36 protein-coding genes (1 of these 36 only partly in view) are annotated in these 57,671 nt (G+C 53.3%); 10 read left to right on the top strand and 26 right to left on the bottom strand.

The window, feature by feature from the left end:
• From PLIM_RS11915 to PLIM_RS11865, 11 genes are all read right to left on the bottom strand, one after another.
• Positions 1 to 4,272 carry the 5' portion of a midas domain-containing protein gene (locus PLIM_RS11915; protein ID WP_013110571.1) on the bottom strand. 339 nt of this gene lie to the left of the window's left edge, so only the first 4,272 of its 4,611 coding nucleotides appear in the window; the start codon lies at positions 4,270 to 4,272; its stop codon lies off the left edge, out of view.
• 274 nt (positions 4,273 to 4,546) lie between these two features.
• Positions 4,547 to 6,859, bottom strand: coding sequence for a hypothetical protein (locus PLIM_RS11910; RefSeq protein ID WP_013110570.1), 2,313 nt, complete (start codon positions 6,857 to 6,859; stop codon positions 4,547 to 4,549).
• A gap of 78 nt (positions 6,860 to 6,937) precedes the next feature.
• Positions 6,938 to 9,556 carry a BatA domain-containing protein gene (locus PLIM_RS11905; RefSeq protein ID WP_013110569.1) on the bottom strand — a complete coding sequence of 873 codons (2,619 nt, stop codon included), beginning with the start codon at positions 9,554 to 9,556 and terminating at the stop codon, positions 6,938 to 6,940.
• A gap of 407 nt (positions 9,557 to 9,963) precedes the next feature.
• Positions 9,964 to 10,914: a carbon-nitrogen hydrolase family protein gene (locus tag PLIM_RS11900; protein ID WP_013110568.1), complete on the bottom strand. Its 951-nt coding sequence runs from the start codon at positions 10,912 to 10,914 to the stop codon at positions 9,964 to 9,966.
• A 250-nt stretch (positions 10,915 to 11,164) separates the two neighbouring features.
• Positions 11,165 to 11,872 carry an ABC transporter ATP-binding protein gene (locus tag PLIM_RS11895; protein WP_041403563.1) on the bottom strand — a complete coding sequence of 236 codons (708 nt, stop codon included), beginning with the start codon at positions 11,870 to 11,872 and terminating at the stop codon, positions 11,165 to 11,167.
• Between the two features lie 55 nt (positions 11,873 to 11,927).
• Entirely contained in the window at positions 11,928 to 12,743 is an 816-nt protein-coding gene (locus PLIM_RS11890; RefSeq protein WP_013110566.1) for an ABC transporter ATP-binding protein, read from the bottom strand.
• Positions 12,740 to 13,858: a branched-chain amino acid ABC transporter permease gene (locus PLIM_RS11885; RefSeq protein WP_013110565.1), complete on the bottom strand. Its 1,119-nt coding sequence runs from the start codon at positions 13,856 to 13,858 to the stop codon at positions 12,740 to 12,742. Before PLIM_RS11885 ends, PLIM_RS11890 begins: the two co-directional genes overlap by 4 nt.
• A gap of 1 nt (position 13,859) precedes the next feature.
• The gene (locus tag PLIM_RS11880; RefSeq protein ID WP_013110564.1) at positions 13,860 to 14,825 is read right to left on the bottom strand and encodes a branched-chain amino acid ABC transporter permease; all 966 of its coding nucleotides are present in this window, start codon (positions 14,823 to 14,825) and stop codon (positions 13,860 to 13,862) included.
• A gap of 186 nt (positions 14,826 to 15,011) precedes the next feature.
• Positions 15,012 to 16,199, bottom strand: a complete 1,188-nt coding sequence (locus tag PLIM_RS11875; RefSeq protein ID WP_230849299.1) for an ABC transporter substrate-binding protein — start codon at positions 16,197 to 16,199, stop codon at positions 15,012 to 15,014.
• A 506-nt stretch (positions 16,200 to 16,705) separates the two neighbouring features.
• Positions 16,706 to 17,518, bottom strand: coding sequence for an inositol monophosphatase family protein (locus PLIM_RS11870; protein WP_013110562.1), 813 nt, complete (start codon positions 17,516 to 17,518; stop codon positions 16,706 to 16,708).
• 52 nt (positions 17,519 to 17,570) lie between these two features.
• The gene (locus tag PLIM_RS11865; RefSeq protein WP_041403560.1) at positions 17,571 to 18,818 is read right to left on the bottom strand and encodes a lactate racemase domain-containing protein; all 1,248 of its coding nucleotides are present in this window, start codon (positions 18,816 to 18,818) and stop codon (positions 17,571 to 17,573) included.
• Positions 18,819 to 19,257: 439 nt separating this feature from the next.
• Here PLIM_RS11865 and PLIM_RS11860 point away from each other — a divergent pair, with 439 nt between their 5' ends.
• The 4 genes from PLIM_RS11860 to PLIM_RS11840 all read left to right on the top strand — a co-directional run bounded on the left by PLIM_RS11860 (position 19,258) and on the right by PLIM_RS11840 (position 27,039).
• Positions 19,258 to 22,596, top strand: coding sequence for a DEAD/DEAH box helicase (locus PLIM_RS11860; protein WP_013110560.1), 3,339 nt, complete (start codon positions 19,258 to 19,260; stop codon positions 22,594 to 22,596).
• 240 nt (positions 22,597 to 22,836) lie between these two features.
• Complete coding sequence (locus tag PLIM_RS11855) at positions 22,837 to 24,108, top strand: cation:proton antiporter (RefSeq protein WP_013110559.1); 1,272 nt, start codon at positions 22,837 to 22,839, stop codon at positions 24,106 to 24,108.
• Positions 24,109 to 24,547: 439 nt separating this feature from the next.
• Entirely contained in the window at positions 24,548 to 25,669 is a 1,122-nt protein-coding gene (gene dusB / locus PLIM_RS11845) for a tRNA dihydrouridine synthase DusB (RefSeq protein WP_041403559.1), read from the top strand.
• 86 nt (positions 25,670 to 25,755) lie between these two features.
• A complete protein-coding gene (locus PLIM_RS11840; protein WP_013110556.1) occupies positions 25,756 to 27,039 on the top strand; it encodes a molybdopterin-binding domain-containing protein in 1,284 nt (427 codons plus the stop codon).
• Positions 27,040 to 27,061: 22 nt separating this feature from the next.
• Here PLIM_RS11840 and PLIM_RS11835 read toward each other — a convergent pair whose 3' ends face one another.
• Both PLIM_RS11835 and gnd read right to left on the bottom strand, forming a co-directional pair.
• On the bottom strand, positions 27,062 to 27,379 hold the full coding sequence (locus PLIM_RS11835; RefSeq protein WP_013110555.1) for a hypothetical protein: 318 nt from the start codon (positions 27,377 to 27,379) through the stop codon (positions 27,062 to 27,064).
• 310 nt (positions 27,380 to 27,689) lie between these two features.
• Positions 27,690 to 29,162 carry a decarboxylating NADP(+)-dependent phosphogluconate dehydrogenase gene (gene gnd, locus PLIM_RS11830; RefSeq protein ID WP_013110554.1) on the bottom strand — a complete coding sequence of 491 codons (1,473 nt, stop codon included), beginning with the start codon at positions 29,160 to 29,162 and terminating at the stop codon, positions 27,690 to 27,692.
• 176 nt (positions 29,163 to 29,338) lie between these two features.
• On the opposite strand from gnd, the gene PLIM_RS11825 reads away from it, so the two are divergent.
• Positions 29,339 to 29,959, top strand: a complete 621-nt coding sequence (locus PLIM_RS11825) for a hypothetical protein (RefSeq protein ID WP_148227089.1) — start codon at positions 29,339 to 29,341, stop codon at positions 29,957 to 29,959.
• Positions 29,960 to 30,053: 94 nt separating this feature from the next.
• Here the strand turns inward: PLIM_RS11825 and PLIM_RS11820 are convergent, their stop codons facing one another.
• The 3 genes from PLIM_RS11820 to PLIM_RS11810 form a co-directional block, all read right to left on the bottom strand.
• A complete protein-coding gene (locus PLIM_RS11820) occupies positions 30,054 to 33,422 on the bottom strand; it encodes an efflux RND transporter permease subunit (RefSeq protein ID WP_013110552.1) in 3,369 nt (1,122 codons plus the stop codon).
• Positions 33,423 to 33,518: 96 nt separating this feature from the next.
• Positions 33,519 to 36,827: an efflux RND transporter permease subunit gene (locus PLIM_RS11815; RefSeq protein WP_013110551.1), complete on the bottom strand. Its 3,309-nt coding sequence runs from the start codon at positions 36,825 to 36,827 to the stop codon at positions 33,519 to 33,521.
• Between the two features lie 170 nt (positions 36,828 to 36,997).
• A complete protein-coding gene (locus PLIM_RS11810; protein ID WP_196349443.1) occupies positions 36,998 to 38,221 on the bottom strand; it encodes an efflux RND transporter periplasmic adaptor subunit in 1,224 nt (407 codons plus the stop codon).
• 783 nt (positions 38,222 to 39,004) lie between these two features.
• Here PLIM_RS11810 and PLIM_RS11805 point away from each other — a divergent pair.
• On the top strand, positions 39,005 to 40,390 hold the full coding sequence (locus tag PLIM_RS11805; RefSeq protein WP_196349442.1) for a sulfatase-like hydrolase/transferase: 1,386 nt from the start codon (positions 39,005 to 39,007) through the stop codon (positions 40,388 to 40,390).
• 32 nt (positions 40,391 to 40,422) lie between these two features.
• Here PLIM_RS11805 and PLIM_RS11800 read toward each other — a convergent pair whose 3' ends face one another.
• From PLIM_RS11800 to PLIM_RS11790, 3 genes are all read right to left on the bottom strand, one after another.
• Entirely contained in the window at positions 40,423 to 40,836 is a 414-nt protein-coding gene (locus PLIM_RS11800) for a hypothetical protein (protein WP_013110548.1), read from the bottom strand.
• A gap of 68 nt (positions 40,837 to 40,904) precedes the next feature.
• Positions 40,905 to 41,690, bottom strand: a complete 786-nt coding sequence (locus PLIM_RS11795) for an MBL fold metallo-hydrolase (RefSeq protein WP_390416124.1) — start codon at positions 41,688 to 41,690, stop codon at positions 40,905 to 40,907.
• 120 nt (positions 41,691 to 41,810) lie between these two features.
• Positions 41,811 to 43,151: a DUF1444 family protein gene (locus PLIM_RS11790; protein WP_013110546.1), complete on the bottom strand. Its 1,341-nt coding sequence runs from the start codon at positions 43,149 to 43,151 to the stop codon at positions 41,811 to 41,813.
• Between the two features lie 631 nt (positions 43,152 to 43,782).
• On the opposite strand from PLIM_RS11790, the gene PLIM_RS11785 reads away from it, so the two are divergent.
• The 3 genes from PLIM_RS11785 (at position 43,783) to hemG (ending at position 47,412) form a co-directional block, all read left to right on the top strand.
• Positions 43,783 to 44,640, top strand: coding sequence for a uroporphyrinogen-III synthase (locus PLIM_RS11785; protein WP_041403556.1), 858 nt, complete (start codon positions 43,783 to 43,785; stop codon positions 44,638 to 44,640).
• Positions 44,641 to 44,775: 135 nt separating this feature from the next.
• On the top strand, positions 44,776 to 45,837 hold the full coding sequence (gene hemE / locus PLIM_RS11780) for a uroporphyrinogen decarboxylase (RefSeq protein ID WP_230849297.1): 1,062 nt from the start codon (positions 44,776 to 44,778) through the stop codon (positions 45,835 to 45,837).
• A 45-nt stretch (positions 45,838 to 45,882) separates the two neighbouring features.
• Positions 45,883 to 47,412, top strand: a complete 1,530-nt coding sequence (hemG, locus tag PLIM_RS11775) for a protoporphyrinogen oxidase (protein ID WP_013110543.1) — start codon at positions 45,883 to 45,885, stop codon at positions 47,410 to 47,412.
• 75 nt (positions 47,413 to 47,487) lie between these two features.
• Here hemG and acnA read toward each other — a convergent pair whose 3' ends face one another.
• The 6 genes from acnA to rpmB all read right to left on the bottom strand — a co-directional run bounded on the left by acnA (position 47,488) and on the right by rpmB (position 55,471).
• Positions 47,488 to 50,160, bottom strand: a complete 2,673-nt coding sequence (acnA, locus tag PLIM_RS11770) for an aconitate hydratase AcnA (RefSeq protein ID WP_013110542.1) — start codon at positions 50,158 to 50,160, stop codon at positions 47,488 to 47,490.
• A 261-nt stretch (positions 50,161 to 50,421) separates the two neighbouring features.
• Complete coding sequence (locus tag PLIM_RS11765; protein WP_041401647.1) at positions 50,422 to 51,246, bottom strand: 3-keto-disaccharide hydrolase; 825 nt, start codon at positions 51,244 to 51,246, stop codon at positions 50,422 to 50,424.
• Positions 51,247 to 51,482: 236 nt separating this feature from the next.
• Positions 51,483 to 53,000 (bottom strand): Asp-tRNA(Asn)/Glu-tRNA(Gln) amidotransferase subunit GatB, encoded by a 1,518-nt coding sequence (gatB, locus tag PLIM_RS11760; RefSeq protein WP_013110539.1) that lies wholly within the window; start codon positions 52,998 to 53,000, stop codon positions 51,483 to 51,485.
• Between the two features lie 83 nt (positions 53,001 to 53,083).
• A complete protein-coding gene (gatA, locus tag PLIM_RS11755) occupies positions 53,084 to 54,589 on the bottom strand; it encodes an Asp-tRNA(Asn)/Glu-tRNA(Gln) amidotransferase subunit GatA (protein ID WP_013110538.1) in 1,506 nt (501 codons plus the stop codon).
• A 96-nt stretch (positions 54,590 to 54,685) separates the two neighbouring features.
• Positions 54,686 to 55,006 (bottom strand): Asp-tRNA(Asn)/Glu-tRNA(Gln) amidotransferase subunit GatC, encoded by a 321-nt coding sequence (gene gatC / locus PLIM_RS11750; protein WP_013110537.1) that lies wholly within the window; start codon positions 55,004 to 55,006, stop codon positions 54,686 to 54,688.
• Positions 55,007 to 55,210: 204 nt separating this feature from the next.
• Entirely contained in the window at positions 55,211 to 55,471 is a 261-nt protein-coding gene (gene rpmB / locus PLIM_RS11745; RefSeq protein WP_013110536.1) for a 50S ribosomal protein L28, read from the bottom strand.
• A gap of 540 nt (positions 55,472 to 56,011) precedes the next feature.
• Between rpmB and PLIM_RS11740 the strand changes: the two genes are divergently transcribed.
• Complete coding sequence (locus PLIM_RS11740) at positions 56,012 to 56,269, top strand: carbon storage regulator (protein WP_013110535.1); 258 nt, start codon at positions 56,012 to 56,014, stop codon at positions 56,267 to 56,269.
• Between the two features lie 7 nt (positions 56,270 to 56,276).
• Here PLIM_RS11740 and PLIM_RS11735 read toward each other — a convergent pair whose 3' ends face one another.
• Positions 56,277 to 57,548 carry a bifunctional 3,4-dihydroxy-2-butanone-4-phosphate synthase/GTP cyclohydrolase II gene (locus tag PLIM_RS11735; RefSeq protein ID WP_013110534.1) on the bottom strand — a complete coding sequence of 424 codons (1,272 nt, stop codon included), beginning with the start codon at positions 57,546 to 57,548 and terminating at the stop codon, positions 56,277 to 56,279.
• Between the last annotated feature and the right edge of the window lie 123 nt (positions 57,549 to 57,671).

Here is a 57,671-nt window from a genome sequence, read left to right as displayed (position 1 = left end):
CTGATCAACCTGGCCACGTTCCAGTTGCCGCTCCAATTGATCGAGCACTAACTCTGCGGCCTCTTTTTCAAACTCAGGGTTGGCCTGATTTTGATCGGCCGGTGCATTCGCAGCTGGGCCATTTGCTGCCTGATTCTCGCGACCTTCCTTTCCACCCGATGCCCCCTTGGCATTGGAGGAATTGTCAGCGGAACCCCGTGGTGTCATCTCACCACCGGCACCACCGCCAGTGGCTGACGATGACTGACCGGAAGGCTCGCCAGATGATGCTCCGGAACTGGAAGGCGTGCCAGAAGCTGGTGACGATCCACCTTTCCCACCACCTTTTCCATTACTCTGGCCAGCGTCGCTACCTTCGCCGCCCTGGCCCTTCTCGCCACCCTGACCTTTATCACCACCCTGGCCACCTTTGCCACCGCTCTGGTTGCCTTTATCGCCCTGGCCACCGGCAGCTTCCTTGCCTGCAGGCTTGTTGCCCGGAGTTTTATTACCAGAGGGATTGGAAGGCGAATTGCCTTCTCCAGATGTCTTTTCCTTGCTGCTGCCTGGCGGTGAATTCTCTGGAGCGCTACCTGTTTTTGACGCCCCCCCTTTTGCATCTGCCGGGTTAGCAGGTGGTTGACTCCCATTTTTTCCATCTGCCGGTGAGTTCATCCCCGCTGGCTCACCACCTTCTGGCTGGTCATTGCCTCCCGATTTCTGCTGTGATCCTGTTTTCGAACCAGTTGGTTTTTCTCCGGAAGGTTTCTGCTGGCTCCCAGTGGCTGGTGCTCCATTCTCTTTTGCAGTGCTGGTTCCTGGTCTTCCCGCTTCTCCGGGTTTGGCTCGCTCGGAAGATGTGTCGTTGCCACTCCCTTCCGCCATGCCATCCGCGCCATCCGGATTGGCGGATGATTGACCAGCTTCACCACTTTCGGCCTGCTGTGATTTCTGATTGGCCTTGGGCGGTTTCCCTGGTTCGCCGCGCATCTTCTCACCACTTCCGGCAGGAACGTCCTGAGGATCGGGATTCGGCCGGGCAGACGGTTGTTGATTGGGAGATTGCTCCAAAGGTTCCCCGGGAGTGTTTGTCTTTTGTGCCTGTCGATCCATACCTCGTTCACCTGCCGAAGCATCTTGAGGCCGTTGATCGGACGGAGGCATTTCATCAGAAGATGGTGGAGCTGGGCTCTTGGGGGCATTCTTCGGGCTGGAGGCACCAGGATCTGCCTTACCAGCGGGTGAATTCTGAGGACGTTCGTTATCGGCCTTCAGGTCTCCCGTCGTTCCATCTTCACCGGGGCGTCTTTGAGCAGGCATCTCGTCATCCTTGCCCCCCTCTTGAGACTTGCCCAGGAGCTTCTCGCTGGGCGGGCCCATCGATGGATCTGAGGCTTTGTTTTTCTGTCCAGCACGTTGGGATGGATCCGTTCCCGAGGGATCGCCAGCGGGGTCACTCGCACTGGCAGGATTGTCGGAGTTGGGTTTCAACGATTGATCGTTGGGGCGAGATCCTTTGCCGTTTTTGGCAGATTCATTTCCTGATGCGCCTTGATTTTTTGCCGATGAATTTTCATCACCAGCAGAGGCCGATTTCTCTCCATTGGCTTTGGACTGAGAATCTTTTTCACTTCCAGACATTGGCTGTGAAGAGTTTTTGCTCTGAGGAGATGAAGGTTTGCCGGTATCTCCTGTCTCAGCACTTTCAGGTTGAGAATCACCTGGGGTTTTCGTTTGGCCTTCAGCCATCTTCTCTTTGGGGCTCGCGGGCTCTTTTGATGATTGAGGATCATTCATCTCGGCAGGAGATTTCTGGGACGACTCTCCTTGCCGAGAATCATTCCTGGGCGGCTGATTTTCCGCAGAATTTCCCTTCGAAGAGTTTGTGGAGTCTTCCGTCATCGACTCCTTGCTCGAGCCTTCATCTCCTCGCTTGCGGCCATCGGATTGACCTGCCGATGAGGACTTGTCAGCCTCATTTTCGGGTTGAGACTTCTGTTCCTGACGGGATTGGTTCCCCGATTCCTGTCCTTTGGAATTGGCCTGACGCGATTCCTGCCGGGCTTTTTCCAACAACCGTTTCAAGGCTTCCGAATCATCTTCTCCGTTGGGTGATAATCCCTGGTCAGATTTGTTGGAGCCCTGCTGCCCCTTGTTCTGCGGGCCACTGTTCTGCGGGCCACTGTTCTGCTGATTGGATTTCGGCTGGCCTGAGGAACCAGACTGGTTTTTCGGGTCTGCGGGAGTATTTTCAGGAGAAGTCTTCGAGCCTGAGTCATTGTTCTGTTGGCGAGACAAATCCTGATTTTCGCCCTTCCGTTCGGAAGCTGATTTTCCTTCAGTCCGGTTGTTTTCTGAAGGTTCACCACGCTCCTCACCGGGTTTCCCATTCGCATTGTCGGAACGATCGGAGGGGGGATTGTCGTCACGAGATTGTGGCTCGTTCTGGTTCATCCCTTCGCCGGCACGACTGTCTTTGGCCCGTGTTGGATCATTGGCATTTTGGCCAGGATTCCCTTCGCCTTCCTGTGGGCGATCAGACATGGCCTCGGGAGCTTGACCCGGATCCTGCTGTGCAGGATCTGCTGGCGGTTCATTTCCTGCCTGGTTCTGGGCCGCCTTTTGCCGGGCCTGTTCTTCGACCTGTTGGGCCTGCTTTTCGGCCTGCTGACGCTGTTCCTGCTGTTTCTGCGGAGGCAAGACTCCTTGAATTCGAATCAGCCGTGCGTCGGAGCGAGCCGTATTCGGTGTTGGCTGGCGATTATCCTGGACGGTGGCGTAGACCTTGAGTTCATCATTCTCCTGCAGTGCAAAGCGATCCAGGCGTAAGGTGGTCTTCGCTGTCTGTTGTGAAACACCACCGGCCGCCAGTTCTTCCCGCGCAATGATCTGCCCCTGTTTTTCGGCAATGAGTGTCATCGGGCCCAGGAGAAAATCAACATCGCGGGCCGTGAAAACAAATCCCACCGTCGAATTAGCAGCGGCAGCCACATCATTTTCGGGAATGACCATCCGGATCTCCGGAGGCTGATCTATCTGCAATGCAATCGGATAGATGGTTGGCGCAGGGTCGGTTTCTCCACCTGCTGTGCGAACGATGATCGAGTAGTACCTCGCGTATGTCCCGTCTTCTCGAAGTTGTGGACGGTAATCGGCAGTCAGTTCGCGGTTCTGAGACAACCGCACAGGAAGTTCCTCACCCGTAGGCGTCATGCCGTCGTCGTCAAAGAAAATCATGGTGGCTGAAGTGACGGGTTGATTCGCCAGTGCCCGGATTTTCACCTCCGAACCGACCCACGCATGAATGGCACCACCTCGGCTGACCTGCTTCTCGATACCTGTATAAGCCGGTGCCTGGATCTCGACTTCTTCAACGTTGGCATGGGGAGGGGTGACAATGCTCACCTGGTAATTGGCTGAGCGGGCATCACCGGCTTGAATGTAGTACGAAAATGACTGGGTGAATCCTTCTCCTCGTTCACCCAGCAGTCTGGCTTCAAACCGCGCACCTCCCTGGCCCACGGGAGCCATACGGACGGTTTCGTCCACAAACTGCTGATCAACGGTCGTGAACTTCAGTTCGACGATCTCAGGGATACGTCCTGCCAGTTGGGCTTCGACATCGAGCATGGACCCCGCGAGGCGGACTGTCGAACCCGGGGTCACTTCTCGAATCAATGTTTCCGTGGGAGCATCAATCGACGTGAAAGGAATCATGCGCCATAACGACGGCCAGATCGGCTTGGGCGACATCACGGCATAGACCGCCAGCAGAACGACCGTCGCCAGCAGTGCACAAGAGACCCAGAGCAGGTGGGTGTGGTCGATCGCTTGCCTGGGCTGCACTTCTTCCAGAGAAACCGCCGCTCGCTTTTGCAAGGCTTTCAAGACAGCCGGCGCGACTGGTCGTCCCGCAGCCTGTAAATCCACCAGATTGACCAGATTCCGCCTGAGAGCCGGGACGGCTGTCTCCAGCTCTTTGGCGGCATAAAGGGGACTCACCTTACGCAGAAGGGGATGCAGCAACGTGCGAGTCAACCACCAGCCCAGGCCGCTCACGAGAATTGCCAGCCAGATCCACCGGGCCACCATGCTCCAGCCATCGGCAAACAACCACTGGTCAGAAATCACGAATAGGGCACACAGCGCACTGACCCAGGCAAAGCTGCCGACAATAGCCGTGGTGAGATCCGTGGACCGCACCGCCGATTTCACCTCGCCCAACTGATAGGCGACAAATTCGTCAAAGTCGACGAAGGCGGGTGATTCATCGGAAGGTTGAATAGTTGCCATACTGAGCGACCTCTCTGCAGAATTCTACGCCTTTAGTTTGACATAAAGTGCGACAGAATGGCAGTTTGCATTCTGAATTCGTGGTTTCTCAACGAGAACTATCGACCGGAAACGGCTGAGATTACTGACCTTTCCCCCAATCAACTCTTTTGGTGACGAAGTGCTGGCCAGAAAAGTTCCCTCCGACCTCGGAAAATTCTCAATCGGAACTCTTTTTCTCAGGCACATTTTCTCAGGCCGATTTTATGAGGCCCTTTTTCTCGAGCCCATTTTCTTAGGCCCAGCCGTTGGCCTTACGGATCACCCATTCGATCCCCATGGCGATCACAAAGAGGGCAATCATCAGCCAGTGATCCCACAACCTGACTTGAACGGTCTCTTTCGCAAGTGGATTTTCTCTGGCAATCAACTGATCCAGAAACCCAGCCAGCTTCTCGGTCGAAAGGAGTTGACCACTTCCGGCTTCAGTGATTTGCTTGAGATAATCGGGATCTGCACCCGGACGGTCGAGTTCAATATCGCGCGGTGAAACCAGAAATCGGGTCACGGCATCCAACCCGATATTCTCACCGTTGGCTTTGCCCGAAACTCGCACCCAGTAATCGCCAGGCTCTTCAGTTTTCGTCCAGTCCAGCCTGCCACCGCTGCCTGTGTTCTTTGAACTCGCGGCAACATCCGTCGAAACCAATGCTGGAATTTTCGTACCCGCAGGATCGATAATCTCCATTTCAAAACTGACATCGTTTCGTGGTTGTCCGCCTGGGGCTCGCGCACCATATTCAATACCGATGGCTGTTCCGAGAGGTGCATTACGAGGTTCCACCTTCACCCACAACGGAGCTTCCGTGTCGTCTTCTCGGCGTGCCAGCCACAGTATCGCCTGTCGCCAGAATTGCTGATGGGCTTTGGCAGCGCCGCCTAAGACCCACAAGTAAGATGAATCTCCCGCAAACGAAAGGACACGGGCTTTGCCAATCTCGCTGGCGAACAACAGACCTTCGCCATTGGGTGCCGCAGCCCAGACTTCGACCAGAGGATTCCGAGGAACCAGCCGATTGGCCCCTTCTAATGGGGCCAGTGCTTTCCAGCGATCGATGAGCGGCCCCGTGCCATCCAGTTGCAGCACATAGCGACGCAGGCCCGTCTCTGTCGGAATGAATGGTGTCGGCCCCTCCAGACTGGATGATTCTTTCGAATTGCCACCCGGATTGGCGGAGGCTGACATGACAGGCACGAGATCTGTCAGATCCGATTCTTCCCATCGGCCCGCGGAGTAATTTCGGCTGCCGCCAATGGTCATGAGGCCGGCTCCCGCCTGAACTCGTGCCGCAAGAGCCTTGATGTTCGATTCACCCAGTTCATCGATGGTGACGTCGCCCAGGATGTACACATTGTAGCGATCGGGCTCGAACCACGAAGCATCGAGTACCACCGGCGATTGGCCGCGACTTTGACGAATTTCGGCAAAGTCCATCTGCAGTTGCGATGCCCCGCTGGCCATTTTGAGAAACTTTGGTTCCCAGCGCAAGCGATCAATCACCGCCACTCGCAATCCACCCGCTTTGACAGTGATGATCGTTTCGAGGCGGTTGTTTCTGGTCAGCAGTTCTCCTTCGGAGGTTTGAACTTCAGCAGCCAGTTTGAATTCTCCGGCCTGACTGGGCAGAAAGGACAATTCCACAGGAATGATCTGATCATCTTCCGTAGGCGTGATGGTGACTTGAGGAATAACGCCACCTGTGGCCAGCACAGGTTCCAATGGCCCGGATTTTCCCAGTGGCACATCACTTCGATTCTCGAGCAATAGGCGAACGGTCGTGGTTCGACCCCGCGCTCCAATCGCCCGCACCCGGACTGTGACCGGAACACGATTCTTCTCAAAGACAATCGGGTCTACCCGCAGATCAGCCAGTGTCCAATCCAAGCCCTGTCCAGAAATACTGCTCGCCCCATAGGCAATCCCATAGATCGGAATCCCTTCTTCACCAAATGCCTGTGCAATCGATAACGGGTCAACAGGTTTCGGAGACAAACTGCGCTGGGCACCATCGGAAAGTAGAAAGACAGCCGAGGTCGAACGGTTACGTGCTTCTCGAAGGGCTCCCTGAAGGGCTTCGCCAAAGAGTGTCTGCTGCCCATCCGCCACCGGATTCTCAGTAGCCGGAGGACTCAGCTTGTCCGAGAAATCGAAGATTCGAACCTGAGACGGTTTTGATTTTGTTTTTTCAAATGCCTTCTGAATGGCCAGCGAGTCTGACAGCGCACCTTCCAGTCGGCTCCGTGCGGCAGGCAGATCCTGTGTCGTCATACTGCGGCTCACGTCACGCAGAATCAGCACCTGCGCATCGGGTGCCGCTGACGATTCCCAGACCAGTTCGGGACGAAACAGACCGGCAATCAACACGATTGCCGCCAAAAGCCGCAATCCTCTTGTCGTGCGGATTCGAGAGGGGAGTTGCTGAAAGAAATGATGCGGATAAGCCTTCCAGACCATCCACAGTAAGGCCATCGATAAAGTGATCGCAAAGAAATATCCACCCACTGGATGGAAGGTGATCTCCTGAAATTTCATCTCTTCAAACGTCATGGATGCCCCCCGTCAAATGGGCACAGGGGCAAAGGGGTATTGGCATGAGAATCTGCAGCGAAAGTTGTCGCGTAAAAATCAGTTGGCATGAACTGCTCCTTCCGGACGGGGAGCAGTGTGCAACGTGTTCCTGGTGAGGGCGGCAGCCGGTGGAGCATAGAACCAGTTGGCGAGAAGATGTTCAGTCACAAAGCCGGCCACGAGCAGCAATAGAACGAGTGCGTAGACTTCCTGACCGATCCGGCCGGAAAGGACAGCTCGCTCTAAGGTCTCCAGCTCGCGATGTACCAGAACACGATCCGTTCCAAAAATCTGATCGATATTCTCTTTGTTCATACGTTCAAGATTAGATTCGGCATCGCGAACACGAACTCCGAGAGGAATCATCGCTGCAGGGTCGGCTTTGGGCTGAACCAGATAGATTCCCGGTTGATTGGCAATCGTTGCGGGAATGATCAGCCGGGTCGAAGATTCGGCATCGAGGGCTTGCTGACGCTCATCTGGAGTCCGCACCAGCCACTGGGGCGGTAAAACCTGATCTGAGGGAAAAATCAGTTGAATGGGATCACCCAGCACAAAGTTGAATCGGCGTGCCTGTCGCTGAGACAGGTAATCGACAGAAGCATCTGCCAGAGCCACAAATGCCCAGCTTCTGGGCAGGTCATTCCAGTCGGGAAGGCTCCATGAAGTCGTCCATTGCTGGACGATCCCTTTTCCCACGCGGCGTTCTAAAAGAGCAGGAGATTTTCGTTCGTCAAGAAAGCGTGCCAGTACAATCGCATCATCGACCGGGTTGACTGTCCAGTATCGGTTGACGACCTGTGACTCCCACTCTTCGAGCACCCCGAATTCAGCCAATGGAGCCATGAAGCCATGGGATCGATTGGGAAACTCCCATACCTGGCCTGGTCGGAAGGAGAGTGAAGCTTTGAGTCTGGCTGGAAGTATGGCCAGAGCATCAGGATTCTCGTAGGTCAGCGGATCGATAGAAGTTGGTGCATTAACCACGCCCTTGGATGGGTGGCCATTGGTCAGTACCAGTCCTCCACCTGCTTCGACGAACCCGCGAAGTAGTTTCCAGTCTTCGGCTGTTGGTCTTGGCAGGTTGATCAGAAATACCACGTCGTAAGACTTCAGATCTGTGGCAGCAAGGCTTGATGCCGGTATCCAGGTAGGGACTGTCGTCGCCTTTCCGACACGAGTCAGTTCGGCGGGAGCCAACGCTTCCATGAGGAGTCGGCTATCGGCCCGATTCGCTGAAACTACGAGCACTTTAGGTGGCTTTGCCGTTGTCAGTGCGATGGGAAGACTGTTATCGAATGCCAGGGGATCGTCACCGATTAGTCGCAAATAACCGCTGGAAGGACCGGAGGGTAAATTACTGGCGGTGAACTGTACGGTTTGTCGTCCACCTCTGGAAACCGTTTCCAAACCGACCCGTTTGGTATTTCCCACACGGGGATCACCCAGCACCAGTTCGATAGAAATATCATCATTCGTACTGAGTGTTGCTGCATTTCCTGGATCTGTTGTGTTCTGAGCCGGTGGAGCCGAGCTTTCTATAGGTTTGGGCGCCAGTGCCAGATCGGATTCAACGGTCGCTTCAATTAATACCTCGCCATTCTCGGCAATCGTTTCCTGGCTGAGCTTGAGACCGTAGAGCCTGTTGTTTGAAGGTTTCAATTCGCCGACATCAATAATGTAGATGCTGACATCCTTGAGCTTTTCCAACTCGCTCAGTAGCCCTGCGTCTGCCGCCCCATGCCATTGATGTCTCGCGAGATCTGTAAACAGATAGACTTCACGCACAAATCGATCGGTTGCTCCTCCTTCAGCTTCGAGCAGTTTCGTTCGATCATTTTCCTGCAACGCAAGGGCCAGTCGGACGGAGTCTTCGAGTGGACGTTCTTCGTAGTGGGTGGTGAATTGTTGAATTCGTTGGTGAGCCGTATTTCGGTCTGCAAGAAACGTGGGCTTGGCAGGTTGCATCCCATCGATCAGTGCGAGACGACTTCCGGCTGGGAGTTTGCCCCATTGGGTTGTCGCCATGCTCTGTGCGACTTCCAGCCGGGTTTTGCCCTGATTTCTGTATTGCATGCTGGGTGATGTATCGAAGATGAAGACCGCAGCAACCGGAAGTTCGAGATTCGCCCGAGACGATGGCTTCGACCAGTCGGCCATGATTCGTGTTTGATAAGGCCAGATGAGAAACAGCACCACCGCTAAACCGGCAGAGATCGAGACCAGTGGAATCAGTCGCGACCGCAATTTTGAGGTCTGCTGTTGAATTGCAGCAGCAGGCCCTCCGGAGGTGAAGTTGTTCGAGAAACGATCAATATTCGGAAGTTGCTGGCGTCGTCGGTACAGATAAATTTCTAATGCCGCATAGATTCCACCGCCAACCAGCACAATCGCCAGTAGCCGGAGCCATTCACTGCTGGTCAATTGATAATTGGCTGCCGGTAAAGTCGGGCGTGCAATCGCGATGACGATGGCACCAATGACGAGCATTCGCAGCAGCATCAACAGCCAGTGCTGCAGATTCAATCGCCTTGAAACCTTGGCCTGAGATTGTTGGAGCAGTCTCAAAGCCGGGAAGGGGGTTCGCTTGGGCTTCTGCTTCATCAGCAGATGAATCACGACTGGTAACAGAACCAGCGCCAGCCCCGCCAGAATCAGTGGATGCAGAAATGTCATCAGGCGGCTGTCCTTCCAGCGAAGATCCTATTCTTCACAAGCCAGAGGCCACGATCAATGACAACATCACGATGGCATTTGATCACCAGAGCACAATTCACAAAATGACTACTTCCGATGAGGGTTTCATGTCGCATACTTACAATTCTGACCCAGCATCTCTTGTTCGACTGTAGGGTGCAAGAAGTTCCTACGGATTGCACCATCTTCTCGGGGCAGTCACTTTCAGTCAGTCATTCTCAGCCGACCAGGGATTCTCACTTCGACTATATTTTCTGAAAAGTGCTGTCCACTATTCAACTCCCGAGCCTGAACTCGTCCTGAACAGTGTATGTTAGCTGCTCGCGGGATACGAGTTGAGATCTCGAATTGCCTTCCGAAAGTGATTGGCAATTCGCCTGCTTTGCTCAGTGCGTCTCAATTGCCGGGGCTGGCCGACCGCCGGCCCTGGGCGAATTGTGCGCCACAGCCAAAGCGGCGTAAAGTTCCGGACGACGGTCTGCCACTCGATTGATTTCACTTTCTCCCGCAGTCCGAATGAGGTGTTTGGTTCGAGAGAGCTTCGTATCGATGGTGGCGTACAGAATGGCTTCCGATTGATCGTCAGCCGCTGTCATTTCGTGCCCCAAAGGCGAACAGATGCGACTTTGTCCAATAAACCGGACATCCCGCTCGATACCGACGCGACTGCTCGAAGCAAAGAAGACCGTACTTTCCATGGAGCGCATCTGGCAGGCGTGGGCTGCAAAAACCTGAGCCGTTGTCGGCCAGTTGGTTGGCAAAAGAATCAGATCAGCTCCCTCGATGGCCAATACGCGGGATGGTTCCGGGAACCCGCCGTCATAACAGATCAATAGCCCGATTCGCACTCCTTCGATCTCAAAAACGCTCAATGGCCCGGCACCATACGAGGTGAAACGATCTGCTCCAATAAAAGGGAGATGAGTCTTGCGATACGTGTGAATGACTCCCCGTGGGCCAATGGCGACGGCAGTGTTGTAGACCGGCAGTTCATCAATCCCGGCAGTCTGCGATTCGATTTCCAGTTGACCGTAAATTGCATAGATGCGAAGTTCAGCGCAAGCCGCCTGGAGCTTCTGATACCAGGGATTGACGATAGGTGCTGCCAGTTTTCGCGTTTCTTCGAGTGAACTTGTGCAGTACCCCGAAAGCGCACACTCGGGAAAAACAACCAGCCTGGCTCCATGGCTTGCGGCTTCCCGGAGAAAGCCCAGCATCCGCTCGCAATTGTGAGCCGGTTCAGCAATCGACACATCCATCTGCACAATGGCCAGTTCAATGCGAGGAAATACTTTTCCCTCTGCGGACGAATCTGAAACAACCGAACTGGCAGTCATGGTTGAACTCCTGAGGGGTCTTCTTCGCAGTCAGCATGATGATACGGACTCCAGGATCAAACAGCTCTTTGTGTGCCATGCTTGCGGCTCTGAGCAAGCATGTTTTATCGGCCCACAACGCTTTATTGAGCTCTGGAAGAGGTGTAAGGGAATTCTATGTCATGTGACAGCCAATGTGTTCCCACAGATGCGCATGAAAACGATGTCTCTCAGTCTTGTGCATCAATCGAATTCGGCGGGAAACGACAAACTAATGGCCGCCCAGGTAGGCTTTGCGAATGTCGTCGCTATTCGCCAGCTCTGCAGCGGGCCCGGACATTTCAATTTTGCCCACCTCGAGCACATAGGCTCGATGAGCCACCTGCAGTGCCAGGTTGGCATTCTGCTCGACCAGCAGGATCGTCGTCCCTCCCGCATTGATTTTACGAATCACCTGGAAAATCAGTTGCACAATCTGCGGTGCCAAGCCCAGTGATGGTTCATCGAGCATCAGCAGTTTGGGCCGCGCCAACAGGGCTCTGGCAATGGCGACCATCTGCTGTTCGCCACCAGATAATGTTCCTGCCAGTTGCCACAAGCGCTCTTTGACGCGCGGGAACAATTCGAGGGCATGTTCGTAATCCTGGCGAATCTCATTTGCATCATTTCGGCAATACGCGCCCAGCCGCAGATTTTCTTCGACTGTCAAGTTGGCAAAGATCCCACGACCTTCCGGGACATGAATCAATCGATTGGCCGCAATCGAATGAGGCGACTTGTAGGCGATGGGCTTTCCTTCAAACAGGATCTGGCCTTCCTGCGGAGACAATAGCCCGGAGATGGTCCGCAGCGTGGTGGATTTGCCGGCACCATTCCCGCCAATCAAAGTGACGATCTCGCCTGGCTCGACTTTGAGTGAAATTCCGCGAAGTGCCCGTATCGAACCATACGAGACCGACAGATTCTCGATTTCCAGCAAAGCCATAAGGTCATTTCCGCGATAGATCGAATTCGAATTCCCGGCAGGAGCGAGCTTAAGCGTCGTCGGCAATCGCCCCCAGATAGGCTGCAATCACCTTTTCATCGTTTTGCACAGTTTGTGGCGTGCCTTCGCAGATCGTGACTCCATGATCGAGCACCACAATTCTCTCGCAGATATCCATCACGAGTTGCATGTCGTGTTCGATCAATAAAATCGCCACTTCAAATCGATCGCGGATCTGCCGGATGGACTGCGCCAGGGCCAGTTTTTCCTGAGGATTCAGCCCGGCTGCAGGCTCATCCAGTAAGAGTACTGAAGGTTTTGTTGCTAATGCGCGAATGATTTCCAGCCGCCGCTGATGGCCATAACTGAGGTTCTGTGCCAGATCTTCCGCGCGATCCTGAAGATCGAAGATCTCCAGCAGATCCATGGCCTGGGCTTTCAAAGCCGCTTCCTGCTCTCGATAGCCGTTTGTACGCAAAAACGTTGATAACAGCTTGGGGCGAATGCGAATCTGGCCAGCCAGCCGCACGTTGTCGAGGATGCTCAGGTTCGGGAACAGGCGGATATTCTGAAATGTTCGAGCAATCCCCGCGGCCGTCACCTCATGCGGTTTGCAACCGAGCAGATTTTTCCCGTTCAGCGATAACGATCCTGTCTGGGGCTGATAGATCCCCGTGAGCAGATTGAACACGGTGGTCTTGCCAGCACCGTTAGGGCCAATGAGGCCATAGAGCCCGGCGCTGGGTAACGTCAGATTGAAATTCTGAACAGCCTTCAGACCACCAAAAGAAATCCCCAGATCTTTGACTTCGAGCAAAGTCTGTTGAGCAGCACCGGCGGATCGATGTTCGAGAACCTGGTTCATTGGGCCTCCTCCCGCGGACTTTTCTTCCACGGCAGGGTCTTCCAGGATTTAGGAAAGAAATCCCAGATCTCGTGAATTCCAAAGAGCCCCTGCGGGCGACTCAGCATCATGAAGATCAGGAGGGCGGCATAGATGATGATCCGATATCGCTCGAAATCGCGCAGAACCTCGGGTAAGGCTGAAAGGAGAATTGCCGCGAGCATCACACCCGTGATTGATCCTCGTCCACCCAGCACCGTCATGATCACATAATCAAAGGATCGCTGAAAACCGGCATCCTTGGGCGAAATGATCACGCCACTTTCGTGAGCCAGTAGCCCGCCGCCAACACCTGCAAAAAATGCAGCCGTAACAAACGCCAGTAACTTCTGTCTCGACGTATTGATTCCCATGGCTTGTGCCGCAATTTCATCCTCACGGACAGAAAGCATGGCACGGCCAAAGCTGGACCGCTTCAGGCGATAGGCAAAGATCACTGTGATTGCCAGAAACGCATAGACCCAGAAGAGTATGGTGTATTTCGGGATACCATCAAACCCGATCGCGCCACCCACAGGAACTGTGGCGAATGTTGCCAACGGGGCATTGCGGATCGTTTCCGCGTTATCCACCACTTTGCCTGTCTGTTGCAGCACGACGCGCAGAATCTCACCGAAACCAAGCGTCACAATTGCCAGGTAATCTCCCCGCAGTCGCAGCGAAGGAAGGCCAACTACAAATCCGGCAATCGAAGCTGTGATTCCGCCGCACAGGCACGCGATGACGAACATCCATTCGCCACTTCCTAAAAAAGAACCGTGCTTGGCGGCTGTCCCCCAGATCAGGAGTGAACTGTAGAAGGTGATGGATCCTGCCGTGTAAGCTCCGATCGTCATGAAGCCTGCATGACCAATCGAAAACTGTCCCGTCATACCGTTCACGATATTCAAAGAGACGGCCAGAATCATGGCAATCCCAGCATCGATCACGAGTCGGGAATAGTAGAGGCCGACTCTCGAGGGAAGCAAAAACTGAATCCCAATCGCAAGGGCGATCCCAACAAGAATGGGAGCGGCACTCTTGAGGATATTCACACCACGCGAGGTGGGATCGATAAAGACATCGGATGCAGGCATGTTAGACTTTTTCCCGCACGGGTGATCCCAGGAGCCCCGTGGGCTTGATGAGCAGAATCAAGATCAACAAAGAGAAGACATAGACATCGCGATAGTTTGACGAGATGTAATACGCCCCGAACTGTTCGACGAAGGCAATGATAAAACCACCCAGGACTGCTCCGCGAACATTTCCAATCCCGCCGACCACAGCCGCCACAAACGCTTTCAGACCCAGCAGTACCCAGACACTATGAGCCGGCTGGTTCATACTGGGGAACTTCAGCACGTAGAGAAATCCAGCGGCTCCAGCGAGAGCCGAACCCAGCATGAAAGTCAGCGAGATGGCACGATCCACAGGAATCCCCATCAGCGCGGCAAAATCGGTATTGAACGAGACGGCCCGCAGTGCCGTACCAAATTTTGTCCGAAAGATCAGTAGTTCCAGAGCCAGCATCAAAAGGCCAGAGACGGCAAAGATGATGCAGTCAATCAGCGGCAAGACCACATATCGAATCGATTCACCTTGTCCAAATGGGATTGGAAGTTCCCAGTTGGGCAGCAAAGCGGGCATCTTCTGAGGGCTGGCCCCAAACACAAAGTCGAGCTGCCCGACGTTCTGCAGCAAGAGAGAGACTCCGATGGCTGTGATCAGCACATTCAACCGGGGGGCACGACGCAAGGGCCGATAGGCCAGTCGCTCAATGAGAAAACCAGCCAGGCTGCATAGCGCTAGAACTGCCACAAAAATTCCAGCGGTCATCCAGATGGGGGGAGGTGTCGTTGGATTGTGTGCATCCAATCCCACCAGAGGGAGAGCCCGGATGGCAAACGAATAACTGAGCCAGGCGCCCAGTACCACAATATCGCTGTGTGCAAAATTGATAAATTTAAGCACACCATAAACCATGGTGTAGCCCAGTGCGATCAGGGCATACAAGCTGCCAATCGCCAGGGCTGTCATTAATGTCTGTAGAAAGTCTGCCATGGAACTCTGTTACGAGGAAGTCAGAAGAATTCGAGAGTATTGATCATCCCTCGTGGTGAGCATCCCCATGCTTTCACCACTCAGCCTTTTCAAGAATTTGGAACGCCAGGGCGTTTTGTGAACCCGGGGCATTGATCTAACTGAAGTATCACTGCGGAATCCACAGGGTGGGCTGTCGCTTTTGAGTTACTCGCCGGGAGCAATCGTGGCGACATATCGGGGGGTTCCATCCTTCATTTCCAGAATGACGGCTGGCTTGACCGGGTTACGATTGGCATCCATCGAAATCACACCCGTCACACCCTCAAAGCCCGTCGTCTTGGCCAACTCGGCGGCAATGTCCTTGCCGCTCAAAGAAGGTGCAGTTTTCATCGCGTTGAAAAGAATACGAGCCGCATCATAACCCAGGGCCGCCAGGCCATCAGGTGTCTCCTGATACTTCCCCTGATAAAGCTTGATGAAATTCTGCACGCGGGGACTGGGATCTTCATGCGAATAATGGTTGGAATAGTAACAACCATTTAATGCATCGCCGGCAATCTGCCCCAGCTTGGCGGAGTCCCAGCCATCTCCACCCAGCATCGGGACTTTGAGTCCCAACTTCTTAGCCTGCAGGGCGATATTCCCGACATCGGTGTAGTAACCAGGGATGAAAATCACCTCAGGTTCACTGGCTCGAATGGATGTCAGTTGTGCTGAAAAATCCTGATCACCCGCCTGATAGGCCTGCTTGGAAACAATCGTCCCTCCACCGGCAACAAAGGCTTTTTCGAACTCTTCCTGCAAACCTACCGAGTAGGGAGCTGTCTGATCGCAAAGAATCGCAGCCTTTGTGGCTTTAATCTTTTCGTTTTCCCTGGCGAACTTGGCACAGACCGATCCCTGGAAGGGATCGATGAAACAGACGCGGTAAATCATGTCTCCCACTTGTGTGACTTTAGGATTCGTCGAAGACGGGGAGATCATGGGAACGCCGTTTTCCTGGCAGATCGGGGCTGCGGCCAGTGAAAGTCCGGAAGCCACTTCACCCAGCACTGCCGTGACCTGATCTCTCGTGACAAGTCTTGTCACAGCCGAACCGGCTTCGCGAGGATCGCCTTTGTCATCGTAAGTGATGAGGCGAACTTTCTTACCGTTCACCCCGCCGGCGGCATTGACTTCTTCAATCGCTAGTTGAATCCCGCGATCCGTTGAAATGCCAAAGGTCGCTTCGGAACCTGTGATCGAGCCAAAATGGCCAATCACGATCTCATCTGTCGACGCGACACGTGACTGGCACCCCAGCGTCGTCAGGCTCATCAAGGCCAGCAGAAAAATCCCCACAAGCTTCGAGAGTCGCAAAAACTGACACAGAGACGATGTTCTTTTCGTCAAGTGAGTTAGCGTCTTGTCCCTGGCGAGGGAAATGCACGATTCAGAGTCTGAAGTGGCAAAGCAGGTTGGCATTGTCAGTCTCATAGCTTTTGCTGGCAATAACCGCAGCGCGAGGCCTTGCACAGCTTTCGTGAACGAATTCTCGTCGGATTCAGCGAATATACAGCGATGAGGACTGAATACAACCTGTGAGCTGATCACATTTTCTGTGCAGCAGAGATTTATTCTCAGACAGAGGGCCGACTTTCACTTTTGCCCGGTAATACATCAATATCTGATGATCTCAAAAGCGGGAGTCGACGTGGTATTCGTAAAGGGGATTGCGTCACTCGAACAGAGATCTGGTTCGGTTCCCGAGTAACCAGCTGGCAAGCTGGTGACGGCGTTGGTCATGCCGAAGTTGTTATTTTGGGCGAAGCTGCCCTTTTGAAGACACCGGTCAATTCTGCTGAATGGGAGGCGTACCAATCAACAAGTGCAGAAACGTGGTGAGTTGCCGGAGTTTCTTAGGACTTGTTGAGAATCTGCAGAACTTCGTCTTTCAGTTTGCCAGTGACCGAAATCCCGTTCTTGCCGTAGATTGTGGGCACACCTTTCCAGTCAACAAAGTGACCACCAGCCTCCTGGAGAATCGGCACGAGAGCTGCGGCATCCCAGGGATTCAGAGCCGGATCGACCATCAGATCGGCTCGACCGGTGGCAACGAGCACGTGGCCGTAGCAATCTCCCCATCCGCGGGAAAGTTTGCAGCGTTCGAGGATCTCGGTGTAGGCCTCCCACTTACCGATCTTCTGCCACCGCTGCATGTTTGTCGTCAGGAACGTGCATTCTTCGATGGTACTGACTTGCGAAACATGCACCCGTCGCGGGGGCTGATCGCCAATTTTCCAGTAAGTGCCGTTTCCTTCCGAGGCATAGACGACTTCATTCAATGCGGGAAAGCCGCAGACACCCATGACGCAATGGCGATGTTCGCCTTCAATGACTTCCAGGCCAATTAAAGTGCCAAAGAGCGGCACCCCATGCACAAAAGATTTGGTTCCATCGACCGGGTCGAGGATCCAGCGAAAGGCTGATTGACCGGGCTTTTCGGGGAACTCTTCTCCCAGCACACCATCCTCAGGGAAGGCGACATCGAGACGTTCACGGATTAACTTCTCTGCACCGCGATCCGCTTCTGTTACGGGAGAAAAGTCGGTCTTCTCTTCCACTTCGAGAGAAGAATGCTGGTAGAAGCTCATAATCAGCTGGCGAGCTTCTGCGTAAACCGCCAGGGCAAAATCAAGTCGTGAAGCCAAGTCTGCGTTGGTATAGGCCATAAAAGCAGTTTCAATAAACAGATGATGAAAGAACTGGGTAGCTGAGGAAAACTCAGGCCTCGTTGAGGCGGTACAAGTGCTCGCCCGATTTTCGGACGAGGAGCACACCTTCGTCTTCGCGGTTCGCAAATGATTCGATGTCAATGGTTGCCGGGTCTCGGTATCCCAGATTGATCCGATGACAGATCTCTTCCGGAATTCCCGATGCCAGTGTGACTTTCACGCGTGGCTTTTCAATACCATCAGAAAATGTTCCCGTACCACGCACATGGGTCGAGTGAGCCAGGATGCCCCATGGGTAATGCTTGAATCGATCCCACTGCTTCACAAAATAATCGCGAACATGGTAGCCAACTTCTTCAATCAGCTTGCCATGTGTCACTGAGACTTCATGCATGTGCGGGGCGTAGATGATCAATTCACCACCGTCCGCCACGACGGGCTCCATTTTATACATGCATTTGCCCGCGACCCAGAGTTCGTCGTACATCGGGGGAGCGCACGAAAGGACCGTGTGGAAAGGTCGATCAAATCGTTTGATGTGAGCTTTTCCAGAAATGGCACAAGCCTCACTCCAGGCTGATTCCGGTGTGCCATAAAACAGCCCATACAGGCTGGCATCGGCAGCGACCACAAATTTAATCGCTCGCCTCTTCTGGTGGATCATACTGGCAGAAAGATCAACCACCCGTCGAACCGGAGTATCTTTCACACCAATGATTCCCACATTGGTGATCAGTGCCCCCAGCCAATGAAAAAAGTTGAGAATATCCGGGCCGCCAATTCCAGGGAAAAAGTATTTGTTTCCACCCGAAAATCCCACAACTTCGTGGGGAAAGACAGGGCCCAGCACCAGCAGTACGTCGTAATCATCAATTCGCGAATTGATTTGCACGGGGACATCGAGGCTGAGCCGGCCATCGGTAATTTCAGCCGTCTGCTGTGATGTCAGCACACCGAGGGTGGTTAATCGGTCGGGGTTATCCCACTCGTGGTTAAAAAATCGAGTTTGGAAAAAAAGCTTTTCACGTTCTTCGTGTGCGATACCCAACAGCTTGCAGATCTGCTGCTCGGACATCGGGGGATGAGTTCCCAGGGCAATCAGCACATCCAGATTCTGCACCACCGGCCGGAGTCGATCGAATAACGCTCCAAACAGCAGGGGCAGTGGGGCTGTCCGTGTGGCATCCGGGACAATCAGCAAGACTTTCTGATCACGAAAATCTTCCAGCGGCACTTGCGTATGAAACCACTGGCGCACTTCATCGGCAGACAATGTGGAAAGTGATTCAGCAGCCATGCCATCCACTTCAGAAATGGTCTTGAGAAATTCCTGATTCAAATGCCAGTGATTCCGTGAGCCACAGGCAAGATGTCGCAGAGTGTAATCCCTGAAAGTGATTTTGGCGAATCGAGGTCGGCGGATTGTTGGAGGCAAATCTCTTGCGGGAGAGGGGAGCATCCCGGAATCTGCGTATCGTACAGACCATTTTTTCTCTGAAGACCCGCTACAACTGATCTTCAGTAGTCAATCGCGCTCCTTTTGATTACCGTGGATCGCTGCGCAAACTTTTTCGCCAGTTTTGGTCAGAGCCAGACTTGTGGGAATCTTTTGCGAGCGTATGAACCCATTTTTCACTTAATTGCAGAGACGATTCGGCTGGGGTTAGTCGGTCGGTGGCCTGCCAGTTGGGCGACTGTCACCATCCGATTGATCCAGTGGAGTCAGGGAAGCCTCTATGACATTGTCGGATTTGCTGGAAAGCAAGTTTCGAGGAGATATCCGTTTTCGCGGAGCGGCCTACATTCAAGCGGAACGTGTTGCCATTAACCGCATCACTGAAGATCAGATCTTTGGTGCTGTGCGAGATGGCGTCGAATTCGTGACGCAACTGATGCGGGATGAAGGTCAACTCAAAATGAGTTGTACCTGCATGGCTGGTAAGCCCAATCCCACCGGGCAGGCGTCTTGTAAGCACGTCTGGGCCACGATTCTCCTTGCCGAGAAGCAGGGAGTGATCTCCTCAGGAGTTAAACCCGGTTTCATCCCGGCATTCATTACCGAAGACGAGCCACTCGATCTGCCGGATGAAGACTGGCTTGACGACGAACTCGAAGCCACACCTTCGAGAAAACTCTCGCTTTCCAAATCAACGGCTGTCGCTGAACGCCCGACACCTGTTTCGGCTCCTGCTCGTGAATGGGAAACACGCCTCAAAGAATTAAGAACCGCCATGCAGGATGGCACCGGCAGCTATGCCGTTTCTGCCCCTGGCAAAGAGCGCGAAGTCGTTTACGAAGTTGACCCCGCCGCCAGTGAGGAAGCCGAATGTCTGATTCTGCAAACTTCCCAACGGCAACGACGGGCGAGTGGTCAGTGGGGAAAACTGAAACCACTCAAGCTCCGCCCAGGCCGTCTCGAAGAAATTGAAGACGAAGAAGATCGCAGAATTCTGGCTCACCTGGTCGGCGGCACCCCTGATCGTTCCAGCACCACCGGGATGATTGGTGAAATGCAGGCGGCCGCTTGGCGCTATCGCGTTCCTCACGATCTGACCGAACTTCTCTTGCCCCAGATTTGTGCCACCGGACGAATTCGGTTTACAGATCCTGAAGAGCGGATGACCGAGCCATTGGTCTGGGATGGCGGAGAACCTTGGGAGTTATGCCTGGCTCTGGAATTTGATCAGGGGCAGGATCTTTGGAAGCTGCGAGGGTTTTTGCGCCGCGGGGAAGAATCTCGCGGGCTGGAAACCGCACAGATGCTCACACCCGGTGGGCTGGTGATCCTCGATCATCACATCTCGCTGTTCAACGATTTTGGTGCCTATGCCTGGGTGAAGCTCTTAAAATCTGGCCAGCCTCTGGAGGTTCCCGCGGGTGAAGAGCACGATCTCGTCGATCGCCTTCATGATATGCCGGCACTACCCCGGCTGGAGCTTCCCGACGAATTGAAACTTGAGGAAGTGCGGCTCTCGCCTCAGCCATTGCTCCTGGTTCACTCACCAGGCAAAAGTAAATGGCATCATGAACGGTTGAAAGCTGACGTGATCTTTGAATACGAAGACGCCACTGTTCGTGGGTCGAGTGTTCAATGGGCGATTGTTCAAAGATCTGCCAGACGATACGTCGTGCGAGATCGCGATCTGGAAGATACCTACTGGTCGGCACTTCAGGATGTCGGTGTGCGCCGTTTGATCGATGCCCGCCGCGGGCCCCACGACGTGGAAATCACCGCCCGCGATCTGGGCCCGGCTGTTCGTAAGCTGATCGGTCAAGGCTGGGAAGTTCGCGCTGACGGCAAACAGGTCCGCCAGCCTGGTGAACTCAAATTCCAGGTGAAATCGGGCATTGACTGGTTTGAACTGCACGCCGATATCGATTTTGGTGGCAGTCGAGTCTCATTCCCTGAGTTGCTCTCGGCATTGGCGCGAGGTGACAGCACGGTCTATCTCGACGATGGTTCACTCGGAATTCTTCCGGAAGAGTGGGTGCATCGCTACGGACTGATGGGTGGCCTTGGTGTTCTGGAAGGCGATCATCTGAAGTTTGGTGCAGCGCAGGTCGGTCTGCTCGATGCGTTGTTGCTGGATCAGGGAAGTGTCGATTACGACGCCAAATTCGCTCAGGTGCGCGAGCGACTGGCAAACTTTAATGGAGTTCAAGCCGCCCGTAAGCCTCAAGGTTTTCAAGGGGAGTTGCGAGGTTATCAGTTAGAGGGTGTGGGCTGGCTGCAGTTTCTCGATGAATTCCAGTTCGGTGGCTGTCTGGCCGACGACATGGGTCTGGGGAAAACCATCCAAATGCTCGCATTTCTGGAAGAGCGGCGCCAGGGCATTCCAGCGAAGAATCGCCTCCCCTCACTGGTGGTGGTTCCTAAATCGCTGATGTTCAACTGGAAGCAGGAAGCCGAGCGATTTACTCCTCAACTTAAAGTTCTCGAATACTCAGGTCTTGACCGGGCTAAACAACGAGAAGCGTTCACCAAGTCAGATCTGGTGCTGGCGACTTACGGAACGTTACGCCGGGATATTCACATCCTGAAAGATGTTGATTTCGACTACGTGATTCTCGATGAAGCCCAGGCGATTAAAAACAACACGTCTCAAGTGGCCAAAGCGACTCGATTGTTAAAGTCTGTCCGCCGAGTCGCGTTGAGCGGTACACCGATCGAGAATCATCTCGGTGATTTGTGTTCGATCTTCGATTTTCTCAATCCCGGTATGCTTGGAAGAAGCAGTCTTTTCAAACTGCATGCTGCAGACCCGAATGATCGAGAAACCCGTAAGGTGCTGGCCCATGGTTTGAGGCCCTTTATTCTGCGCCGCACAAAACAGGCGGTCGCTAATGAACTGCCCGATAAAATCGAACAGACGATCTATTGTGAAATGGGCGAAGAACAGCAGCGTCTCTATGACGAACTGCGCGATCACTTCCGTGATTCTCTACTGGGTTTGATTGAATCTCAGGGTTTGGCAAAGACCAAAATGCACGTGCTCGAAGCTTTGCTTCGATTGCGACAGGCCTCGTGCCACCCCGCATTGTTGCATAAATCTTCTGACGAAGAAGGGAGTGCCAAGCTCGATGTGTTGATCCCCCATCTTGAAGAACTGGTTGGAGAAGGGCATAAGACGCTGGTCTTCTCGCAATTCACCAGCATGCTGGCGATTGTTCGCAAGCATCTGGATCGGGCCGGTATTACTTACGAATACCTCGATGGCCAGACACGCGACCGCAAGGAGTGTGTCGAGAGATTCCAGAACGACAAAGATTGTGGCGTCTTCCTCATCAGCCTGAAGGCGGGTGGGCTGGGTCTGAATCTCACCGCAGCCGACTATGTGTTTATTCTTGATCCGTGGTGGAACCCTGCGGTGGAAACTCAGGCCATTGATCGTGCCCATCGTGTCGGTCAGACCCGGCAGGTCTTTGCCTATCGGCTCATCTGCAAAAATACCGTTGAAGAAAAAATTGCTGAACTGCAGAAGCAGAAACGCGAACTGGCGGATGCGATCCTTGAACAGGACAACTCCGTCATGACCAATCTGACGGCTGATGATCTGCGGATGCTCCTCTCCTGATTGTTGGGTCTTCCTTCGATCTCGCGCCCTGTATGTCGATCATTGCCGCACGACCACCACGAGTATCAGGCTCGAGGTGGTCGTGCTGTAGGTCATTCTGGGCTTGATCGACACAAGTCGATTTTCGAACTCGAAAGTGATGATTTCCCTTCAAAGACAGTGGAAATCACTCGTCACACTCGTAAACTTGTTCGAACAAGTGTTGTTCTGTTTTGCCAATGTCTTTCTGGAATAAATTTCATGGTTCTGGCTGTAGATCACGTCAATCAGGTTGAAGCACTCATGTTGATCGTGCTTCTCCAGTTGGTTGTCATGATTGCAGCGGCCAGGTTGGGGGGGTGGCTTTTTCGAAAAGTCGGGCAACCAACAGTCGTGGGTGAAATTGGTGCCGGGCTGATTCTGGGGCCTTCCGTCGTGGGCAGACTCTTTCCCGACTTCATCCCGACATTCTTCCCGGCCAGCGTCACTCCCATATTTCAGACACTGGGGCAGTTGGGCCTTATTTTTCTGATGTTTCTGATCGGTATGGAGTTTGACTTCAGCCACCTGAAAAAAATGGGCCGAACAGCCGGCATGATTGGTGTGGCCGGGATTGTGCTTCCATTTGCTGGAGGACTTGCTTTAGGTCTCTGGATGCATCCCTACGTTGCGATCGATGTGCCGCTCCTGGGTTTTGCACTCTTCATGGCGACCGCCTGCTCTGTGACAGCTATTCCTATTCTGGGCCGGATTATGATTGAGTTCGGCATCAATCGCTCTCGACTGGGAGCACTCACGATCAGTGCCGCCGCCATGGTCGATGCTTTGATCTGGATCATGCTGGCCACAGTGGCAGCGATCGTTCGCGGAAATCTCCAGTGGAGTTCGGTGCTCGGCATGCTTCTGCTGACTTTGGCCCTCGTCGCCATGGTGATCATTGTCGTCAGGCCACTACTGATCCGCTGGATCGAAAAGCTGCTTCCGACTGCAGAATCCCGGCTGAATGTGACTTCACTGGCTCTGTGGATTCTGTTGATTTTTACGATGGCCATGATCACCAACTGGATCGGCATCTTTTCGATTATTGGGCCTTTTCTGCTGGGTGCTGTGCTGCACGACCAGCATCGATTTCGCGAAGCCTTTGCCAGCAAAACACAGGATTTTGTCTACAGCCTGCTGTTGCCTGTTTTCTTCACTTATACAGGGTTGAAGACCGATATCGGGACTCTCGATACGCCCTTACTTTGGATAATGTGTGGCCTCGTCTGCCTCGTCGCGATCAGTGGCAAAATCGTCGGCTGCGGCCTGGCGGCTCGCCTTGGTGGCTTATCCTGGCCCGAAAGCGGGTGTGTGGCCATCATGATGAACACGCGAGCTTTGATGGGGTTGATTGCCATTAATGTGGGCCGTGAGATGGGAGTTATCCCCCCCAGCGTCTTCTGCATGCTGATCATTATGGCGGTCGTCACGACCTTTATGACCAGCCCGATTCTGCGACGACTGCTCCCACATGTGGATACGAGCGTCGCTTGAACATCGCTTGCATCAACGGCATTCGCGTTTGTTTTGACGATGTTCCAAAGACGTCGGAACTGAAGGCGCAGCAAGAGAGCCCTGCAACTCTGGCAGGGCTCGATCGATGCATTGTTAGATTAACCAGCTTCAAATGCCGGTGGCGTGCCCAGCATGAACACAGATTGCTGCTGACAGCAGGCCGAAATTAGATGCCGTATTTAGCTTTACGGATTTTCTTCCGCTTGGCCTTCCAGCGGTTATTGATCTTCTGCTTGGTCGTCAGGCTGACCTTTGGGCGGCTGGTTTTGGGGCGATGACGCATGGCTCGCGTCCCTTCGAAAACAGAGTGCAGATGCGGATGGTCTAAGCAAACAATTGTCTGAGAGATTAACAGAGAAACCATTCGCTGAAAAGTGAATGGATGACAGTTCCTGAGGTTGGTGATATCTTATTTCTCATGAACGATTTACGTCTACATCCCAGCCGTCCGGAACAAAGCGAGCGTGTCCGCATAAGGCTGCGGTTGTGTACTTTCGTATCGTACGGGCCACTGGTTTTGCCTTTTCGGACACTTCTTTCACCCCTTGCTGGTTTTACCAATCTACCTTTTCGCAGAGTTGTTCATGAGTTGGGTGGCCTTGGATTAGGCACGACGGATCTCGTCAATGCCCGTGGGCTCCTGGCGGGTTCCGAGAAAACATTGCGGCTGATTGCCACACATCCCATCGATCGGCCCTTTGCTGTGCAGATTTTTGGTGGCGAAGCCTCCATCATGCGGGATGCTGCACAGCTTCTGGAAGCTCGTGGTGTCGATTCCATCGATATCAATATGGGATGCCCCGTTCTCAAAGTCGTTAAGACAGGGGCCGGTGCCAGCCTGATGTGTCATGCCGATGCAGCCACCGAACTGGTCAAAGCTGTTGTTGAAGCCGTCCATGTCCCTGTCACTGTCAAAATGCGTTTGGGCTGGGACGCCAGTCAGTTAACAGCCCCTCGCTTTGCACGTGAGTTTGAACAAGTCGGTGTGGCAGCTGTCGCGATTCATGGTCGCACGAGAGCTCAGGGGTTTAGTGGGACGGTTAATCGAGATGGAATTCGTCAGGTCGTCGAAGCTGTGGATTCCATTCCTGTGATTGCAAATGGCGATATCCGCAGTGTGGATGACGCGATTGCGATGTACGATGAAACTGGCTGTCAGGCCATTTCGATTGGTCGTGGCGCCTTGGCGAATCCCTGGATCTTCCGCCAACTCACCGAGTGGGAAACAACGGGAGATTGGGCTCCTGCCGGGAGCTTTAATGACCGTCTGCTCCTGATGCGCCGGCAGTTTCGATATCTGCAGGAATGGGTGGGTGAAGAAACAGCCGTCAGTGCGTTCCGAAAAATGTCCCACTGGTATACCAAAGCCATGCGTGTGGGGCCCGCACTCCGGCATGCTGTCCAGTCGGCAAAAACGGGAGAAGAGTTTGAGCAGGCTCTTCAGGAAATTGCCTTAGCGGGGCCTCGAGGTGCGACAAAAGATGGTCTGCTCCCTGACTTTGAGATCCCGGTTCCTTCCGGGCCGAATGAGCATTGGTAATTGATCACGGGATGACAGAGGCGAGATCGCTCCATGCGACTCACTTCCTGGCAAGTCATATTCAGCAAACATGAGTTTTTACTACGATGAACAATCCCTCCAGGACAGGCCAGACAGAGAATCTGCTCACCTGTCTGGGCTGTAATCTGCTATGCGACGACCTGGAACAATCAGGTGGCATCACTGAGTTTGAGTTAAAACTCAAGCAGATCTGCCCGCGGGGTGCCAATTGGCTGAGGAGATCACAGGAAAAGATCGAAATTCCTGCGAGATTATTGGAACATCGGATTCTGGAAGCCATTACCTGGCTTCAGGCGGCCCACGCTCCGCTCTGGATTATCGACCATCAACAATCACTGGCTGCCAGCCAGTCGATTATGGCAACGGCCGAAAAAAGTCGAGGTATTCTCGTTTTACCTGCTTCTCAAATCGCTGAAGGGGCCAATCGGGCAGCCAGCCATGTTGGACAAGTCGTCTGCTCCTTGGGCGATGTTCGTTCCCGGGCCGATACGATCATCCTCTGGGGCTGTGATCCTGCAAGTTCACATCCGCGACTGATTGAACGTCTTGGCCATCATGTTCATCAGGGAAGAGGTTCGAATCGATCACTTCAATGGATCGTCGTTGGAGATGTTTCGCCATCCTCGATTCAGCAACTGACATTGAGCGGCCAGACCGTTCGCCGTTTCCCGTGGGATAAAGATCTCACGTTTTCGAAGCTACAACTTTTAAGAAGCATGATTCGTCAGCAGAATCAGCAAGTCGCAGTTTCATCCGCAGATGCCAGCGTGGCCGAATTGGCAGAACTGCTGCGCTCGACCCGGTATGGATGTCTTTTTTTCGGAGAAGCTTTCTGCCAGCCCGAAATGGCCGCATTAGCTACGGAGTCTTTGCAACGACTGGTCATCGAACTGAATGACGGCAGGGCATTCCATTCGCAATATCTAGCCAACCATGGCGATTTCGGGATGGGTTCCGTCGTCTGCACATGGCAAACGGGCTATGCCGGGGCCATCAGTTTCCAGCAGGGGCAGATTGATCACGATGGCAACCGTTTTTCTGTAGAACGGTTGCTTCGGGAGCAAAGTACTGACTGCCTGGTGCTGGTCGGTGACCATGCGCTCGAGCATATTCCTCAAGCATCGATCGCCCAGATGGCAGCACAACCTGTCATCTGGTTTCGATCATGCTCCATCGAATGCAGTTTCCCCCAGCTCGTTGATATACGCGTCCAACGCGATGGGCTTGACCGCCGAGCTGTGTTTCACCGGTTGGATCAGCTGACAATTCCCGCCCGAGCCTGGAACGATTCGACTCTTCCTGATCTAGCGGCAGTTCTCGACAAGATCCGGAATGGGCTGTCACGCTGATCCCTGGTGATCTGCGGAATCGTTATCGATTCATACCGGAAAACCACGTTTTCGGATTCCAACTCACGTTCCGAATCCCTCGCTCAGACGATGATGTGCTGGCTGATTCGGAAGCCGGGGCAGGAGGTGGTGAAGGGGGCAGCATCAGTTCCCCCGATCCGTCCGATGGTGGAATCGGCTGGAGGAGTGGCATGGGTTCGCCATTAGCTGGATATTCGGTGTAGGGTGGTGTCGGTGGAGCTGTTTGCTCAGTCACTTGAGCAGCTCGACAACCTGTCCAGGTCAGCATCACTCCGCAGAGTGCAACTTGTGCGATTTGAGTGAAGCGATTTGCCCGCATGTGATCTACCTTCCGATGGCTTGGGGATGTACCTGAAGACCATCGTGGGACACGTCATGCTTGACTGCCCTCCGTGGCCGCCCCGATTCCATTCGGCAGCTTGCGATCCTTCACGATGAGCATCGACAGCCCCGAAGCATTGTCTGCGGCGAAGTCCGCCGATTCTTCTCTTCCTGGTAGAAAAAGTTCGGCCAATTCCGCCTGAGTAGACTTTGCGGGTCAGTGCCACTCGGGACGAAAATGCCCTGCTGAAGTTGAACTCCAGCAGGGCATTCGAAATCGAGCAATGTCATTACTTCCGTGAGCAAACTTAGCTGAGCTTGCGTTCGCGAATCCAATCCGTGTGGAAGAACTCACCACGTGGCTTATCGGTGCGCTCATAAGTATGGGCACCGAAGTAATCACGCTGGGCCTGGAGCAGATTCGCAGGGAGTCGGCCCTGTCGATAGCCGTCGTAGTAGCTTAAAGCGGCACTGAAGACGGGTGTCGGCAGGCCCAATTGGACGGCTGTAGAAATGACCCGTCGCCAGCTGGGCTGTGCCTTGGCGACAGCCGACTTGAAGAAGTCATCCAGCAGCAGGTTTTCCAGAGTGGGCGACTTATCGAAAGCGGTTTTGATATCACCGAGGAAGGCACTGCGAATAATGCAGCCGCCGCGCCAGAGCAGGGCGATATTGCCGTTGTTCAGCTTCCAGCCAAACTCCTTGGCGGCAGCATCGAGCTGGACATAACCTTGAGCATAGCTGCAGAGCTTGGAGGCATAGAGCGCCTGGCGGACATCATCAATAAACTGCTGCTTATCGCCCGTGAATTTCGCATCCTTGGGCCCTTCGAGGATCTGCGAAGCGCGGACGCGGGCATCTTTCTGAGCTGACAGGCAGCGGGCGTAGACCGCTTCGGTGATGAGTGTGGTTGGCACACCCAGGTCGAGAGCATGCTGGCTCATCCACTTGCCAGTCCCCTTCTGGGCGGCAGTATCGAGAATCTTGTCAACCAGGTATTCGCCCGTGTTACCATCTTTGACTGTAAAAATGTCGCGGGTGATCTCGATGAGGTAGCTTTCGAGTTCCCCTTCATTCCAAGACTTGAAGACCTGATAAAGCTCTTCGTTCGACAGCCCCAAGGCATGCTTGAGGATGAAATAGGCTTCGCAGATGAGCTGCATATCGCCATATTCAATCCCGTTATGGACCATCTTGACGTAATGGCCGGCACCGGCATCTCCGACCCATTCACAGCAGGGGATATCATTATTCGGGCCGACTTTGGCAGAGATGGCCTGGAAAATGTCTTTCACAAATGGCCAGGCATCGGCATGACCGCCCGGCATAATGCTCGGGCCCTTGAGGGCACCTTCCTCACCACCGGAAACACCGGTTCCAATAAACCGCAAACCTTTTTCACGCAGGTCTTTATCGCGGCGATTGGTATCGACAAAATCGCTGTTACCACCGTCGATGATAATGTCGCCCTTGTCGAGCAACGGCTCCAGTTGATCGATCACGGCGTCAACCGGCTTCCCGGCCTTCACCATAATCATGATGCGGCGAGGAGCTTTCAGGCTTTTCACAAAGTCTTCGAGGGTGTGATAACCTTTGACGCGATCAATCGTTCCAGCATGCACCTTGTCTGCGGGCTCGTTCTTCAGACCACCCACGAATTCATCGGTCGTGGCAGTTGTGCGGTTGTAAACGCCGACTGAAAAGCCGTGGTTGGCCATGTTAAGAACGAGATTCTGGCCCATCACCGCGAGGCCAATCAAACCGATATCGTGCTGAGACATGTTTTACTGATCCAGAGAGCGTACTGAAGACATCGTAAATGTTGACGGGCAGCCAGATTTGTCTGCCTTAACCAGATTGTGCTGATTCTAGCCTTCTGGCTTCGCTCCTGCCAATCACCACAAAATATCCAGCGAGCAGTGCCTCTCGCCTGAATACAGGTCACATCATTTTCAATGTGGCTGCGTGCTCTTTTCCATCTTTCCAAAATCACATCAATCAAATAATTAACCAATCTATGCACAATTTTCTGCGACTATTGGCAGTCTCCTTTACAGCCGCCGCTGTGGGTTGTATTGGCATTATGAGGGCGAATGAATTCAAAATTCTGCCAGCCTTAGCGACTGCTCAGGCAGATGCTTCTTCTTTTGAATTTGAAGTCGTTCCCAAAATGTGGGAAAGCATCGATATCCTTCCATTGTGTATGGTTTTCTACACCCCACCGCCGCATGACCTCGATCTGGATTATGTCAAACCGGAAGATTCAGGGTACGAGATCCTCGTAATCGAAGAGGCTTGGATAGAGTTTGAAGATGGTAAAACCACGTCACTGGTCTCTCGTTCGGAACCACTTCAACTTCTGTTTAACGATGTCAAAGATAAGGATGGCAACGTAAACCGTAAGGCCAGCTATCGGTTCGAGGCGGCTGTTTCACAAATCGCCAGTTTCGAGATTCGTATGAGCGGTCGCATGCTGATGTTGGATGGAACGGAGCAGGCCTTTAACATGACCCGCCAAATCGATGGAGCCGTCAAAACGAGTGTTCATGATTTTGCGACCTGGTGTGGCGCCATTTAATTGAGCCGCCATCAGTTTCGTTCGGCGAAGCCTTTAACGGGTACGCAGCACAGCAGGCAAGATCTTCAACTCCGTGTTTTGGAGTAACGATCTGCTACATCTTCGCCAGACCAGACTCCGAAACGGTGGTCGTGTCTAAGGTTCGACTGTTACTTGCGTTCGCAGATCGTTTGTCAGCTTTGGTTTTGCGCCAATCGACAACCCACTGAATCACTTCGTAGAAAATGGGGGTCAGGAAAATGCCAAAGAGTGTTACTCCCAGCATGCCCCAGAAAACGGCAGTTCCCAGAGCTTGGCGCATTTCGGCACCAGCCCCTTCGCCAATCATCAGCGGCACCACACCCAGGATGAACGCCAGTGATGTCATGATGATTGGACGCAGACGCAACTGGCATGCTTCCAGTACCGCCTGTTGACGGGGAACACCAGCGGCTCGCCGTGCTCTGGCGAATTCGACAATCAGAATAGCGTTTTTACACGCGAGCCCCACCAGCACCACAAAGCCAATCTGTGTGAAAATGTTGACATCCTGGCCCGTGAGCAGCACACCCAGAATCGAGCACAACAGGCACATGGGCACCACGAGAATCACCGCCAGCGGCAAAGCCCAGCTTTCGTATTGAGCGGCGAGGACGAGAAACACGAGCACAACCGCGAGAAGAAATGCATAGATCGCGGTGTTCCCGGCCTGCTGTTGCAGATAGGCCAGTTCTGTCCATTCGGCCCGCATATTTTCGAAGAGTTCGCGATCGGCAATGGCCTTCATCGTCTCGATGGTCTCGCCGGAACTGGCACCCTGAACTGAGTCGAGGTTGACAGTGGACGAAGGATAAAGGTTATGCCGGATGATCATGGAAGGGCCGCTAGCCTCTCGCGTGGTGGCCACGGCAGCCAGAGGTACGACTTCGCCATGTGAGTTATGGATCTTCAAGTGCTTGATGTCGTCGGGAGAAAGCCGGAAATCACCATCGGCTTGAACATTCACCTGCCAAGTCCGGCCAAAACGATTGAAATCATTGACGTACAGCGAGCCAAAATGCGTTTGGATCGCACTGAACAGATCGTCAATCGAGACACCCATGGCTTTGGCTGCATCGCGGTTCACATCGATGTACAGCCAGGGTGTATTCGCGCTGAAACTGGAAAACACGCGGTCAAAAATGGGGTTTGTTTGTGCCTTTTCGATGAGAAGTTTCGATTGGGATTCGAGTGCCGTCAACCCGTTATCGCCACGATCTTCGATCATCAGGCGAAAGCCGCCGGCGTTTCCTAATCCGTCGATCGCGGGTGCTCCGAGAATGTTGATCCGCGCTTCAGGGATCGCTCTGGCAAGTTTTTCCTCTAGTTGCATAGCCAATGCTTTCGCCATGAGGCCAGGTTCATGCCGATGTTCGAAATCGTCGAGCATGAAATAGAACGTCCCGAAGTTGGGTGCATTAGCTCCCAGCAAGAGCGACTGACCGGCAATGCCCACGGTATGCCGAATTCCTTTGGTCTCTTTGGCAATCTCGTGAATGCTGGCCAGAGTGGCTTCTGTACGATCCAGCGAAGCGGCATCCGGAAGTTGAACATTGACCAGCAGGTAGCCTTTATCCTGAGCTGGAATAAAACCCGCCGGAGCGCGATTGAAAACTTCAACAGTCGCGTACAGCAAGCCCGCATAAACGAACATCATCAGCAGATTGATTCGTAATAGACTCGACACTATCGAAATGTAACCTGCCGTTAAGGCGTCGAACACTTCCTGGAAACCGCGGAAGAACAGACTCAACAATCGATTGATCCAGCCCGCCAGAGGAACTGCCAGGATCAACGCCAGACTTGCCATTATGTATTTGAAATAAGGCATTTCCGCGAACTGATAGTCGGCCAGCAGACGTGGGCCGAGAAGATAAGCCCCCAGGACAGCGACCAGCACAATTCCCACGCGGGGGAGCGGTTCAGGGGCATGACCATGCGCGCGGGGCTTGAGGAGCAACACCGCCAGGGCAGGGCTGAGTGTCAACGAGTTGAATGCCGAGATCACTGTCGAAATGGCAATCGTCAGTGCGAACTGCTGGAAGAATTGGCCGACAATCCCGGTGATAAACACACACGGGAGAAAAACCGCACTCAGCACCAGCCCGACGGCGATGACGGGGCCCGCGACTTCATCCATGGCACGAATGGCGGCTTCGCGCGGAGACAGTCCGTGTTCAATGTGATGCTCGATCGCTTCGACGACGACAATGGCATCATCCACCACAATCCCGATGGCCAGCACCAGGCCGAAGAGTGTCAGCGTGTTGAGACTGAAACCAAACGCCGCCATGGCCGCAAAGGTTCCTACAATCGCCACGGGAACAGCCACCAGAGGAATCACCGCGGCCCGCCAGCCCTGCAGGAAAATCAGCACGACAATCGCGACGAGAATGACTGCGTCGCGCAGGGCCGTAAAAACTTCACTGACCGATTCTTCGATGAACGGCGTGGTGTCGTACACAATCGAATAGTCGACTCCCGGCTTGAAGCGGGTTTTGAGCTGCTCCATTTTCTTACGGACACTCTCGGCGACTTCGAGGGCATTGGATCCCGGAAGCTGATAGACCGAAAGTGCCACCGAGGGTTTTCCATCCAGTGTGCAGACTTGATCGTAAGCGAGGGCCCCTAACTCGGTGCGGGCGACATCACGCAGGCGAATGATTCGGCCGTCGGCATCTGTTTTTACAATGATTTCGCCGAACTGCTGGTCATCGGCCAGTCGTCCCACAGTCGTCATTGTGAACTGAAAAACCTGATCACTGGGCGCAGGTGGCTGGCCAATCTGACCGGCTGCGACCTGCACGTTCTGCTGTTCAATCGCATGCACGACATCGCTGGAGGATAGCCCCAATGAGGCGAGCTTATCAGGATCCAGCCAGACGCGCATGCTGTAATCGCGACGTCCGAGATATGTGATATCACCCACTCCCGGCAGGCGGGAAAGTTCATCACGTAATTGAATTGTCGCGTAATTGCTGAGGTAAAGGTTGTCGCGCGAATTGTCGGGCGAGTACAGATTGACGATCATCAACACCGACGGCGATTTCTTCTTGACCAGAATCCCGCGGCGGTTGACGAGGTCGGGGAGCACTGGTTCGGCCAGATCCACACGATTCTGCACCAGCACCTGGGCGATGTTCAGATTGCTACCCGGGGCGAATGTCACTGTGAGTGTGTAGCTGCCATCGTTGGCACATTGCGAGGTCATGTAGAGCATGCCCTCGACACCATTGACCTGCTGTTCAATAGGTGACGCGACGGTATCCGCCACCACTTGAGCATTGGCTCCCGGGTAGATGGCTGAGACTTCGACAGTCGGTGGTGTGATCTCAGGGTATTGAGTAATCGGCAGTGTAAAAACGGCGATTCCACCAGCGAGTGTGATCACAATCGAAAGCACACTGGCAAAGATCGGTCGATCAATAAAGAAGCGTGAAAACATGAAAACAACCTGCCGATAACTGTGCTCGAACCAGTGACTTGGACTTGAATTGATGATCCTGCCGGCACTTCAATTTCTAAAAGGTCTGTGTAGATCCTATGAATGACCTGATGATGAACTTCCAGGGTCATGAGGACGAAATCTTTCTTCAATCTTGTCTGATATCGAAATCAGGTGCCGGCCTGACCATTGGGCCCCTCGCCAGAGTGGTTTGAGACGAATCAGATCGAGTACCCACTGGGCTGGCTCGCGGATCTTTGATGATCGGAAGAACTCCGCTTCACTCAGATGTTCAATTACGTAGAAGAAAACTGGGGTCAACAGAATGCCAAAGCAGGTCACTCCGAGCATGCCACTGAAAACCGCCACGCCCAAGGTTCTCCGCATCTCGGCACCTGCACCAGTGGCCAGAATTAATGGGATCACTCCCAGAATAAAGGCGCACGATGTCATCAGGATGGGCCGTAACCTCAAGTGGCAGGCTTCGAGCGTGGCCTCGCGAATCGTGGCTCCTTCATGACGTCGAGAACGTGCAAATTCGACAATCAGAATCGCGTTTTTGCAGGCCAGACCAATCAGCACGACAAATCCAATCTGAGTGAAAACATTGATATCCATGGCGGCATACGCCACACCTGTGATCGAACTCAAAATGCACATCGGGACGACCAGAATGACTGCCAGCGGCAAGGCCCAGCTTTCGTAAAGAGCTGCCAGTACCAGAAACACGAAGGCAATTGCCATGTAGAAGACGAACATCCCGGTGTTACCTGCTTGCCGCTCCATGTAAGAAAGTTCCGACCACTCCGTCGCGAGGCCGATTGGAAGTTCACTCGCGGCCAGTTGTTCGACCATGTCGAGCGTCTCGCCTGTGCTGAATCCCGGGGCGACGTTCCCGTTGACAGTCGCAGCCGGATACATGTTATAGCGCGAGATCACGAGAGGATTGCTGACTTCCTTCAGCGTGCAGACAGACGCCAGTGGAACCATCTCTCCGTGACTATTACGAACTTTGATACGTTTCAAATCTGCCAGGTCATTTCGGAAATCCGTATCGGCCTGAACCACCACCTGCCAGGTACGCCCAAATCGATTGAAGTCGTTGACGTATCGCGAACCCATCGTGGCCTGTAGGGCGGCAAAGGCTTCCTGTAAGGGGACATTCAGTTGAAGACACGCCTGACGGTCGATATCGGCAAAGATCTGTGGCGAGTTCGTTTTGAAGACGGTAAATGCTCCTTGAACTTTCCCGGTGGCATTCATCTTCGCAATCAGTTCGTCGGTCCCTTTCTGCAGCTCTTTAAGCCCCAGATCTTCGCGATCTTCAACCATCAGTCGAAAACCGCCAGCTCTCCCCAATCCACGGACGGCTGGTGGAGGAAAGACACTCACGAGGGCTTCGGGGACATCTTTGGCAAAACTTTTTCTCAGTGATGCGGCAATCTCTTCCGCAGATTGTCCGGCGTGACCTTTCCGGTGATGAAACGAATCGAGAATGATGAACATCGAGCCAAAATTTGAACCATAAGAACTCAAAATAAAGGAGTTCCCGGCAATCGAATTGACGTTCTTGACGCCTGGTGTCTTGAGTGTGATTTCTTCAATTCGTGCCACGGTATCTCGCGTCCGACCGGCTGCTGCCGAATCGGGAAGCTGAATGCTGGCAATCAGGTAGCCCATGTCCTGCGAGGGAATAAATCCTTTGGGTAGCTGGTTGAATCCCCAGCCTGTGAGGAAGAGCAATCCGCCATAAACGATGAGTACGAGGACTGGAATTCGCAGCAGTTGCCCGACGAAGCGAGTGTAGAGCGAAGTGGATGTTCGAAATGACCAGTCGAAAGCTGCAAAGAACCAGCCGAACAAGAAGTTAATGATGCGGGTGAGAATGTCTGGTCGGTCGTCTTTGCCTTGCAGCAGAATGGCCGCCAGGGCCGGGCTGAGTGTCAGCGAATTGAGCATCGAAAGGATGGTTGAGATCGCAATTGTCAGAGCAAATTGCCGGAAGAACTCCCCCACAATTCCAGTAATAAACGCACATGGGATAAACACTGAGCTGAGAACCAGTCCCACAGCCACCACAGGCCCAGCGACTTCGTCCATGGCACGGACCGCCGCTTCCCGAGGATTCAGTCCTTGCGAGATATGATGCTGTACCGCTTCGACGACGACGATCGCATCGTCCACAACAATGCCAATGGCCAGCACAAGTCCGAACAAGGTGAGGTTATTGATACTGAAGCCCACCACTGCCATAGCCGCAAATGTTCCGACAATCGCCACGGGGACTGCGATGAGCGGGATAATGGCTGGGCGCCAGCCCTGCAGGAAGACCAGGACCACTAAGGCGACGAGGATGGTGGCATCTCGTAAAGCTTTGAAAACTTCATCGATTGATTCGCGGATGAATGGCGTCGTGTCATAGCCGATTTCGTAAGCCAGACCTTCGGGAAAATCCTTCGAAAGCTCTTCGATTTTCGCCTTAATCAAATCGGCTGTTGTCAGGGCATTTGCGTCTGAAAGTTGAAAAATCGCGAGGCCAACTGTCGGTTTCCCATCAAAACGGTTGTTGATGTCCTGACTGCGGGCACCTAATTCGACGCGTCCAATATCGCGAATGCGAATCAGTTGATCATGGTCGGCTCGGACGACAATGTCTTCGAAGGCAGTCTCATTGGTTAATCGTCCCACCACTGCCAGGGGAATCTGCCGAGTCGATGAGCCGGAATGAGGAGGTTGCCCGATAGAACCGGCTGCGACCTGGAAATTCTGTTCACGGATGGCGTTAACGACGTCATTGGCAGTGAGGTTGCGGGTGGAAAGCTGTTCGGGGTCGATCCAGACACGCATGCTGTAATCGCGCTGGCCAAACAGGAGAACTTCGCTGATCCCTGGAATTCGCGCGATTTCGTCTCGCAAGTGGAGCAGCGCATAATTGCTGATGTAGAGCTGATCGTAGCGGTTATCTGGCGAGTTGATGCTGATCGTCAGGAGAATATCCGGGGCGCGTTTCTTCGTGGTGACACCTGTGGCGCGTACGACATCGGGAAGCTGTGGCCTCGCCAATGAAACCCGGTTTTGCACCAGCACCTGTGCCAGGTTCAGATCAACACCGGGCTTGAAAGTCACTGTGAGCGTATAGGAGCCGTCGCTCGTGCTCTGCGACGACATGTAGAGCATTTCTTCGACACCATTCACCTGCTGCTCAATAGGAGCAGCAATGGTCTGTGCCACAACCAGCGAACTGGCACCGGGATAATTGCAATCGACCTGGACAGTGGGTGGTGCGACTGCCGGGAATTGAGCAATGGGCAGGCGGAACAATGCGATCGCCCCCGCCAATGTCACAAGAATTGACAGGACGGCTGCAAAAATCGGGCGGTCAATAAAGTAGCGGCAAAACTGCAAAGGTACTGCGTCCTGTTAGATTCGATGATCCTCGTTGATACATGCAGTTTCCAGACCGTCGTTCAGAAGGGAAATCTGGCGAATCTCGAGATGAAGCTGGGGAAATGGAAAGCACGAATCTGAAACTTCAAGCACTCTTCAATCTCTCCCGTTTTTTGAATGGAAGAGGTTTATTTGGAAGGGGCAGGTACAGGCTGGCCAATCAGAATCTCGGAATGAATGGGCGGTGTACCTGTCACCTCATCGGAGGCATTTTTGTAGGGCTTAGGAGTGACCACGCTTCCATTTTTCACTCTCTGCAGACCAGTGACAACCACTCGATCATCGGGCTTTAAGCCCGATTCAATCACGCGAAATTTTCCGTCCAGTTTTCCGATAACGACAGGGCGAACCTCAACTTGATTGTCGGTGCCGACAACGTAAACAAAACGTTCTCCCTGATCTGAGGCCAATGACTCTTCTCGAATCAGCAGTGCTGGATGGGGGACTCCAATTGGTACGCGTACTCGGACGAACATGCCGGGGGAAAGAAGTTTTTTGGGATTATCGACGACAGCCCGTATCCGCAAAGTTCCTGTGGTGGCGGTGACCTGATTGTCGACAAAATCAATGGTGCCAGTCAGCGAGAACTGTCGATCATCCGCGAGAGCAATTTGCACCTGAATGGTTTGATCTCGAGCAGAGCGTATTTTTCCTTCGGCAATCAGCCGGCGGACTTGCAGCACGGTGCGTTCGTCGGCATCAAAGTAGGCATAAAGTGGATCCAGGCTGACGATTGTCGCCAGAGGTGTGATATCGGCCTGAACCAGGTTACCAGGGTCAACCAGTCGCCGGCTGATTCGGCCATCAATCGGAGAACGAATCGTCGTGAACTCAAGATTGAGTTTCGCGATATCCAGGTTCGCACGAGCGGCTTCAAGCTCGGACTTTGTCTCCAGTGCCTGATACTTGGCGACTTCATAATCTTCAGTCGTCGTCACCTTTTGTTCGATGAGTCGAAATGCTCGGTCTTCCGTTCGGCGAAGACGCTCAAGCCGAGCTTCCAGTTGAGAAACCGTCGATTGTGCCTGAGAAACAGCAGCGAGAAAGGGGCGGTCATCGATCTGAAACAGAAGCGCATCTTTGGGAAGATCGGCGCCATCTTCAAATTGGACTCTATCGAGGTAGCCACTCACTCTGGCGCGAAGCTCTACGGTCTTAACGGCGGCCATGCGGCCCGTGTATTCCTCATAATTGGTAATCGTTCGTTCAATCGGTTGATCGACATAAACTTCGGGTGGAGGTGGAGCTTTAGCAGCGACAGGTTTTTTGCTGCATCCTGAAACCAGGCAAATGCCAATCAGGATGGCCCAGCAGGCACAATGGCAGCGCTGTGAAAAGTTCAGGAGCATCATGTAATTCGATCTGGAGAAATAACGTCTGTTGTGGGGCAGGGAGGAATTGGCGTTTTGTCGATCAACCATCAACTTTTTCATCCATGATCTGATAGGCCGATGTGTTCATTGAATCCATCCATCATGCGTAATGCGGTAGGTGGTGTTGATCACGCCACCCATGCGAAGTCAGCTGCTTAACTATTTGCAGTTTGTGCGTACCAGATGACAGTTATGAAATTGTATAGCGCGTGCAACCATTTTCAAGAGGTTGATTGTTCTGCATATCTGGATGTATCGATTCGCGGCATCGGACAAAACTTTGTGATTTCATCGGCATCATTTTGGGATCATCATGTCATGATGCCAGCATGCACCCGAGCCAGTTTCTGCTCCACCTGTGTGAACTGGAATGCCTGAAAACATGACGATGGGACGAATTCTGGAAGTGGATTCGCCATCTAGGAGAGCTGGTGGAAGCGCTACTGAGGAAACAACAGGAATCGGTGTCGAATTGTTGGTTTAAAAAGTGAAATTCAACCGATTTTCGGGAGGTGATTGATCTCCGGGTGAGGTTAAACAAGAGAACCCCCAAGGGGGCTTAACTCATCAGGCATTCAGCAATCGATGTAAGTTTCAATTTATCAAACCGCAGTTCGCTCCCGAGGCAGATATTGGCAAAGAGCCCTCTGAGGGCTACCAGAAAGGTAGATCGATTTTATGCAACGACTTTGGCCAGTCTGGGCAATTTGTCTTGCGATCTTTCCAGCCACGAGCCTGATTCTGGCATGTGAGAAGCCAGTTGTGACCAGTCCTGCCCTCACAGTTTCTCCAGCCCATCCACATATCATTGTGATTGTCGTTGATGACATGGGTTTGGGAGATCTCGGATGCTATGGTGGCAAGATTCAACCCACACCTGCACTCGATCAGCTTGCCAGCGAAGGGAAGAGGTGGACGCAGTTTTACTCTGCCTCCTGCATCTGTTCTCCCTCTCGTGCGGCTCTGGTCACTGGTCGCTATCCCGGTCGGCATAAGATTACCAGTTATCTTCAGACAAGAGCCGGAAACAAGGCTTGCGGGCAAGCCGATTTTTTGAGCCCTACAGCTCCTTCCATGGCGAGAATTTTCAAATCGATCGGGTATCGAACCTGCCATTTGGGAAAATGGCATTTAGGTGGTGGTCGAGATGTGACCAATGCTCCCAAGTTCGCGGCGTATGGCTACGACCATGCCCAAGGGACATGGGAAAGCCCGGAACCTGCCACTCCTCTGGGAAAGCAGTATCCACCGTGGTCAGAACAGTTAGAGCCGGGTCAGGTGCACCGTTCCCGACGAACACACTGGCTGGTTGATCAGACTATGGAGTTTCTGAAAAAAGATCCTCAACAGCCGGCTCTCATTACTCTCTGGCTGGATGATGTCCATGTTCCTTTCAGGCCCAGCCAGGAGCAGTTATCTGCTCTACAGCAGGGCGCTACTCCTGCCAGGGAAGTGACGGAGCGTGATCGCTATCGAGCCGTGATGGCGAATCTTGATCAGCAGATGGGACGATTGATCGAAGCGATTCGCCAGAATTCCATGGCCGAAAAGACACTGGTGGTCTTTATGGGTGACAATGGACCGCTGCCCACCTTTGATCAGGAACGGACCGGAGGGTTACGCGGCTCCAAACTCAGTTTGTATGAAGGGGGAATTCGAGTGCCTTTCATCGTCTGGCAGCCTGGAAGAATTCCTGCCGGTGCAGTGGATGATCGAACGGTTCTGACCAGTCTCGATCTGCTTCCTACATTACTTGCCTATGCCGGAGGAAGCACTGGCGAGCAGTTGCTGGCCTCCAATTCCTGGAAGCTCGATGGACACAATTGCTCAGGGAGTTTCACACAGGCGACGGCAGGACCAGTGATTGAAGAGCAGCAGCTACGAGCAGATTTCTGGGAATACGGACGTAAGTCCGAAGCGTTCGCCTTCCCGAAAGATGCAGCCAATCGCAGTCCATTCCTGGCCATGCGTGAAGGCCCATGGAAACTTCTAGTCGATCACGAGGGGCAGCATGCGGAACTTTATCAGCTTGAACTCGATCCGCAGGAAACAACCAACCGGGCATCGGCAGATCAGGCCCGTGTGGCAGCGATGACTCGCCGATTGCTCACGTGGTACAAGGATGTCTACCAAGTACCAACTCCATAATGGCACCGCCAAAAACTGCGCAATCAGAATATTCAAGCATCTTCTGCAGAAAACGACGTGCCAGTCGTGTTTGTGGACAGCCGATGGAAAAGTTCCAGGCATGCCTGATACTCACTCGTTTCTGGCGGGAGACTTTGGGCGTCGTGCGATTGCAGTACCAGATGCTCTGCCCGCTCATAGTTCACCTGCCTGGAGTAACGATCAATCAGTGACTGAACAGATTCCTGATTGAGCGAGTTGGCGATCGGCAGGGGTGAGTTCAAGGGATGTCTGGGATTTGAGGCAATCAATAACTGTCGAGCTTTGTCAGCCAGATCCAGCCAGCCGGCGCGCGCTGCAGTGATTGAAACCATGAGCAGGAGGCGATTGCGAGGCAGCCATTGCCCCTTCTGGTCTGCCACACTGGCCAACTTGAGATAATTCCAGCACGCCTGTTCGTGGTTCATCGGGCGGCCTGTCTTCTGTGCACCAGGAAGTCATTGACACAGAGAGTGAACTTCCCAAGATCACGATCTCAGGTCAAGGGGATTCGCAAGCCATCATACGCCAGTTCCACATGAGGCGGGAGTCGCTTGTTGGTCGTTTCGTAATCGAGATGATGCGAAACGTGGGTCAAAAAAGCTCGTTTGGGCTGTGTCAATTGGATAATCTCCAGTGCCTGCGGAATCCCAAAATGCGTGGCATGAGGTGTGTCGCGAAGGGCATCGATAATGAGCACATCCAGGCCCATGAGTCGCTCCAGACTCTCTTCGGGGATAAAGCTGACATCAGTGCAGAAAGCCACATTCCCAATCCGGAAACCCAGGACGGGAAGTTTGCCGTGCATCAAACGGATGGGAAGGATATTCAGCCCTAAAAGTTGAAAAGGTTCCAGAGAGAGTCGCTCAAATTTGAGCATGGGGACAGCCCCCATGTGCAAATCAGGGGGCGGAGGGACAAACGCGTACGAGAACGCTGCTCTTAATTGTTGCTCGACAATTTCTTCGCAGTAGAGGGGGATTGGTCGATTGAGTCGATAACCAAAGAGCCTGAGGTCATCGAGCCCGAAGATATGGTCGGCATGGGAATGCGTGTAGATTGCCGCATGGACGAGATCGATCTTCTCTCGAATGAGTTGAATTCGCAGCTCGGGCGATGTGTCGATCAGAAAAAGACCTTCGGGGGCTTCGACTGCAACGCCTGAACGTGTCCGGCGATTTCGAGGGTTTTCTGACAGACAGATCGGACAGTGACACCCAATGATCGGAACGCCATGACTGGTTCCCGTCCCCAGAAGAATCATCGAGCGTTCCACAAACATTTCCCTTAGCAATTAAGCATTGATTTCAACGAGGCGATTGTGCACCTAACCGATACTGTATGAATAATTCCAGTGTGCGATTCAATGGATGATACGAATACTCAACTTGTAATCGCGACTTCAGACATATTCGCTGACACCATCGGCCGTAATCAGCAGCAGTCGCGAAGTGAGTGGATGGGTCATCTGGTGATGATCCACGGTCACTCGTTCACGAATTTGTTCAACAGTCTCTTCACAGGAAAGGCTGACTGCGACGAAAAAATCTCGATTCGGGACACCGACCACACACGACCCGCCCAGAAGTAGACGTAATCGCTCGCGGAAAGACTCACTCGCCAGTCGTGCGGCATTGTAGGCATCCGGTTTGGTAGGCATGGCGACCGCCGGTCCGTGCTCACTCTCGATGACGGTCATTTCCATCGGGTGGGCTTCAAAATGTCGATCGAGATTTTCCAGAGCAATGGATCGCAGTTCCTCGTAAGTCATCTCCCAGTCTTCAAGCTGTGCCGGCTGCACATACCAGTACGCCTGCTCTTCATCAACAACATAAGTCATCGCCAGATCTGCTGCGAACCCTTCACAGACGAAACCCAGTTCGTTGGCTTCGCGAGTTGCCAGTTGCAAGGGGCCGCCTTCCCAGTGATCCGTATCAAACAGTCCTGGACCGACGGCATTTCGAATCGATTTTTGGGGGTAAAGCATGGGAATCAGCCGATGAACTACGCTCTCCCGTTTGGGACGAAAGTTCCCGGAGGTCTCCTTTTGCAGGTTGACCAGAGTTCCCACGGCGTTTTCGAGAATCGCTTCAAAGTAGTTGGGTCTATGCAGGTACTCGCGGTAAAAATTCACGAGGCTGACAGTGCTCCCTCCCAGATGAATCTGCAGATCACCAGCCTGCTGACAATTCAGATCGGGATGAGCCTGTCGAATAAAATCGACAGCTCTGGCGATAAAGACATTCGGTGGATCGCAGGGTGCAGGATTCAGTTTCAGAGTCTGGATCACAACTTTTGCTAACGTCTGAAACTCATGATCAACATCACTCCCTTGTAACAGCTCTGCCACCAGCAGCAGGTGCCCTTCAGCAATCACGGTCACCTGAAACTTCTGCCAATTCCCGCGTTCCCACAAACGTTTCCAGAAACTCGCAGGAGGCTGAAGAAGTGTCTCGCCGCAATGCCAGCCAGTATTGTTGCCAGGGTGAGCAGAGCCTCGCACCTGCATGCGGCGGCGGTGTGCGTACTTATCAATGAGCAGCTTCTTGAGTGCAGATTGTGGATCGGCTGGCTGATTGGACCACGAGACGGTTAAAGAGAGTGTCGCCTGGCCTTCTGCAGGGCGGAGCAGGACATGTCCCTGCCGCTCGATGAGACTCCAACTGGGGGGAAACGCCAGTTTGTACCACCCGAAAAGGCCGATATGGGATGTCCAATGTTCTAGTGGTTCAGCGTTATCCACGCCTGCTGATCCTTAGCTCAACTTCCAGAATACGGATGCTGTTTTGATTGTACTAATTTGACTGGCTGTCGTCGCAAGAAAATCCGAAATGCGGGAACTGAAGGTGCGTTATGCATCGTCATGAAGTGATGTAATTCCAGATACATTAGTGTTTTTTTGTATATTTTTGTGATTGCATGAAAGTTAAGCGAAGAGCCAGCCCATTTGCTTAAGAGATCAGCCATTCCGAATCGGCCATTGATGCTCCTGTGAAAAATTGAAGAGGTCAAATGTGCGAAAACAAGTTCAATTCTTGCATTTCTCGGGTGTCGTGCCGTTTGTTCAACGAATGGCGCATAAATTGCCCACTGATTAGACAGCCTGCACAGGGGTGAAAGGCTGGCAGTGTAGCCGGGTGTGGTCGTTTGGCTTTACTCGGGCGAGCGCCTACACTGCCAGTCTTTCACCCCTGTCGGCCTTTTGTTCATCTTGGAATTTGCGCTGAGTACTCCCCAAGTCTGGTGGAATTTATCTACCACCAGCTTTCCGGGTGATGTCCAGCGGACGCCACCTCACATGTTTGATACACTTCAGCGAGCAATCTGGTCATTCAGAGACTGCTGAAGCAGGTGACATGTTGGGAAAGGCGAACGTGCAGAGCTCATCTCATCCAGTCAGTAATGATAAGACTGACCGCCTGAAAATCTGCTCTTTCGAGAGCCGCCGTGGCGAGGAGATGGCTTCGCTGATCGAGCGTATGGGCGGGCTCGCCACGATTGCACCGTCGATGCGTGAGATTTCTCTCGGAGAGAACCCTGAGGCGTTCCGATTTGGGGAACGATTACTCAATCACGAATTCCGCCTGATGGTTTTCCTCACCGGTGTGGGGGCGAGAGCTTTACTTGAAGTATTGGAAACTCGATTTCCCAGAGACGAGATCCTGGCTGCCTGGGATCGCTGCGTGACGATTGTTCGTGGGCCCAAACCCCATGCCGTGCTGAGGGAGTGGGGTGTGCATGTTGATGCGCGTGCCCCCGAACCAAACACCTGGCGAGAACTGCTTTCCACTCTCGACGATTGGGGTGCACTTCAATCCGTTTCGATGGCTGTGCAGGAATATGGTCAGCCCAATGAGTTATTGTACGAGGAACTTCAGCAGCGTGGTGCCATTGTGACGAGGGTTCCCGTCTATCGATGGGCTTTGCCAGAAGATTTAAATCCCCTTGAAAATGCGATTCGTACCTGTGTGCGAGGTGAGTTTGATGCTCTCTTGTGGACGAGTGCTCAGCAGGTGCATCATGTGCTGGAAGTCGCCGATCGCATGGGGTTGAAAATACAGTTTCTTCAGGCAGCCAACCGGTGTGTGATTGGTTCGATTGGCCCCACTGCGACAGAAACGCTTATCGAGCAGGGGCTTGCTCCTGACTTAGAACCCGAGCATCCTAAAATGGGCCCACTGGTCAAGCTGGTTTGTGAGGCCGGTTTGCCGATTGTTGCCCGAAAACAGTGAATTACCAAAGACTGAAGGATTTGCCTTTTGCCTGGATGCTGCTGAAATTCTCGGCCCGACTCGTCTATCTTTGTTGTTGCGGGCATCCCTGAAATTTCGCTGAAAACTCGATGGCCTCATGCCCAAAATCTTCCTGTGAAAGTAACTCCTCTGATGATGACAACGGAATTGGCTGACAGTCGCTTTATGCGAGCCGTTCGCCGTGAAGCGACTGATACCACTCCCATCTGGATCATGCGTCAGGCTGGGCGATATCTGCCCGAATACATGGCTGTTCGCAGCAAAGTGACCTTTTTAGAACTTTGCGAAACCCCCGCCTTGGCAGCCGAAGTGACGCTCACTGCGCGGGAAGTGCTCGATGTCGATGCCGCGATTCTCTTTGCCGATCTACTGCCCATGCTTCGCCCCATGGGCATTGATCTGGAATACGCCAAAGGGGAAGGGCCTGTGATTCATAATCCCTTGCGGGCTCCTGAAGATTTGCAGCGATTTCGCGAACTCGAAGATTTGAGTTCTCTTGGATTTGTTTACGATGCGATTCGCCTCATTCGCAAAGACCTTCCCGGAAACATCCCCTTGCTGGGTTTTGCCGGGGCGCCATTCACATTGGCTTCTTATGTTCTGGAAGGGGGGGGATCTCGCAATTATCTGCATACCAAACGATGGATGTACAACCATCCGGAAGAATGGCACGAACTGATGGGGAGACTCTCGCGGACGATTGTCAGATATCTGCTGGCCCAGGCGGCTGCCGGATGTCAGGCCGTGCAGATCTTCGATAGCTGGGCGGGCTGCTTATCTCCTTCGGATTATCGAGAATTTGTTTTGCCCCACACAAAAGCTGTCATTCGGGAATTGATGCCGCATGTGGCAGTCATCAACTTCATGACGGGAAATCCGGCACTACTGGCCATGCAGAATGAAGCGGGAGGAAGCCTCCTCGGCATCGATTGGCGGCACGATATTGGTGATGTCTGGAAGCTCGTCGGTGATTCCAAGGGGATTCAGGGCAATCTCGATCCACTGGTCCTCGAAGCTGATCTTCCTATCTTGAAGGCGAAGGCCGATGCCATTCTCGAGGCCAGTCGAGGTCATCGTGGACACGTCTTTAATCTCGGGCATGGTGTCTATCCGGAAGTCGATCCTGAGAAAGTGAAAGAGTTGGTACGCCATGTTCATGAGTCAGGTGCTCGTTGAAATCGCTCTTTCACCTGCCAGTAGACCACTTTTCTGAGAAGTATTATGAATGCTCCTGGAGGATCTGATCAGGGCGGGTACAAAAGTGATTCTCCCAGAAGATCTTCTTCACCCTTCCGAATTGCCATTGTCGGTGGTGGCTTGAGTGGACTGGCTGCTGCACATCGCCTGGTCGAAATTGCTGCCGAGCAGAACCGACGATTTGAGATCACGTTGTTTGAATCGCAATCTCGGCTGGGTGGGCTCGTTGGGACTGAATCAATTGCCGGGTATCAGATTGATCTGGGGGGCGATTCCTTCATCACTGATAAACCAGCAGCATTGAATCTTTGCCTTCGCCTCGGGCTGAAAGATTCTCTGATTGGTATGAGTAAAAACTTTCGAGGGGCCTACATTCTTCGTGGCAAGAAGTTATGCCTCGTGCCAGAAGGGGTCAACCTGATGACTCCTTCCAAGGCTTTGCCCATCCTGACGACATCCCTGTTATCAGTCTCAGGCAAACTGCGCATGCTCGGTGAGCGTTTTGTTCCACCCAGGCAAGACGAGAACGATGAGTCGCTGGAAGCGTTCGTTGTGCGAAGGTTCGGCCGGGAAGCATTTGACCGACTGGTACAACCGTTGGTAAGCGGTATTTATACGGCCGACCCGTCCAAGCTGAGTATTCAAGCGGCACTTCCTCGTTTTCCGGCGGATGAAAAACAATACGGCAGTCTGATTCGTGCAGCGACAGTTCGTGCTTTGCAGAAGCGAGGCTCTCCCCAACAGCAGGCCACAGGAGCCCGCTATGGATTGTTTCTGGGATTAAAAGGTGGCATGCAGGAACTGGTGGACTGGTTACTTGCAAGAATCGTCGGCCAAATTTCCTTAAGACTGAGTACCGAAGTCACTCGAGTCGAACATCAATCCCAAAACGAAAATGCTGCTCATCAAAGTGAGGTCGTACTGCATACAAAGGGTCGACGACCAGAAACTTTTGACACAGTGATCCTGGCACTTCCTGCGTGGAAATCGGCGGAACTTCTGGCCACGGATCAGGCGAGTCTTTCCCAGGAGCTCTCCCGAATTGAATTCGCTTCGAGTGTCATCGTTGTTACGGGGCATCAGGAATCGCAGATCAAAAAACCGCTGGGAGCTTTCGGTTTAGTGATTCCACGGGTCGAGCGTCGCAAAATTCTGGCGGTCTCATTTTCGCATCGGAAGTTCCCCGATCGAGTCCCTCCGGGTTGTGCATTGTTGCGAACGTTTGTCGGCGGAGCGCTACAGCCAGAGTTGTGCGAACTGGACGATCAACAGTTGCAGAAACTCGTGCATCAGGAGTTGCAGGAGATGTTAGGAGTTGAAGGAGAACCCGTGGTTTCGCGTATTGTGCGATATCCTCGGGCGATGCCGCAATTTCATCTGGGCCACCGGGAACTCGTCGCCAGGATTCGCGAACAGCTTGCACAGACACCTCGAATCGTGCTGGCGGGCAACTCCTACGATGGAGTGGGAATTCCCGATACCATCGCCAGTGGCGAACAGGCGGCCGAACGCATTGCCGGCTTCGACACAAAAACAGAAAGCCCCCAGCCATAAGGCCGGGGGCTTTCCAGCAAAGTCATGTCAACAGCCTGGAAAATCGAGTGGCTGCTGCCGGCTTTCTATCAGGAGTTACTCGGCTGCAAGCTGCCTCAAAACCTTATGGAGAATTCCGCCATTGCGGTAATACTCTACTTCCACAGGCGTATCGATTCGGCAGGTACAGACGAACGAGATCATGGTGCCGTCGGCCTTGTGTGCCATTACTTCCACAGGTTGCAATGGCTTGAGCGAATCATCGAGTTGAACATCGAAGACCTCAGTTCCGTCCAGTCCCAGGTGTTCTCTCGATTCTCCTTCGCGGAATTGCAGTGGCAACACACCCATACCGACCAGGTTCGAACGGTGAATACGCTCAAATGAAGTGGCAATCACGACTTTGACGCCTAACAGATACGTTCCCTTGGCAGCCCAGTCGCGTGATGAGCCAGTTCCGTATTCGGCTCCAGCGAGGACCACCAGAGGTGTTCCTTCAGCCTTATACTTGATCGAGGCATCGTAGACGGACATCTGTTCGCCGGTACCAAAGTGAACCGTCACTCCACCTTCTGTGCCGGGGCAGAGCAGGTTCTTCAGGCGAATGTTGGCAAATGTTCCGCGAGTCATGACGCGATCATTGCCACGCCTTGCACCATAGCTGTTGAAGTCGATGGGCTTGACGCCTTCTGACTGCAGGAACAGACCTGCAGGAGAGGTGGCCTTGATGTTACCAGCAGGGCTGATGTGATCGGTCGTGACAGAGTCACCGACTGAGAGAAGACAGCGGGCATTATGGATCGAGGTGATTGGCGATGGCGTTGCCGGCATATCGACAAAGAAGGGAGGTTCCTGCACGTAAGTGCTTTTCGTATCCCACTGGTACAAGTCGCCGCCAGCACCACCGATCTTCTGCCATTCTTCCGGGCCCTTGGTCGCTGCTCCATACTCGCGCTGGAAGACATCGGGAGTGATGGCCGCTTCGATGGCAGCTTCGATTTCTTTGGAGGAAGGCCAGATATCCTTCAGGTAAACCGCTTCTCCCGATGAGCCTGTCCCAATCGGATCTTTGGTCAGATCGATATCGGTCGTTCCAGCGATGGCATAAGCGACCACCAGCGGCGGGCTGGCGAGGTAGTTGGCTTTGACGTCGGCATTGATTCGACCTTCGAAGTTCCGGTTCCCCGAAAGAACAGCTGCAGCGACCAGATTTCCATCTCGAATCGCCTTGGAAACTTCGTCTGGCAATGGTCCGCTGTTTCCAATACACGTGGTACAGCCGTAGCCCACAGTATTGAAGCCTAGTTGATCCAGTGGCTGATCCAGCCCGGTCTTGGCCAGATAGTCAGTCACCACCCGGCTGCCGGGAGCCAGACTGGTTTTGACCCATGGCTTTCTCGTCAGACCTTTCTTGACCGCATTACGGGCAAGCAGACCTGCGCCAATCATGACTGATGGATTGCTGGTGTTGGTGCAACTGGTAATCGCCGCAATCACGACGGCGCCATCACCGATTTCGTATGACGAACCATTCTGACCAACCTTTACTGGTTGAGCTGGTTCGGTCTTTCCAAAGGCCTTGGCCAGATCGCTGTGCCATTGCGACTTCATGTCCGTCAGCAGGACACGATCCTGAGGACGCTTGGGGCCGGCCATTGAGGGAACGACCGTCGAAAGATCAAGCGACAAGGTGCTTGTGAACTTGGGATCCGGTGTATCATCCGTACGGAAGAGACCCTGGGCTTTATAATAAGTTTCCACCAGCTCGACTTCAGCATCTGTGCGACCAGTGCGCCGCATGTAACGCAGAGTTTCAGCGTCAACAGGGAAGAAGCCAATCGTGGCGCCATACTCAGGGGCCATGTTGGCAATCGTTGCCCGGTCGGCCAATGACATGCTCGAAAGCCCGGTGCCAAAGAACTCGACAAACTTCCCAACCACTCCATGCTTACGCAGCATTTGTGTGACGGTCAGAACGAGGTCTGTCGCCGTTGCTCCTTCGGGGAGCTTGCCTGTCAGCTTAAAGCCGACGACTTCAGGCATCAGCATGTAGATCGGCTGCCCGAGCATGACGGCTTCGGCCTCAATACCACCCACACCCCAGCCCACGACACCCAGGCCATTGATCATCGTCGTGTGGCTGTCGGTTCCCACCAGACTGTCCGGGAAGGCAAAGCCATCTTTTGTGAGCACACCTTTGGCGAGGTATTCGAGATTGACCTGATGGACAATGCCGGTCGCTGGTGGAACCACGCCAAAATTGCTGAAGGCCTGCTGAGCCCAGCGCAGCAATTGGTACCGTTCCAGATTGCGTTCGAACTCAAGATCAATGTTCTGCTGCAGCGATTGTTCGGTGCCGAAGTAATCGACCTGAACTGAGTGATCAATGACCAGATCGCACTGGACCAGCGGATTGATTTTGCGGGGATCTTTGGACATCCGCTGCATGGCAGAACGCAACGCGGCCAGATCGACAACCGCCGGAACCCCGGTAAAGTCTTGCAACACCACTCGACCTGGGAAGAATGGAATTTCGATCTGTGCTGGTGCCGCTGCATTCCAGCCGGCCACTTGACGCACATGCTCGCTTGTGACAACAAACTCATCGACCTTACGAAGGCATGCTTCCAGCAGCACACGGATCGAGAAGGGTAGTTCACTCAGCTTCGCCAGGCCCGCCTTTTCCAGGGCTGGGAGGCTGGCGATGTTGTATTCGCCAGATGATGTACGGATTTGACAGATCGAATGGAACGGATCGGCAGCAGCCATAAATGAAACGGCTCCGGAAAAAGTTATGAGTCGAGGTTCAGCCCATCACCTTGAAGGTCTCTGGAACCTGTCTGTGGATGGTATCATTGCGAAATGGGGTAAGGAAAGCCTGACGTCGATTCCGCCAAAAATTGTGCCAACTGCCAGTAGAGAGCATGGCCACTGATCTGCCGCACTTTGCAGATTTCACGATTGGTATGACAGACTTTGCGGGTTGCGCAGATCGCATTGTCTCATTTCGAATCGAGCGATTTCTGTGCATCAGGACTGCGGGTTCGCCGCTGGCGGCTTGGGTTCAGACGAACCGACAGGATCAGGATCAACTTTCGTCGGTGGTTTGTCAGTCTCCACAGTCACAGACTTCTCCAGAGTAACAGAATTCTCTTTGGGGGCAGGATTCAGCCAGAAGCGGCGAAAATGCACGACGGCCCCTTCGCTCTGGAGAGCGAGTCGGCCACTGGTTTGATCTGTTGCCAGAACTTCCCCAACTCGAGTTCCATTCACAACGACAGCGAGTCGGCCACTCCGGCTGCTCACTTGTAACGAATTCCACTCACCTGCAGGGCGGGAGAGACCTTTGACGTTGATGGTGGTACTCGAAGTTGCGGCTCCAGCCGGGAAAATGCTTCCGGCTGCGGGGGCATGCAACTGGATCTGAATGGAGTCCGGCCAGATTCTCTCTTCCTTGTCGGTGTAGACCAGCAGGCCACTGTTCCCATTCGGGTCGTCGGGATACTTCCACTCAAACCCCATGTCAAAGTCAGCGAATTTCTCAGGGGATTGAAGATACCCAAAAGGTTTACCGAGACAAATGAGTTCGGAATCTTCCTCGGTGGCGGCTTTCTGAACTTTCCAGACATCGTCTCGACCGGTTTTTTCAACGGAAAAAATCACCCAGTTTTTCTTGATGTCCGAGACAGACAGTAATTGCCTTTGTGGTGAGTCAGGCGTGATCGCAGCCGCTCCACTTGGTGGAGGAACGGGCGTTTGCTGGGGTTGAGGTAACTGACTGGGTTCCTGAATCCCTGCACCTTGACTGATATTCGATGCTGGTTTGGGTTCATCCCCCAGGGAAGGGGTGATCACGACACAAAGACTCACACAAATCCAAAGTCCGATCGTTCGACGAAATCTCGCAAACGAAAGCCTTGCGAGGTTCGAACGATCATGCCGGGGTCGGCTCTGGAGTTGGAGCGTATTCACATTGAACCTGATGCCATGACGAGTAGATGCTCAATTCTTTTGGTGAACTCTCTCAACATCACGATACCAAAGAAACATCTCGACGGGGCTATCTATTTATTCGAGAAGGGGGCATCGATTCAGGAATTCCCGCTTTTCAGGGCGTCGAGAGCCTGTGTGACCAGACTCTTCACCAATTGAGGATCAGCACCCCGGGCTTCACGCATTACCTGGCCCAGGAGTGAGCCTGCGGCAGCCTGTTTACCGCCGAGATAATCGGCCACAGGTTTGGGGTTCTTTTGAATGACCTGCTGAATAATGTTCAGGAGCAACTCATCATTCTGAACAATGGCCAGCCCGCGCTCCTGGATGACTTTCTCGAGTGTTTCCTGGCTGACCGTGTTTTCTTCGCTGTATGAAACTAGAGCGTCAAGAGCTTCCCGAGCCGCCTTGAGTGTGAGCTGCTTGTCGCTCACTTTCTTCAGGATTGTCCCCACCAGTTCAGCGGATACCGGGAATTCCCCGATCGAGCATTTGCGTTCATTGAGAATGCGCTGGATCTCCTGAGTGATCCAGTTGGAGGCTTGTTTGGGTTCAGCCCCATGCGCGACAATCTGTTCAAAGAAATCGGCGAAAGCACGCCCTTGTTCAATGATCACGCCAGCATCATACGGGCTCAATCCCAATTCCGTCTGATAGCGTTGACGGCGATCCTGTGGACGTTCCGGGAGATCGGCTTGCCACAATTGGATCTGATCAGCAGTCACAATCACCGGCACCAGATCAGGATCAGGAAAGTACCGGTAGTCAGCAGCTTCTTCTTTACTGCGCTGTTCAATCGTGACGCCGCGTTGTGGGTCATAGCCAAATGTTCGTTTGGTGCGATCCGCGATTTCCTCAAGGTGGCCATAAGTTTTCAATTGTCGGGAAACTTCGTACTCACAAGCCTGCTCCAGAAAGCGAAAGCTGTTGAGATTCTTGATTTCGACAATCGGGGTTTTGGTGGTTATGCCCGAATCATGGTGAAGATGCAGGTTGATATTCGCATCGCAGCGCAGATTTCCTTCCTGCATATTGCAGTCGGAAACACCGAAGTAGAGCAGCAGCAGCCGGATTTCTTCCAGCAGCATGCGAGCTTCTTTGGGCGATCGAAGATCGGGTTCAGTGACAATCTCGACCAAGGGTGTTCCTGCGCGGTTCAAGTCCACCTGACTCTCTGATCCCCGGCCCGATTCATCGTGAATGTTCTTGCCTGCATCATCTTCGAGGTGAGCCCGGATGATGCGCACTTTTCGAGTCAAGCCTTCCGCGCCAGCCACTTCTGGATCTGCGGGAATCTCCATCAGACCCGAATGACTGAATGGCAAATCGTACTGGCTGATCTGATAGCCTTTGGGTAGATCCGGATAGAAATACTGTTTGCGATCCCATTTGGTGAAATGGGCGATCTGGCAGCGGAGACCCAAGGCCGCCTTGACGGCCATTTCGAACGCCCGTCTGTTCAACACCGGCAAGGCGCCCGGAAGCCCCAAACAGACAGGGCAGGTGCGGATATTGGGCGCATCTGGTGTAAAGTCGGTCGCACAACCGCAGAAGATTTTGGTCTTCGTCTGAAGCTGAGCGTGAACTTCAAGACCGATAATGACATCGTATTTCATGCCATGGCTCTCAGACAGAATACAAAAACAGACGGAGGCGAAACACTGGAAAGACGATCAGACGACTGGTTGTCCATTAGCCATTACCCGCCTGCAGCTGGTGGTAATCGATCAATCCAGGGGCGGTCGATTTCAAGCATTCGAGCGGCACGCAAGAGGCGGCTTTCGGTAAAGACCGGCCCTTGCAACTGCAATCCCACTGGCAGGCCACTGGCAGTCCAACCGGCAGGTATCGAAATTGCCGGAATCCCGGCCAGATTCGCAGCGATGGTATAGATATCTGACAGATACATTGCCAAGGGGTCGTCTGCCAGTTCACCCAGCTTGAAGGCGGGTGTGGGTGTCACTGGGCCGGCAATCACATCGCACTGCTGGAATGCTGCATCAAAATCCTGGCGGATCAATCGCCGGATCTGCAGGGCTTTGACGTAGTATTTGTCAGCATATCCGGCCGATAAAGCATAAGTTCCCAGCATGATGCGACGTTTGACTTCAGGACCAAAGCCTTCCCCCCGACTGGCCGCATACAGAGATTCCAGATCTGTAAAGTTCGGACTGCGATAGCCATAGTGAATGCCATCAAATCGGGCGAGGTTACTCGATGCTTCCGATGGGGCGATAATGTAATAAGTTGCTACCGAATACTTGCTGTGGGGAAGCTCGACTGGAACGAGCTTCGCACCGTGCTGTGTATAAACTGCCAAAGCCTCTTCGACGATGTTCTGAACCTCGGGGTCGAGCCCTTCACCAAAATATTCTTTGGGAACTCCAATCCGGAGATCCGCGAGTGGAGTATCGAGTGTTTGCAGATAATCTTCGGCGGGAGTGTTCACACAGGTGGAGTCATGCGGGTCGTGACCGGCGATGGTCTGCAGTAAAGCTGCGGCACCGAAAACATCGAGTGAGAAGGGGCCAATCTGCTCCAGAGAACTGGCAAATGCCACCAGCCCGTAACGTGAAACTCGGCCATAGGTCGGTTTGAGGCCCACAACTCCACAAAGGGAGGCGGGTTGACGAATCGATCCACCTGTATCACTCCCCAGTGAGCCGGGGACCATGCGTGCTGCCACGCTGGCGGCAGAACCACTGCTGGAGCCACCGGGCGTGCGCGTGAGATCCCAGGGATTATGGGTCAATTGATAGGCCGAGTTTTCACTCGACGATCCCATGGCAAATTCATCGAGATTGACGCGTCCCAGAGGAATGGCTCCTGCGGCATGCAGGCGATCGATGACCGTTGCCGAGTAAGGCGAAACATAACCTTCGAGGATCCGGCTGGCACACGTGGCTGGTTGACCTGCTTCGCAGATGGCATCCTTGATGGAAATGGGGAGACCATCCAGCGGGCCTCGAACTTCCCCGGTGGATCTCCGAAGATCACTGGCTTCGGCTGCCTGAAGTGCCCGTTCACGGTCGACGTGCAGGAAGGCTCCAATCGAGCCATCTCTTTGATCGATCGCGTTGAGGCAGGACTCGACGATCTGGCGGCTCGTGGTTGTTCCTGAATTCAATGCCCTGAAAAGAGATCCAATTGAAGAAGTCCCAGTGCCACTTCCTGTCTTCAGGGAACTGCCGGCTTCAAGAGTCACCAAAATTCTCCTTCAGGACACTGGCTCTACGTCGGGAAAAAAAGTCAGATCTTTTGAGCAAACAAGGCATTCTGTGCGAAGGGACCCATTCTGAGCTTAGCCAAGAATATTGGGAACCAAAAATGACTTGCCATCCGTTTTCGGGGCATTCGCGAGAGCCAGCTTTCGGGGAAGAGATTCCACAATGAGATCTTCTCGAAACACATTCTCGCAGGGAACGGCGGAAACCATGGGTTCGATGCCTGTCGTATCCACCTCGCGAAGGACCGTCATGAATTCGAGAATCTTGCCGAGTTGAATCGAGTAGATCGCAAGTTCATTCTCAGTGAGCTTCAGTCGTGCCAGGCGAGCAATTCGTGCCACATCGGAAAGTGAAAGAGCAGGGCTGGTTTCCGTTGCCTGTTGTGGTTCAGTCATGATGAAATCCCGGCATGATGAAAGGCAGAAGCCCGATCAATTTCCCTCAGCGATATGAGGAGAATCGTCGGGCTTACAAACTAATCATCAACTGCTTAACTGTAAACTCGCTGACAGTTGCGATTGTTCTTAGTCAGCACTGTATGAGTGAGTCATCACAAGAAATTTAGTTGAGACTATGCCAGGGAACGTGGCATATTCGAACTAAACTGTAGGGAGTGTGAATGGTTTGCGGACAACTTTCTTGGCCACAACGCCTGAGCGGATGCACTTCACGCAGACCATCATTTTCTGGCTGCGTTCGCCAACCTGAACGTTGACAGATTGCAGATTGGGACGGAAGACACGACGGGAGATACCCGTGGTCTTGCGACCGTTACCACCCAGGTACTTCGCCTTACCACGCTGCTGAAGCGTGTTGCCGAAAGTCACTGATTTGTTACAGAGATCACATTGAGCCCCCATGGGGTCATCCTCTCATCTGCGGAAGTCCAATTCGCCCAAAATGCGAGTTTCCAGTCCGAAAACACGCAAGAAAGATTTTGAAGTATAACTGGTCAGAGTCAGCTTGCAATCGAGCCGCCACGATTTGCTCGCCTTTCCGGCGACGGCATGACAAATAAGCACGGCTCACCTGGAGGTCGTCATGTGGTCACCAGCCCGTTTCGTACAGGTGCAGCCTCCAGCGAGATGTATTTTCGACTTTCTGGATCTTGCGGCCTGACGAGGTTTACACAAGTTTCCGGCTGATGGTTTGTAAAAAAGTGCTGGGAACCACAGTCGGCAGATTCGGCCGAAGATTCGCTGGTGATTTACAAGTGTTGTATTTGTAGATGGTTATGCCGAATTGTGCGTGGATATTTCTCTGGGGTTTCATCGTGGCATGCAGATCGCATAGAGATTCGGCTATGCCAAGCAGGCACCCATGACAACCAGGTTTGTTGTCGGGTGAGTCACAAGGAGGAGTGACAATTGTCCACTGGAGCGTAGAGAACGGAGTCGATCATGCTGGTGTTGACACGCAAGAAATCGGAATCAATTCACCTCGGAAATGATATCGTCATTAAGGTCGTCCAGACGGGGAAAGGAGCTGTCAAAATTGGTATTGAAGCTCCGGCTCATCTCCGAATCGTGAGAGGTGAATTGGCAGAGAATGGATCAGCCATGCTGGATGCCGCCTTTGCCGCATTTAAAGCCAATTTTGATGCGGCACAACGGGAGGACAACCATTCTCAAGAGCTGGCAGAAGTCGTTGAGTGCTGATTTCAGGTCAATGGGGTGAGTTCTCATTGGGCGAGGACGGCACCACAATTTCGGCAGGTAACAGATGCCCCATTTTGTCTCGTTTGGTTGCCATGTAATGGCGACGATTTTCATCGTCCGGGGCGATGATGGGAACCTGCTCAACCACATCGAGATCGAAGGCGGGAAAGGCCTGCATTTTCTTGGGATTGTTTGTCAGTAATCGGATGCTCGATAACCCCAGATCTTTAAGAATCTGCAGGCCGATCATGTAATCCCGACTGTCGGATTTGAAGCCGAGTTTGTGATTGGCTTCAACAGTGTCATAGCCTTCATCTTGAAGCATATAGGCTTTCAGTTTCGCCGTCAGACCAATTCCACGCCCTTCCTGCGGCAGATAAATCACAGCGCCGGCACCGGCGCTGTTGATCATTCTCATGGCCAGATGAAGCTGGTCGCCGCAATCGCAGCGAAGAGAGTCCAGAACGTCACCTGTAAAGCAGGAGGAGTGGACGCGCACCAGCGGGTTTGTGGCCGATGCCAGGTCTCCCCATACGAGAGCGAGTGGCTGCTGATCATCGTGTTCGACACGATAAGCAATCACTTTGAATTGACCGTACTCCCGGGTGTTCAGAGGGACTTCCGCTTCTCTGGAAACCAGTTGCTCCCGCAACCGGCGATAGCGGATGAGCTGCTCAATCGAAATGATTGGCATGGAGTGTCTGGTAGCGAGTTGCCTTAATTCTGGCAGTGCGGCCATGCCCTGACCAGATTCGCTGAGGATTTCGATCAGCACACCCACAGGCTCAAGCCCGGCAATCTTCATCAGATCGACAGTCGCTTCGGTGTGTCCTGAACGCCTTAGAACGCCACCCTCCTTGGCCAGCAGAGGATTAATATGACCAGGCCTGACAAAGTCGTGCCGGGAGGATTTCGGGTCAGCCATCGCCCTGATCGTCATGGCCCGGTTCTCACTGGAAACACCAGACCCTGCGTGACGATGGTCGACGGGCGTCAGAAACAAAGTGTGGTTCGGAGCATCGTTCTGTGAGCTGTCCACAATCGGAACCAGACCTTGTCGATCGGCAGCTTCTTTCGTTAAGGGAACACACAGAACACCGGCTCCGTACCTGAGCATGAAGGTGACCATTTCTGGTGTGATCGATTCGGCAGCACAAACGAAATCGCCCTCGTTTTCCCGCTCTTCGTCATCGATCACAATAATGATGCGACCGATTTTGAGAGCCGCAATGGCTTCATCAATGGTGCTCAGTCCTTCGATTGGCTGACCTGTATCCATAGGAACCTGTGTCGTGGCAAATATCCTCGCAATACTCTCATAGAAGGACAATTTTCTATGGGATGTTTGCGAAAGTCTGACTGAAGCTGGCAATTGCACTGATGCGGGGAGCCAGAATTTTGT

It is taken from the genome of Planctopirus limnophila DSM 3776 (assembly GCF_000092105.1).
Classification (GTDB): domain Bacteria; phylum Planctomycetota; class Planctomycetia; order Planctomycetales; family Planctomycetaceae; genus Planctopirus; species Planctopirus limnophila.
This window is presented reverse-complemented; position numbering and strand designations above follow the sequence as displayed.

Coding starts and splice junctions, on each gene's coding strand:
- dusB (WP_041403559.1), top strand. CDS start 24,548: ATGAACGATTTACGTCTACATCCCAGCCGTCCGGAACAAAGCGAGCGT.
- gatB (WP_013110539.1), bottom strand. CDS start 53,000: ATGAAATACGATGTCATTATCGGTCTTGAAGTTCACGCTCAGCTTCAG.
- PLIM_RS11835 (WP_013110555.1), bottom strand. CDS start 27,379: ATGCGGGCAAATCGCTTCACTCAAATCGCACAAGTTGCACTCTGCGGA.
- acnA (WP_013110542.1), bottom strand. CDS start 50,160: ATGGCTGCTGCCGATCCGTTCCATTCGATCTGTCAAATCCGTACATCA.
- PLIM_RS11820 (WP_013110552.1), bottom strand. CDS start 33,422: ATGTTTTCACGCTTCTTTATTGATCGACCGATCTTTGCCAGTGTGCTT.
- PLIM_RS11885 (WP_013110565.1), bottom strand. CDS start 13,858: ATGCCTGCATCCGATGTCTTTATCGATCCCACCTCGCGTGGTGTGAAT.
- PLIM_RS11855 (WP_013110559.1), top strand. CDS start 22,837: ATGGTTCTGGCTGTAGATCACGTCAATCAGGTTGAAGCACTCATGTTG.
- PLIM_RS11840 (WP_013110556.1), top strand. CDS start 25,756: ATGAACAATCCCTCCAGGACAGGCCAGACAGAGAATCTGCTCACCTGT.
- hemG (WP_013110543.1), top strand. CDS start 45,883: ATGAATGCTCCTGGAGGATCTGATCAGGGCGGGTACAAAAGTGATTCT.
- gnd (WP_013110554.1), bottom strand. CDS start 29,162: ATGTCTCAGCACGATATCGGTTTGATTGGCCTCGCGGTGATGGGCCAG.
- PLIM_RS11865 (WP_041403560.1), bottom strand. CDS start 18,818: ATGGCTGCTGAATCACTTTCCACATTGTCTGCCGATGAAGTGCGCCAG.
- PLIM_RS11795 (WP_390416124.1), bottom strand. CDS start 41,690: ATGTTTGTGGAACGCTCGATGATTCTTCTGGGGACGGGAACCAGTCAT.
- PLIM_RS11810 (WP_196349443.1), bottom strand. CDS start 38,221: ATGATGCTCCTGAACTTTTCACAGCGCTGCCATTGTGCCTGCTGGGCC.
- PLIM_RS11735 (WP_013110534.1), bottom strand. CDS start 57,548: ATGGATACAGGTCAGCCAATCGAAGGACTGAGCACCATTGATGAAGCC.
- gatC (WP_013110537.1), bottom strand. CDS start 55,006: ATGACTGAACCACAACAGGCAACGGAAACCAGCCCTGCTCTTTCACTT.
- PLIM_RS11870 (WP_013110562.1), bottom strand. CDS start 17,518: ATGGCCTATACCAACGCAGACTTGGCTTCACGACTTGATTTTGCCCTG.
- PLIM_RS11900 (WP_013110568.1), bottom strand. CDS start 10,914: ATGACTGCCAGTTCGGTTGTTTCAGATTCGTCCGCAGAGGGAAAAGTA.
- PLIM_RS11740 (WP_013110535.1), top strand. CDS start 56,012: ATGCTGGTGTTGACACGCAAGAAATCGGAATCAATTCACCTCGGAAAT.
- PLIM_RS11800 (WP_013110548.1), bottom strand. CDS start 40,836: ATGAACCACGAACAGGCGTGCTGGAATTATCTCAAGTTGGCCAGTGTG.
- PLIM_RS11890 (WP_013110566.1), bottom strand. CDS start 12,743: ATGAACCAGGTTCTCGAACATCGATCCGCCGGTGCTGCTCAACAGACT.
- PLIM_RS11910 (WP_013110570.1), bottom strand. CDS start 6,859: ATGACGTTTGAAGAGATGAAATTTCAGGAGATCACCTTCCATCCAGTG.
- PLIM_RS11860 (WP_013110560.1), top strand. CDS start 19,258: ATGACATTGTCGGATTTGCTGGAAAGCAAGTTTCGAGGAGATATCCGT.
- PLIM_RS11880 (WP_013110564.1), bottom strand. CDS start 14,825: ATGGCAGACTTTCTACAGACATTAATGACAGCCCTGGCGATTGGCAGC.
- rpmB (WP_013110536.1), bottom strand. CDS start 55,471: ATGGGGGCTCAATGTGATCTCTGTAACAAATCAGTGACTTTCGGCAAC.
- PLIM_RS11905 (WP_013110569.1), bottom strand. CDS start 9,556: ATGACATTTCTGCATCCACTGATTCTGGCGGGGCTGGCGCTGGTTCTG.